At 69.9% G+C, this 56,451-nt stretch carries 53 protein-coding genes, 5 tRNA genes and 1 pseudogene (2 of these 59 cut by a window edge); 47 read left to right on the forward strand and 12 right to left on the reverse strand.

The window, feature by feature from the left end; translation table 11 throughout:
• From ACSMXV_RS29485 to ACSMXV_RS29530, 10 genes are all read left to right on the forward strand, one after another.
• A protein-coding gene (locus ACSMXV_RS29485; RefSeq protein ID WP_473174212.1) for a SpoIIE family protein phosphatase crosses the window boundary here: on the forward strand, positions 1-175 show its final stretch. Its footprint begins 2,492 nt before the window's first position; only the last 175 of its 2,667 coding nucleotides appear in the window; its start codon lies off the left edge, out of view; it ends in the stop codon at positions 173-175.
• 42 nt (positions 176-217) lie between these two features.
• Entirely contained in the window at positions 218-1,312 is a 1,095-nt protein-coding gene (locus ACSMXV_RS29490; protein WP_473174213.1) for a substrate-binding domain-containing protein, read from the forward strand.
• 43 nt (positions 1,313-1,355) lie between these two features.
• Positions 1,356-2,144 carry an ATP-binding cassette domain-containing protein gene (locus tag ACSMXV_RS29495; protein ID WP_181868430.1) on the forward strand — a complete coding sequence of 263 codons (789 nt, stop codon included), beginning with the start codon at positions 1,356-1,358 and terminating at the stop codon, positions 2,142-2,144.
• Positions 2,144-3,430: a sugar ABC transporter permease gene (locus tag ACSMXV_RS29500; RefSeq protein WP_473174214.1), complete on the forward strand. Its 1,287-nt coding sequence runs from the start codon at positions 2,144-2,146 to the stop codon at positions 3,428-3,430. The genes ACSMXV_RS29495 and ACSMXV_RS29500 overlap by 1 nt, the downstream gene beginning before the upstream one ends.
• Positions 3,431-3,560: 130 nt before the next feature.
• Positions 3,561-4,286 (forward strand): HAD family hydrolase, encoded by a 726-nt coding sequence (locus tag ACSMXV_RS29505; protein WP_473174215.1) that lies wholly within the window; start codon positions 3,561-3,563, stop codon positions 4,284-4,286.
• Positions 4,287-4,375: 89 nt separating this feature from the next.
• A tRNA-Gln gene (locus tag ACSMXV_RS29510) sits at positions 4,376-4,447 on the forward strand.
• A 39-nt stretch (positions 4,448-4,486) separates the two neighbouring features.
• A tRNA-Glu gene (locus ACSMXV_RS29515) sits at positions 4,487-4,559 on the forward strand.
• Positions 4,560-4,645: 86 nt separating this feature from the next.
• Positions 4,646-4,718, forward strand: a tRNA-Glu gene (locus ACSMXV_RS29520).
• Between the two features lie 20 nt (positions 4,719-4,738).
• Positions 4,739-4,810: transfer RNA gene (locus ACSMXV_RS29525), tRNA-Gln, on the forward strand.
• Between the two features lie 28 nt (positions 4,811-4,838).
• Positions 4,839-4,911 (forward strand) — tRNA-Glu (locus ACSMXV_RS29530).
• Between the two features lie 204 nt (positions 4,912-5,115).
• On the opposite strand, the gene ndgR is transcribed toward ACSMXV_RS29530, so the two are convergent.
• The gene (gene ndgR / locus ACSMXV_RS29535) at positions 5,116-5,832 is read right to left on the reverse strand and encodes an IclR family transcriptional regulator NdgR (protein WP_026278050.1); all 717 of its coding nucleotides are present in this window, start codon (positions 5,830-5,832) and stop codon (positions 5,116-5,118) included.
• Positions 5,833-6,048: 216 nt separating this feature from the next.
• Between ndgR and leuC the strand changes: the two genes are divergently transcribed.
• The 4 genes from leuC to ACSMXV_RS29555 all read left to right on the forward strand — a co-directional run bounded on the left by leuC (position 6,049) and on the right by ACSMXV_RS29555 (position 9,412).
• Positions 6,049-7,473, forward strand: coding sequence for a 3-isopropylmalate dehydratase large subunit (gene leuC / locus ACSMXV_RS29540; protein ID WP_473174216.1), 1,425 nt, complete (start codon positions 6,049-6,051; stop codon positions 7,471-7,473).
• 6 nt (positions 7,474-7,479) lie between these two features.
• Positions 7,480-8,073, forward strand: a complete 594-nt coding sequence (gene leuD / locus ACSMXV_RS29545) for a 3-isopropylmalate dehydratase small subunit (protein ID WP_473174217.1) — start codon at positions 7,480-7,482, stop codon at positions 8,071-8,073.
• 350 nt (positions 8,074-8,423) lie between these two features.
• A complete protein-coding gene (locus ACSMXV_RS29550; protein ID WP_473174218.1) occupies positions 8,424-8,651 on the forward strand; it encodes an SCO5555 family protein in 228 nt (75 codons plus the stop codon).
• A 146-nt stretch (positions 8,652-8,797) separates the two neighbouring features.
• Positions 8,798-9,412 carry an HU family DNA-binding protein gene (locus tag ACSMXV_RS29555; protein WP_181655674.1) on the forward strand — a complete coding sequence of 205 codons (615 nt, stop codon included), beginning with the start codon at positions 8,798-8,800 and terminating at the stop codon, positions 9,410-9,412.
• Positions 9,413-9,485: 73 nt separating this feature from the next.
• Here ACSMXV_RS29555 and ACSMXV_RS29560 read toward each other — a convergent pair whose 3' ends face one another.
• Together ACSMXV_RS29560 and cofC are read right to left on the reverse strand one after the other, a co-directional pair.
• Positions 9,486-9,689, reverse strand: a complete 204-nt coding sequence (locus ACSMXV_RS29560) for a hypothetical protein (protein WP_351294604.1) — start codon at positions 9,687-9,689, stop codon at positions 9,486-9,488.
• 43 nt (positions 9,690-9,732) lie between these two features.
• Positions 9,733-10,368, reverse strand: a complete 636-nt coding sequence (gene cofC / locus ACSMXV_RS29565; RefSeq protein ID WP_473174219.1) for a 2-phospho-L-lactate guanylyltransferase — start codon at positions 10,366-10,368, stop codon at positions 9,733-9,735.
• A 284-nt stretch (positions 10,369-10,652) separates the two neighbouring features.
• On the opposite strand from cofC, the gene ACSMXV_RS29570 reads away from it, so the two are divergent.
• The 3 genes and pseudogenes from ACSMXV_RS29570 (at position 10,653) to ACSMXV_RS29580 (ending at position 13,804) form a co-directional block, all read left to right on the forward strand.
• Positions 10,653-11,498 carry a lysophospholipid acyltransferase family protein gene (locus ACSMXV_RS29570; RefSeq protein ID WP_473174220.1) on the forward strand — a complete coding sequence of 282 codons (846 nt, stop codon included), beginning with the start codon at positions 10,653-10,655 and terminating at the stop codon, positions 11,496-11,498.
• Positions 11,495-12,504: pseudogene (locus ACSMXV_RS29575) on the forward strand (NAD(P)H-dependent glycerol-3-phosphate dehydrogenase). Before ACSMXV_RS29570 ends, ACSMXV_RS29575 begins: the two are co-directional and overlap by 4 nt.
• A 127-nt stretch (positions 12,505-12,631) precedes the next feature.
• Positions 12,632-13,804 (forward strand): D-alanine--D-alanine ligase family protein, encoded by a 1,173-nt coding sequence (locus ACSMXV_RS29580; RefSeq protein WP_473174221.1) that lies wholly within the window; start codon positions 12,632-12,634, stop codon positions 13,802-13,804.
• An 18-nt stretch (positions 13,805-13,822) separates the two neighbouring features.
• On the opposite strand, the gene ACSMXV_RS29585 is transcribed toward ACSMXV_RS29580, so the two are convergent.
• Together ACSMXV_RS29585 and ACSMXV_RS29590 are read right to left on the reverse strand one after the other, a co-directional pair.
• Positions 13,823-14,305 (reverse strand): DUF3515 domain-containing protein, encoded by a 483-nt coding sequence (locus ACSMXV_RS29585; RefSeq protein ID WP_473174222.1) that lies wholly within the window; start codon positions 14,303-14,305, stop codon positions 13,823-13,825.
• Between the two features lie 20 nt (positions 14,306-14,325).
• Positions 14,326-14,559 (reverse strand): Lrp/AsnC family transcriptional regulator, encoded by a 234-nt coding sequence (locus tag ACSMXV_RS29590; RefSeq protein ID WP_003997603.1) that lies wholly within the window; start codon positions 14,557-14,559, stop codon positions 14,326-14,328.
• Between the two features lie 235 nt (positions 14,560-14,794).
• On the opposite strand from ACSMXV_RS29590, the gene ACSMXV_RS29595 reads away from it, so the two are divergent.
• Complete coding sequence (locus ACSMXV_RS29595; protein ID WP_473174223.1) at positions 14,795-15,766, forward strand: thiamine-phosphate kinase; 972 nt, start codon at positions 14,795-14,797, stop codon at positions 15,764-15,766.
• Positions 15,767-15,776: 10 nt separating this feature from the next.
• Complete coding sequence (gene thiD / locus ACSMXV_RS29600; protein ID WP_473174224.1) at positions 15,777-16,592, forward strand: bifunctional hydroxymethylpyrimidine kinase/phosphomethylpyrimidine kinase; 816 nt, start codon at positions 15,777-15,779, stop codon at positions 16,590-16,592.
• Between the two features lie 173 nt (positions 16,593-16,765).
• Here thiD and rpmB read toward each other — a convergent pair whose 3' ends face one another.
• On the reverse strand, positions 16,766-16,951 hold the full coding sequence (gene rpmB, locus ACSMXV_RS29605) for a 50S ribosomal protein L28 (protein WP_003957616.1): 186 nt from the start codon (positions 16,949-16,951) through the stop codon (positions 16,766-16,768).
• Between the two features lie 272 nt (positions 16,952-17,223).
• On the opposite strand from rpmB, the gene ACSMXV_RS29610 reads away from it, so the two are divergent.
• The 9 genes from ACSMXV_RS29610 (at position 17,224) to mutM (ending at position 26,910) form a co-directional block, all read left to right on the forward strand.
• Positions 17,224-19,047 carry a DAK2 domain-containing protein gene (locus ACSMXV_RS29610; RefSeq protein ID WP_473174225.1) on the forward strand — a complete coding sequence of 608 codons (1,824 nt, stop codon included), beginning with the start codon at positions 17,224-17,226 and terminating at the stop codon, positions 19,045-19,047.
• A gap of 116 nt (positions 19,048-19,163) precedes the next feature.
• Complete coding sequence (recG, locus tag ACSMXV_RS29615) at positions 19,164-21,353, forward strand: ATP-dependent DNA helicase RecG (RefSeq protein ID WP_473174226.1); 2,190 nt, start codon at positions 19,164-19,166, stop codon at positions 21,351-21,353.
• Positions 21,354-21,449: 96 nt separating this feature from the next.
• Positions 21,450-22,034 carry a 16S rRNA (guanine(966)-N(2))-methyltransferase RsmD gene (gene rsmD / locus ACSMXV_RS29620; RefSeq protein ID WP_181655684.1) on the forward strand — a complete coding sequence of 195 codons (585 nt, stop codon included), beginning with the start codon at positions 21,450-21,452 and terminating at the stop codon, positions 22,032-22,034.
• A 26-nt stretch (positions 22,035-22,060) separates the two neighbouring features.
• Positions 22,061-22,540: a pantetheine-phosphate adenylyltransferase gene (gene coaD / locus ACSMXV_RS29625; RefSeq protein WP_473179101.1), complete on the forward strand. Its 480-nt coding sequence runs from the start codon at positions 22,061-22,063 to the stop codon at positions 22,538-22,540.
• A 98-nt stretch (positions 22,541-22,638) separates the two neighbouring features.
• The gene (locus ACSMXV_RS29630; protein WP_473174227.1) at positions 22,639-23,778 is read left to right on the forward strand and encodes an ATP synthase F0 subunit B; all 1,140 of its coding nucleotides are present in this window, start codon (positions 22,639-22,641) and stop codon (positions 23,776-23,778) included.
• 260 nt (positions 23,779-24,038) lie between these two features.
• Positions 24,039-24,677: a YceD family protein gene (locus tag ACSMXV_RS29635; protein WP_181655904.1), complete on the forward strand. Its 639-nt coding sequence runs from the start codon at positions 24,039-24,041 to the stop codon at positions 24,675-24,677.
• A 2-nt stretch (positions 24,678-24,679) separates the two neighbouring features.
• The gene (gene rpmF, locus ACSMXV_RS29640) at positions 24,680-24,853 is read left to right on the forward strand and encodes a 50S ribosomal protein L32 (protein WP_028802425.1); all 174 of its coding nucleotides are present in this window, start codon (positions 24,680-24,682) and stop codon (positions 24,851-24,853) included.
• 19 nt (positions 24,854-24,872) lie between these two features.
• Positions 24,873-25,688, forward strand: coding sequence for a ribonuclease III (rnc, locus tag ACSMXV_RS29645; protein ID WP_181866570.1), 816 nt, complete (start codon positions 24,873-24,875; stop codon positions 25,686-25,688).
• A gap of 352 nt (positions 25,689-26,040) precedes the next feature.
• A complete protein-coding gene (gene mutM / locus ACSMXV_RS29650) occupies positions 26,041-26,910 on the forward strand; it encodes a bifunctional DNA-formamidopyrimidine glycosylase/DNA-(apurinic or apyrimidinic site) lyase (RefSeq protein WP_473174228.1) in 870 nt (289 codons plus the stop codon).
• Between the two features lie 3 nt (positions 26,911-26,913).
• On the opposite strand, the gene ACSMXV_RS29655 is transcribed toward mutM, so the two are convergent.
• Entirely contained in the window at positions 26,914-27,336 is a 423-nt protein-coding gene (locus ACSMXV_RS29655) for a winged helix-turn-helix transcriptional regulator (RefSeq protein WP_473174229.1), read from the reverse strand.
• Positions 27,337-27,416: 80 nt separating this feature from the next.
• The gene (locus ACSMXV_RS29660) at positions 27,417-28,382 is read right to left on the reverse strand and encodes a CAP domain-containing protein (protein WP_473174230.1); all 966 of its coding nucleotides are present in this window, start codon (positions 28,380-28,382) and stop codon (positions 27,417-27,419) included.
• Positions 28,383-28,511: 129 nt separating this feature from the next.
• Here ACSMXV_RS29660 and ACSMXV_RS29665 point away from each other — a divergent pair, with 129 nt between their 5' ends.
• The 4 genes from ACSMXV_RS29665 to ACSMXV_RS29680 all read left to right on the forward strand — a co-directional run bounded on the left by ACSMXV_RS29665 (position 28,512) and on the right by ACSMXV_RS29680 (position 35,293).
• Positions 28,512-28,793 (forward strand): acylphosphatase, encoded by a 282-nt coding sequence (locus ACSMXV_RS29665; protein ID WP_181655690.1) that lies wholly within the window; start codon positions 28,512-28,514, stop codon positions 28,791-28,793.
• A 379-nt stretch (positions 28,794-29,172) separates the two neighbouring features.
• Positions 29,173-29,385: a hypothetical protein gene (locus ACSMXV_RS29670; RefSeq protein ID WP_181655691.1), complete on the forward strand. Its 213-nt coding sequence runs from the start codon at positions 29,173-29,175 to the stop codon at positions 29,383-29,385.
• 351 nt (positions 29,386-29,736) lie between these two features.
• On the forward strand, positions 29,737-33,570 hold the full coding sequence (locus tag ACSMXV_RS29675) for an AAA family ATPase (RefSeq protein WP_473174231.1): 3,834 nt from the start codon (positions 29,737-29,739) through the stop codon (positions 33,568-33,570).
• 304 nt (positions 33,571-33,874) lie between these two features.
• Positions 33,875-35,293 (forward strand): sugar porter family MFS transporter, encoded by a 1,419-nt coding sequence (locus tag ACSMXV_RS29680; RefSeq protein ID WP_473174232.1) that lies wholly within the window; start codon positions 33,875-33,877, stop codon positions 35,291-35,293.
• Between the two features lie 86 nt (positions 35,294-35,379).
• On the opposite strand, the gene ACSMXV_RS29685 is transcribed toward ACSMXV_RS29680, so the two are convergent.
• Positions 35,380-36,351 carry an LLM class flavin-dependent oxidoreductase gene (locus ACSMXV_RS29685; protein WP_473174233.1) on the reverse strand — a complete coding sequence of 324 codons (972 nt, stop codon included), beginning with the start codon at positions 36,349-36,351 and terminating at the stop codon, positions 35,380-35,382.
• A gap of 91 nt (positions 36,352-36,442) precedes the next feature.
• Positions 36,443-37,888, reverse strand: coding sequence for a purine-cytosine permease family protein (locus ACSMXV_RS29690; protein ID WP_473174234.1), 1,446 nt, complete (start codon positions 37,886-37,888; stop codon positions 36,443-36,445).
• A 156-nt stretch (positions 37,889-38,044) separates the two neighbouring features.
• On the opposite strand from ACSMXV_RS29690, the gene ftsY reads away from it, so the two are divergent.
• Positions 38,045-39,256, forward strand: a complete 1,212-nt coding sequence (ftsY, locus tag ACSMXV_RS29695) for a signal recognition particle-docking protein FtsY (protein ID WP_473174235.1) — start codon at positions 38,045-38,047, stop codon at positions 39,254-39,256.
• Between the two features lie 76 nt (positions 39,257-39,332).
• On the opposite strand, the gene ACSMXV_RS29700 is transcribed toward ftsY, so the two are convergent.
• Positions 39,333-39,995 (reverse strand): bifunctional DNA primase/polymerase, encoded by a 663-nt coding sequence (locus ACSMXV_RS29700; protein WP_473174236.1) that lies wholly within the window; start codon positions 39,993-39,995, stop codon positions 39,333-39,335.
• A gap of 443 nt (positions 39,996-40,438) precedes the next feature.
• Between ACSMXV_RS29700 and nsdA the strand changes: the two genes are divergently transcribed.
• The 5 genes from nsdA to ffh all read left to right on the forward strand — a co-directional run bounded on the left by nsdA (position 40,439) and on the right by ffh (position 48,406).
• Complete coding sequence (nsdA, locus tag ACSMXV_RS29705; RefSeq protein WP_473174237.1) at positions 40,439-41,929, forward strand: transcriptional repressor NsdA; 1,491 nt, start codon at positions 40,439-40,441, stop codon at positions 41,927-41,929.
• 435 nt (positions 41,930-42,364) lie between these two features.
• Entirely contained in the window at positions 42,365-43,711 is a 1,347-nt protein-coding gene (locus ACSMXV_RS29710; RefSeq protein ID WP_473174238.1) for an ammonium transporter, read from the forward strand.
• The gene (locus ACSMXV_RS29715) at positions 43,708-44,046 is read left to right on the forward strand and encodes a P-II family nitrogen regulator (RefSeq protein ID WP_030231663.1); all 339 of its coding nucleotides are present in this window, start codon (positions 43,708-43,710) and stop codon (positions 44,044-44,046) included. The genes ACSMXV_RS29710 and ACSMXV_RS29715 overlap by 4 nt, the downstream gene beginning before the upstream one ends.
• A gap of 24 nt (positions 44,047-44,070) precedes the next feature.
• Complete coding sequence (locus ACSMXV_RS29720) at positions 44,071-46,557, forward strand: [protein-PII] uridylyltransferase (RefSeq protein ID WP_473174239.1); 2,487 nt, start codon at positions 44,071-44,073, stop codon at positions 46,555-46,557.
• Between the two features lie 292 nt (positions 46,558-46,849).
• Entirely contained in the window at positions 46,850-48,406 is a 1,557-nt protein-coding gene (gene ffh / locus ACSMXV_RS29725) for a signal recognition particle protein (RefSeq protein ID WP_473174240.1), read from the forward strand.
• A gap of 136 nt (positions 48,407-48,542) precedes the next feature.
• Here ffh and ACSMXV_RS29730 read toward each other — a convergent pair whose 3' ends face one another.
• Positions 48,543-49,406 (reverse strand): SAM-dependent methyltransferase, encoded by an 864-nt coding sequence (locus ACSMXV_RS29730; RefSeq protein WP_473174241.1) that lies wholly within the window; start codon positions 49,404-49,406, stop codon positions 48,543-48,545.
• Between the two features lie 208 nt (positions 49,407-49,614).
• On the opposite strand from ACSMXV_RS29730, the gene proS reads away from it, so the two are divergent.
• The 9 genes from proS to lepB (ACSMXV_RS29775) form a co-directional block, all read left to right on the forward strand.
• Positions 49,615-51,030, forward strand: coding sequence for a proline--tRNA ligase (proS, locus tag ACSMXV_RS29735; RefSeq protein WP_473174242.1), 1,416 nt, complete (start codon positions 49,615-49,617; stop codon positions 51,028-51,030).
• Between the two features lie 260 nt (positions 51,031-51,290).
• Complete coding sequence (locus tag ACSMXV_RS29740; RefSeq protein WP_181655704.1) at positions 51,291-51,887, forward strand: hypothetical protein; 597 nt, start codon at positions 51,291-51,293, stop codon at positions 51,885-51,887.
• Positions 51,888-52,124: 237 nt separating this feature from the next.
• Complete coding sequence (gene rpsP, locus ACSMXV_RS29745) at positions 52,125-52,544, forward strand: 30S ribosomal protein S16 (protein ID WP_473174243.1); 420 nt, start codon at positions 52,125-52,127, stop codon at positions 52,542-52,544.
• Positions 52,545-52,546: 2 nt separating this feature from the next.
• Positions 52,547-52,786 carry an RNA-binding protein gene (locus tag ACSMXV_RS29750; RefSeq protein WP_029385578.1) on the forward strand — a complete coding sequence of 80 codons (240 nt, stop codon included), beginning with the start codon at positions 52,547-52,549 and terminating at the stop codon, positions 52,784-52,786.
• Between the two features lie 111 nt (positions 52,787-52,897).
• A complete protein-coding gene (gene rimM, locus ACSMXV_RS29755; RefSeq protein ID WP_181866555.1) occupies positions 52,898-53,452 on the forward strand; it encodes a ribosome maturation factor RimM in 555 nt (184 codons plus the stop codon).
• A complete protein-coding gene (gene trmD, locus ACSMXV_RS29760) occupies positions 53,452-54,273 on the forward strand; it encodes a tRNA (guanosine(37)-N1)-methyltransferase TrmD (RefSeq protein ID WP_473174244.1) in 822 nt (273 codons plus the stop codon). Before rimM ends, trmD begins: the two co-directional genes overlap by 1 nt.
• A 137-nt stretch (positions 54,274-54,410) precedes the next feature.
• Entirely contained in the window at positions 54,411-54,761 is a 351-nt protein-coding gene (gene rplS, locus ACSMXV_RS29765) for a 50S ribosomal protein L19 (RefSeq protein WP_069778487.1), read from the forward strand.
• 59 nt (positions 54,762-54,820) lie between these two features.
• Complete coding sequence (gene lepB, locus ACSMXV_RS29770) at positions 54,821-55,594, forward strand: signal peptidase I (RefSeq protein WP_473174245.1); 774 nt, start codon at positions 54,821-54,823, stop codon at positions 55,592-55,594.
• On the forward strand, positions 55,587-56,451 hold the 5' portion of the coding sequence (gene lepB, locus ACSMXV_RS29775) for a signal peptidase I (protein ID WP_473174246.1). It continues 209 nt past the right edge of the window; the window shows 865 of its 1,074 coding nt (coding positions 1-865); it begins with the start codon at positions 55,587-55,589; its stop codon lies off the right edge, out of view. The genes lepB (ACSMXV_RS29770) and lepB (ACSMXV_RS29775) overlap by 8 nt, the downstream gene beginning before the upstream one ends.

The following is a 56,451-nucleotide window of genomic DNA, read 5'->3' on the forward strand; positions in this document are numbered from 1 at the left end:
CCGTGGACTCCTCCTCGTCGAGGCGATGTCGGCGGGCTGGGGATCGGTGCCGGTCAGCGGTGGCAAGCAGGTGTGGAGCGAGATCGTTGTGCCCCCCCACGAGCCCCCGGACACGGAGACCGGCACAGGACCGGCTGCGGAACCCCTCGGCCTGCTGCCGTCCCGAGGACCCTGACCAGGCCTTCTCCCCGTGGAAGGACAAGGGAGGTCCCTTCGGATGAAGACCTACGTGCGGGAAGCCGCCGCCGCCATCGCCGCGCTGTCGATGGCCGTGGCCCTTGCCGCCTGCGGAGGGGGCGACGGCGGCTCCGCCGACGGGGCGGAGGACGCCCTGAAGATCGGCCTGCTGCTGCCCGACGCCACCACCGCCCGCTGGGAGAAGGACGACAGGCCGCTGCTCGAGAAGAAGATCAGGGGACTCTGCGCCGAGTGCACGGTCGAGCACGCCAACGCCAAGGGCGACGTGGCCACCCAGCAGCAGCAGGTGGACTCCATGATCATCAGGGGTGTGGATGTGATGGTCCTCGCCGCCGTCGACGCCAAGGCGCTCCAGCCCGCGGTCAGGAAGGCGGACGAGGCGCACGTCCGGGTCGTCGCCTACGACCGCCTCGCCGAGGGCCCGATCTCGGGATATGTCTCCTTCGACGGCGAGGAGGTCGGCAGGCTCCAGGGCGAGGGGCTCCTCGACGCGTTGGGCGACAAGGCGGACGGCAGCCGGATCGTCATGATGAACGGCGACCCGACCGACCCCAACGCCGCCGCGTTCAAGAAGGGCGCGCTGTCGGTACTCGAGGACAGGGTGAGGATCGCCAAGAAGTACGACAACCCCGGCTGGAGGTCGGAGCACGCTCACACCAACATGTCCGGAGCCATCTCCAGCCTCGGCGCCGACAACATCGACGGCGTCTACTCCGCCAACGACGGCCTCGCCGCCGGCGTCATCTCCGCCCTCAAGGCCAACAAGATCAACCCGCTGCCGCCGGTCACCGGCCAGGACGCCGAACTCGGGGGCGTTCAGCGCATCGTCACCGGAGAGCAGTACATGAGCGTCTACAAGCCCTTCGAGCCGCAGGCCGCCGCCGGCGCCGAGATGGCCGTAGCACTGGCCCGTGGTGAAAACCTCGACGGCATCGCCGAGCACACGGTCAGCAGCCCTACCGCGCAGGCGGTTCCGGCCGTCCTGCTCACGCCGGTCTCCCTGACCGTCGACAACATCAAGGACACCGTGGTCAAGGACGGCCTCTACACGATCGACCAGATCTGCACCCCGAAGTTCAGGTCTGCCTGCGACAAGGCCGGACTGACCGGATAGGGCCGGTCTCCGGCCTCCGTGGGGCCGGGCCCGGAAGAAGGAGATGGTTTCTGTGCCGGCTCCACCCCTGCTGGCGTTGCGCGGCGTCTCCAAGCGCTTCGGCGCCATCCAGGCGCTCTGCGACGTCGAGCTGGAGATCCATGGTGGTGAGGTCATCGCCCTGGTCGGTGACAACGGCGCAGGCAAGTCGACCCTCGTCAAGGTCATCGCTGGTGTCAGCCCCGCCGACAGCGGTGTCATCGAGTGGCAGGGCCGGGTCGTCCAGGTCAGGCGCCCTCACGACGCCCAGGCACTCGGCATCGCGACCGTGTACCAGGATCTCGCGCTGTGCGACAACCTCGACGTCGTCGGCAACCTCTTCCTCGGCAGGGAGATCCACAGGGTCGGCGTCCTCGACGAGGTGGAGATGGAGCGCCGCGCCGTCGAGCTGCTGCACACCCTGTCGATCAGAATCCCCAACATCCGCCTCCCCGTCGCCTCGCTGTCCGGCGGCCAGCGCCAGGCCGTCGCGATCTCCCGGTCGCTGCTCGGCGTACCCAAGCTCCTCCTTCTCGACGAGCCCACCGCCTCCCTGGGCATCGAGCAGACCTCCCAGGTCCTCGACCTCATCGACCACCTGCGCGACCGCGGTCTCGGTGTGCTGCTCATCAGCCACAACATGGGTGACGTCAAGGCCGTCGCGGACCGGGTCGCGGTGCTGCGCCTCGGCCGCAACAACGGCTTCTTCGACGTGAACACCACGTCCCAGGAACAGGTCATCTCCTCGATCACCGGCGCCACGGACAACGCAGGCAGGACCCGCATGGGGCGTACGGGGGAGGCGTGGCTGTGATGCGGAAAGAGACATTCCGAAACACTGAACCCGGCAGAACGGCAGGCGGAGCCGAGGCCCGGGCGACCGCCGCGGCCGGCCGGCGCCTGCTCGTGCGCAGACAGGACGTCGGGCGGGCCGTCGACGAATTCCGGCGCCGGCTGCGCGACGGAGAACTCGGCTCGCTCCCCGTCATACTGGGACTCGTCCTCATCTGGATCATCTTCGAGATCCTCAACGAGAACTTCCTCTCACCACGCAACCTGTCCAACCTCAGCGTGGACATCGTCGGCACCGGCCTGATCGCGGTGGGCATCGTCTTCGTGCTGCTGATCGGCGAGATCGACCTGTCGGTCGGCTCGGTCAGCGGTCTCGCGGCAGCCATGTTCGCCGTGCTCAACGTCCATCAGGGCATGCCCGAGTGGCTCGCGGTCATCGTCGCGGTGCTCTGCGGCACGACGGTCGGGGCCGTCCACGGGTTCTTCTTCGCCAGGGTCGGCGTGCCCTCGTTCGTCGTCACCCTCGCGGGACTGCTCGGCTGGAACGGCCTGATGCTCTACGTCCTCGGCGAAAGCGGGACGATCAGCATCGACGACCAGGGCCTGGTCGCCAAGCTGACCAGCCACTACTTCTCCGACGCGGCCGTAGCCTACGGATTGGCCGTCCTCGGCACGGCCGCGTTCTTCCTCGCCGCCTACCGTGACAGCCTGCGCCGCAGGGCCGGCGGCATGGAGTCCCGGTCGCTCGGCCGGCTCGGATTCCGCACCGGCGCCCTCGCGGTGATCGCCCTTGCGGCGGCCTATGTCCTCAACCAGTTCCAGGGCCTGCCGCTCGCTCTCCTGATCTTCCTCCTCGTCGTCGTCGGCCTGGACTACCTCCTGCGCCGCACCCGGTACGGACGACAGGTGTTCGCGCTCGGCGGCGGCGTCGAGGCGGCCCGCCGCGCCGGCATCAACGTCGTGCTGGTGCGGATCTCCGTGTTCATGGTGTCGGGGACGATGGCCGCGATCGGCGGCCTGTTCCTGGCCTCCCGGATCACCTCGGCCAGCCAGACGTCCGGCTCCGGCATCCTGCTGATGAACGCCATCGCGGCAGCCGTCATCGGAGGCACCAGCCTGTTCGGAGGCCGCGGCACGACCTGGTCCGCGCTCCTCGGCATGCTGGTCATCCAGTCGATCGCGTCCGCCATGGCGCTCATGGGCGTCCAGGCCGCCGTCCAGTTCATGATCACCGGCGGCGTCCTGCTCCTGGCGGTAGTCATCGACTCCCTGTCACGACGCTCCCAGGAGGCCCACGGCAGGGCATGACGAGGGGGCTCGGACGGGTACGGTCGTCTCATGCCGATCCAAGCCGTGCTCTGGGACATCGACACTGCATTTTTCGGGGGATAACCCCCGAACCCCCAGCCGAGAACGGGGTCGCCGGTACGGTCGTCTCATGCCGATCCAAGCCGTGCTCTGGGACATCGACGACACGATCTTCGACTACGCGGGCGCGGACACCGCCGGCATGCACGCGCATCTGCTCGCCGAGGGGCTGCTGACCCGGCACGGGACGGCGGAGCGCGCCCTGGGTCTCTGGAAGAAGATCACCGAACGCCACTGGGCGCGTTTCGGCGCGGGCGAGGTGGACTTCCTCACGCAGCGCCGCGACCGCGTACGGGAATTCTTCGGGGCGGACATGGACGACGCCGAGGCCGATGCCTGGTTCGAGCGCTACCTGGCCCACTACGAGGCCGCGTGGTCGCTCTTCCCGGACACCGTGCCCACCCTGGACGCGCTCGCCGGCAGCTACCGGCACGCCGTCCTGTCCAACTCCGCCGCCGTCCACCAGGAACGCAAGCTGCGCTCCCTCGGCGTGCGCGACCGCTTCGAGGTCGTGCTCTGCGCCGTGGAGCTCGGTGTCTCGAAACCGGCCGCTGAGGCCTTCCACGCCGCGTGCGCGGCACTCGCGCTGGAACCCGCGGAGATCGCCTACGTGGGTGATCAGCCGGAGATCGACGCCCGAGGCGCCCGCGACGCCGGAATGCTGGGGATCTGGCTCGACCGGACCGGCGTGGCCCTGCAGACGCCGCCCGGGGTGCACCGGATCTCGAGCCTGGCCGAGCTTCCCGCGGTGCTACGCGCCGATACCCGTTTTGGAGCGCCGTCCACCTTCGGGTAATGTTCTTCCTGCGCCGCCGGGGAGCGAGCCGAAAGGCCGGGAACCGGAGGCGCAAGCTAGAACAAACCCCACAGGGGCTTGTTTTCCAGTGGCCTATGGTGTAATTGGCAGCACGACTGATTCTGGTTCAGTTAGTCTTGGTTCGAGTCCAGGTAGGCCAGCTCGCAGAGCTCATCTGCACCCGCGGATCCCGTCCGCAAGCCCCCGTTGTGTAGCGGCCTAGCACGCTGCCCTCTCAAGGCAGTAGCGCCGGTTCGAATCCGGTCGGGGGTACTGATCCATCCCGCATGATCAATCGGGTAGCTCCCGTTGATCCCGCGGTGACAACACCCGGCGATACGTCGGGTGGGATCGCCAAGGCCCCCGTTGTGTAGCGGCCTAGCACGCCGCCCTCTCAAGGCGGTAGCGCCGGTTCGAATCCGGTCGGGGGTACAAACTGGTCTAAACCACATTGGTCTATGGTGTAATTGGCAGCACGACTGATTCTGGTTCAGTTAGTCTTGGTTCGAGTCCAGGTAGACCAGCTCGGATCTGCGGAAACGCAAGATCCTCGCCCCCGTTGTGTAGCGGCCTAGCACGCCGCCCTCTCAAGGCGGTAGCGCCGGTTCGAATCCGGTCGGGGGTACACAGGGCGATGGGCCCTCCGCTTCGGCGGAGGGCCCATCGGCGTTCACGGCGTTCGGCATCCCGTACTGTCCTGCATCCCTTACCGGCTCGGCGACTTGGCAGAGGCGGGTGGGGGTCGGCGTGGTGATCGCGGGCGGCCGCGGCGCTGAGGCGGCCCGCCGATCTGTGCGGGTGAGACGGTGTTACTGGTGGTGGTGCAGGGTCAGCCGGAGCGGCGCAGGGCCTCGGAGAGGCGGGCGGCCGCATCGATGACCGCCTGGGCGTGCATACGGCCGGGGTGGCGGGTCAGACGCTCGATCGGTCCGGATACCGAGACGGCGGCGACCACGCGGTTGGACGGCCCGCGGACGGGTGCCGACACCGACGCCACGCCCGGCTCGCGCTCACCGATCGACTGGGCCCAGCCCCTGCGGCGTACGCCCGAGAGGGCCGTGGCCGTGAAGCGGGCCCCCTGGAGGCCGCGGTGCAGGCGCTCCGGCTCCTCCCAGGCCATCAGGATCTGGGCCGACGAGCCGGCCTTCATCGTGAGGGTCGAGCCGACCGGGACCGTGTCCCGCAGGCCCGAGAGGCGCTCCGCGGCGGCCACGCAGATGCGCATGTCGCCCTGGCGGCGGTAGAGCTGCGCGCTCTCTCCCGTCACGTCACGCAGATGTGTCAGTACCGGTCCTGCCGTGGCCAGGAGGCGGTCCTCGCCCGCCGCCGCGGCCAGCTCGGCCAGCCGCGGCCCGAGGATGAACCGGCCCTGCATGTCCCTCGCCACCATCCGGTGGTGTTCCAGTGCCACGGCAAGGCGGTGTGCCGTGGGTCGTGCGAGCCCTGTCGCCGCGACCAGCCCGGCGAGGGTGGCCGGACCGGACTCCAGGGCGCTCAAAACAAGAGCAGCCTTGTCGAGAACGCCGACGCCGCTAGAGTTGTCCATGCAACGATATTCGCGTCTCACTCTGTGAAACGCAAGTTCAATTTTCCGGGGAACTTGCGACTCTGGAGTGGCAGCGGCCCGGCGACCGACGGGCCCCAGGCCGAAGTCCTCCCCCCACTCGACTTCGCTCGAGCGGCGGGGGCCCTGTGAGGGGCATGGGCGGAGGCGCTCACATCTCTAGTTGGGTCGGCAGCAACGCCGGCCGGAGGGAAAGCGATGGGTAGGACACTCGCGGAGAAGGTCTGGGACGACCATGTCGTCCGGCGCGCCGAGGGCGAGCCCGACCTCCTCTTCATCGATCTGCACCTGCTGCACGAGGTGACCAGCCCCCAGGCCTTCGACGGCCTCCGTAAGAGCGGTCGCCAGGTGCGCAGGCTCGACCTGACCATCGCCACCGAGGATCACAACACCCCGACCCTCGACATCGACAAGCCCATCGCGGACCCCGTCTCCCGCGCCCAGCTGGAGACGCTGCGCAAGAACTGCGCCGAATTCGGCGTACGGCTGCACCCCCTCGGCGACATCGAGCAGGGCGTCGTCCACGTGGTCGGCCCGCAGCTGGGTCTGACCCAGCCCGGCACGACCGTCGTCTGCGGTGACTCGCACACCTCCACCCACGGCGCCTTCGGTGCGCTGGCGTTCGGTATCGGCACCTCGCAGGTCGAGCACGTGCTGGCCACCCAGACGCTGCCGCTGGCCCGTCCGAAGACCATGGCGATCACGGTCGAGGGCGAACTGCCCGACGGCGTCACCGCGAAGGATCTGATCCTCGCGATCATCGCCAAGATCGGTACGGGTGGCGGCCAGGGCTACATCCTGGAGTACCGCGGCTCCGCCATCGAGAAGCTCTCGATGGAGGCCCGGATGACCATCTGCAACATGTCCATCGAGGCCGGTGCGCGCGCGGGCATGATCGCCCCCGACGAGACCACCTTCGAGTACATCAAGGGCCGCGCCCACGCCCCCGAGGGCGAGGACTGGGACGCCGCCGTCGAGTACTGGAAGACCCTGAAGACGGACGACGACGCGGTCTTCGACGCCGAGGTCTTCATCGACGCCGACTCTCTGTCGCCGTTCGTCACCTGGGGTACCAACCCCGGCCAGGGCGCGCCCCTGTCGGCGAACGTCCCCGACCCCGCTTCGTACGAGGACGCTTCGGAGCGCCTGGCCGCCGAAAAGGCCCTGGAATACATGGGGTTGAGCGCCGGGCAGCCGCTGCGTGACATCAAGGTCGACACCGTCTTCGTAGGCTCCTGCACCAACGGCCGTATCGAGGACCTGCGCTCGGCAGCCGGCATCCTGCGCGGCCGCAAAGTCGCCGACGGCGTACGGATGCTGGTCGTTCCCGGCTCCGCGCGGGTCGGTCTGCAGGCTGTCGAAGAGGGCCTCGACGTGGTCTTCAAGGAGGCCGGCGCCGAATGGCGGCACGCGGGCTGCTCCATGTGCCTCGGCATGAACCCGGACCAACTCGCGCCCGGCGAGCGCTCCGCGTCCACCTCCAACCGCAACTTCGAGGGCCGGCAGGGCAAGGGCGGGCGTACGCACCTGGTCTCGCCCCAGGTCGCCGCCGCCACCGCGGTCACCGGCCACCTGGCTTCACCCGCCGACCTGTCCGACGCCCCCGTGACCGCCGGAGTCTGAGCAATCATGGAAGCTTTCACCACGCACACCGGCCGGGCCGTCCCGCTGCGCCGCAGCAACGTCGACACCGACCAGATCATCCCCGCCCACTGGCTGAAGAAGGTCACCCGTGACGGGTTCGAGGACGGGCTCTTCGAGGCCTGGCGCAAGGACCCCGAGTTCGTGCTGAACCGCCCCGAGCGGCAGGGCGCCACGGTGCTGGTCGCGGGTCCCGACTTCGGTACGGGTTCCTCGCGCGAGCACGCCGTCTGGGCACTGCAGAACTACGGCTTCAAGACCGTCATCTCCTCGCGGTTCGCCGACATCTTCCGCGGCAATTCGCTCAAGAACGGCCTGCTCACGGTGGTTCTGGAGCAGAAGATCGTGGACGCCCTGTGGGAGCTGACCGAGCAGGACCCGACGGCGGAGATCACCGTCGACCTCGAGGCCCGCGAGGTGCGCGCCGAGGGCATCACCGCCGCGTTCGAGCTGGACGAGAACGCACGCTGGCGGCTGCTGAACGGCCTCGACGACATCAGCATCACGCTGCAGAACGAGGGCGACATCTCGGCGTACGAGGCCAAGCGTCCCTCGTACAAGCCGCGGACGCTGCAGGTCTGAGGCCCACCGGGCCGACTGGTCCCGGCAGAGGCTGCTCCGGGGCGCAAGCGGCTCCCGAACCGGCCCCTCGGCCGCATCCGACCGCGGCGCCGGCCCTCACGCAGGACCCAGATGTACCCCCGACCGTTCACGGTTGGGGGTACATCTTTATGCCCGTTTCCGGGGCCCTCCGGGGTCCGCCGGAGCCCGGACGGGCCGTACGGATGGTGTCAACTCGCCTGTGGAAAAGGGGAGTAGAGACGGCTTCCACGGGAAAGGCGGTGCTTGTGGGGAGGTGCCGGAAAGGCGGCTCGGCAGGGTAGTTGCCCCCTGCGCAGGCGACAACTCGCCCCAGATGGCACAATCGGTGCATGGACCGCGACAGCCAACTCGAGCTTTACGAGGTGGTCGCGGCCCGGCTGAAGGAAGCGCACGCAAGGGTGCGCGCACTGCAAGTCCCGGAGGGCGTACGGATGGCGCTGACCCGGAAGCTGCTGGTCATTACGGCCGCGGCCAAACACGATCTCGCCGATGCGGCAAGGCGTCTGGAGCGATTGACGGCGGACCTCGACGCGGGTCGTTTCCCCGAAGACGTCTGAGCATCAAGCCCCAACTCCATGACGCCGAGTTCGTTGCGGCACAAGGGTGATTAGCCCGTTTCGTGTTTGATTTGCGGTATATATCTGCCTAACGTGCGAAAAAGCTTGAACACTTTCGTTCCGGCGATGTCTCCGAAGGGGAAGACGTGAACAAGGCGCAGCTCGTAGAAGCGATTGCCGACAAGGTCGGCGGGCGTCAGCAGGCCGCCGACGCCGTCGACGCGGTACTCGACGCCATCGTCCGTGCTGTCGTCGCCGGTGAGCGGATTTCTGTCACCGGCTTCGGCTCGTTCGAGAAGGTCGACCGGCCGGCCCGGTACGCCCGCAACCCGCAGACCGGTGAGCGTGTGCGGGTCAAGAAGACCTCGGTTCCGCGCTTCCGTGCGGGGCAGGGGTTCAAGGACCTGGTGAGCGGCACCAAGAAGCTGCCCCGAGGTGGCGAGGTGGCCGTCAAGAAGGCCCCCAAGGGGAGTCTCCAGGTCGGAGCGGCCGCGAAGAAGGCCGCAACCAAGAAGGCCGCCGCCAAGAAGGCGCCGGCACGCAAGGTCACGGCGAAGAAGGTCACGCCTGCGAAGAAGGCCGCGCCGGCCAAGGCCGCGGCAAAGAAGACGACCGCGAAGAAGACCACGGCGAAGAAGGCGGCGGCCAAGAAGACCACCGCCAAGAAGACCACCGCGAAGAAGACGGCGGCCAAGAAGACCGCGCCGGCCAAGAAGTCCACGGCGCGCAAGACCACCGCCAAGAAGACCACTGCCCGCTGACGGGCACTGGGTATTCACGCACCACGCACCGGGCCGAGCTCCCCGAGGGAGCCCGGCCCGTGGTATGTGCTGGTCAGAGTGTGGCGAGTGTGATCAGTGTGATGCGGCGGGCCTCGCCCTCGCCCTCCACCTCGATACGCACGCGCTGTCCCGGCCGCAGCAGCCGGAGGCCGCCCGCGTCGAACGCCGGGGCGTCGAAGGGCACCGGGGTGCCGTCGTCCAGCAGCACGCTGCCGCTGCGGGTTTCGGGGTCGTACGTGTACGAGGTCGCCTGCATGAGGGAAGCGTAGGCGACTTGGGGCGGGACACCGTGGGGCGGCTCAGTCCGCGATCAGCAGCCGGGCCGCGGCCGCGGCCGTGCGCGGGCCGACGCCGAGCGCCAGCGCGGCCCGCAGATCGTCGCCGGTGTCCACGTCCCGGCGCACCGAGTCGACGCGGTCGAGACGGAGTTCCACCGCCCCGGAAGCCGCGTGCCGGGCACGGGATTCGCCGCCGAATGCGGGGCGCAATTCCGTGCCGGCGAGTGCCGACAGCAATGTGGTGCCGATGCCCGCCGCATCCGGGAGAAAAGACCGGGGAAACAGTGCGGCGGCCGCCAGGACCCGGGCCAATTCCGCGCTGCGCAGCGCGGGGAGGTCCGCGTTGAGAGCGGCGACGGGGGCGTCCGCGCGGGCCGCGCGCGCCGCCGCAGCTCCGTGCGCCAGGGCGGCGTTGAGACCCGCACCGGGAGAGTCCGGCACGATCCGGGCTCCCAGCTCCGCGAGCTCGCGCGCGGCGAGACGGTCATCCGTGACGACCACCACATCCAGCACCGCGGGACAGACCGCTGCCGCGGCCACCGTGTCCTGGGCGAAGGCGAGCGCGAGGGACGGCCGCAGCCCGTCGCCGGCCGTGTCCGAGAGTCTGCTCTTGGCCCGTGCCAGGGGCTTCAGCGGTATCACCAGAGTCCACTGCACCAGCGCTCCGTCCCTTCGTTTTCGGCCCCATTGTGGCCTGCTGTGCAGCGGTGACCGTGCCGAGGGCGAGAACGGTGGACCGCTCCGGCGCGAGGAGAACAGCGGGTCCGTTTCTCCGGGAGAGGGCAGAGGACCGGGTCCGGCGGGCAGCGGCGGCGGCGCGGAGATGACGTACGCCACGCCCTGGCGGCCTCGGAGGAGGGTGGGCGTACGGTGTTCTCGACAGACCGGCGGCCTGGAGCGACACTTGTGCGGCCGACCAGGTCCTAGAGGAAGGTGTCCGAGTGTCCCGCCGCAGAATCGGCTTCTGGTACCGCCTGGCAGCGGTCATCTGCAAACCGCCGCTGGTGGTTCTGATCAAGCGGGACTGGCGCGGAATGGAGAATATTCCGGCCGAGGGCGGATTTATCACGGCGGTGAACCACAATTCCCATGTGGACCCGTTCGCATATGCCCATTTCCAGTACAACACGGGTCGTGTTCCGCGATTCCTGGCCAAGCACGGCCTTTTCAAAAAGGGTTTCGTGGGCACCATGATGCGCGGCACCGGACAGATCCCCGTCTACCGCGAGAGCACGGATGCGCTCAGTGCCTTCCGGGCCGCTATCGAGGCTGTCGAGCGGGGCGAGTGCGTCGCCTTCTATCCTGAGGGCACCCTCACCCGCGACCCCGACCAGTGGCCGATGACCGGCAAGACCGGCGCCGCCCGCGTCGCCCTGAAGACGAAGTGCCCGGTCATCCCCGTCGCCCAGTGGGGCGCCAACCTGCTGCTTCCGCCGTACGCCAAGAAGCCGGACCTGCTGCCCCGCAAGACCCACCACGTGCTCGCCGGGCCGCCCGTGGACCTCTCGCGTTTCTACGACAAGGAGATGACCCCCGAGGTCCTCAAGGAGGCCACTGAGGTCATCATGGCCGCGATCACCGCGCTGCTCGAGGAGCTTCGCGGCGAGAAGGCCCCCGCGACGCCCTACGACCCGCGCATCGTACGGATCGAGCAGCGGCGCAGGGCGACGAGAGGCGCCGTCCGCGGTGAGGTCCCCGGGCAGGCCACCGGCGAAGCCGCCGACGCGGGCGACGACAGCCGGACCGCGAAGACCGGCGGCAACGGCGATGCGGAGGACGCCAAGTGACGAACTCCGTCAAGGCGGCCGTCTTCGGGACCGGATCCTGGGGCACGGCCTTCGGCATGGTGCTCGCCGACGCCGGATGCGACGTCACCCTGTGGGGGCGTCGCGCCGAACTCGCGGACGCGGTCAACTCCACGCGCACCAACCCCGACTATCTGCCGGGCGTCGAACTCCCCGAGAACCTGCGGGCCACCACCGACCCGGCCGAGGCCGCGGCCGGCGCCGACTTCACGGTGCTCGCCGTGCCCTCGCAGACACTCCGCGGCAATCTCGCCGCATGGGCGCCTCTGCTGGCCGCCGACACCGTCCTCGTCTCCCTGATGAAGGGCGTGGAACTCGGCTCCGCGATGCGGATGAGCGAGGTCATCGAGGACGTCACCAAGGTGGGCGCCGAGCGGATCGCCGTCGTCACCGGGCCCAACCTCGCCCGGGAGATAGCCGCCCGCCAGCCCGCGGCCGCGGTTGTCGCCTGCCGCGACGAATCGGTCGCCCAGCGCCTCCAGGCCGCCTGCCACACGCCGTACTTCCGGCCGTACACCAATACCGACGTCATCGGCTGCGAACTCGGCGGCGCCGTCAAGAACGTGATCGGACTCGCCGTCGGCATCGCCGACGGCATGGGCCTCGGCGACAACGCCAAGGGCTCCCTCATCACCCGCGGACTCGCCGAGACGACCCGACTCGGCCTCGCGATGGGCGCCGACCCCATGACCTTCTCCGGACTCGCGGGCCTGGGCGACCTGGTGGCGACCTGCTCGTCGCCGCTGTCCCGCAACCACACCTTCGGCACCAACCTCGGCAAGGGCATGACCCTGGAGGAGACCATCGCGGTCACCAAGCAGACGGCCGAGGGCGTCAAGTCCTGCGAGTCGGTGCTGGATCTGGCACGCCGGCACGGCGTCGACATGCCCATCACGGAGACCGTGGTCGGCATCGTCCACGAGGGAAAGCCGCGATGGTGGCCCTCAAGGAGCTGATGTCGCGCAGCGCGAAGCCCGAACGGCGCTGATACATGGCGTGGCGCGAGGCCCGGGCAGTACCCGCGACTTCGCGCTGCGCCAGGCGGCGGCAACGCTGAGCGACAGGGCCCGTCGGGCGCTGACTCGAGGACTACCAGCAGGTACGCTCATCGCGATATGAGCAGCGAGTACTCCACCCAGAGCCCGGTCCGCTCCACGCCAGGAGGGGAATCCCGCAAGCCGCGCGTGGCTGTCGTCTTCGGCGGCCGAAGTTCCGAGCACGGCATCTCGGTCGTCACCGCGGGGGCCGTACTGCGCGCCATCGACCGTACGAAGTACGACGTCCTGCCCATCGGCATCACGCGGGAGGGCCGCTGGGCGCTCACCGCCGACGAGCCTGAGCGGATGGCCATCACGGACCGGCAGGTGCCCGACGTGGAGCACCTCGCCGAGTCGGCCGAGGGGGGCGTCGTGCTCCCCGTCGACCCCTCGACCCGCGAAGTGGTCTACAGCGAACCCGGATCCGTGCCCAAGGCCCTCGGCGAGGTGGACGTCGTCTTCCCGATGCTGCACGGCCCGTACGGCGAGGACGGCACTCTCCAGGGGCTTCTGGAGCTCTCCGGAACTCCTTACGTCGGTTCGGGCGTGCTCGCGTCCGCCGTCGGCCAGGACAAGGAGTACATGAAGCGGGTCTTCACCTCCTTCGGGCTGCCCGTCGGCCCGTATCTGGTGATCCGCCCGCGCGAGTGGGAGCGTGACGAGTCCGCCGCCCGCAAGAGGATCGCGGAGTTCGCGGGCGAACACGGCTGGCCGCTGTTCATCAAGCCCGCGCGCGCGGGCTCTTCGATCGGCATCACCAAGGTCGACGCCTTCGAGGGCCTCGACGAGGCCATCGAGGAGGCGCAGCGCCACGACCCCAAGATCCTCGTCGAGGCGCTGCTGCGTGGCCGTGAGATCGAGTGCGGGGTGCTGGAGTTCGAGGACGGCCCGCGTGCGAGCGTGCCCGCCGAGATCCCGCCCGTGCAGTCGCACGACTTCTACGACTTCGAGGCGAAGTACATCGACTCCGCCTCCGGCATCGTGCCCGCCCCGCTGACCGACGAGCAGACCGCCGAGGTGCAGCGGCTCGCCGTCGAGGCCTTCGAGGCCGCGTCCTGCGAGGGGCTGGTGCGCGCGGACTTCTTCCTCACCGAGGACGGGAAGTTCGTGATCAACGAGATCAACACGATGCCCGGTTTCACGCCGATCTCCATGTACCCGCGGATGTGGCAGGAGAGCGGAGTCGCCTACCAGGAGCTGGTGGATCTGCTGATCCAGGCGGCACTCAGGCGTTCGACCGGGCTGCGCTGACGCGCTTTCCGAGATGATCTAGTCGGCGATCCCTTCGGGGATCGCCTTCTTGATGGGCTTCGCGAAGTCGACGAGCGGACCGGCGCCGCTCTTCGCGGCCTGCTGCTTGCTGAGCCGCACCTCCACGTACGCCGTGCGCAGGCCCGTGGTGAAGACGTAGGAGCCGTCGTCGTGCTCCTGCACCAGCCAGCCCACGCCGTTCACCTCCGTCGTGGACGCTTCCGGGTCGAGCATCTCGGCGGGCCGCTCGACACCGCAGCGCAGTATGATCGCCGGGCTTCCCCAGCCCGCGGTCAGCGCGGACACGGGCTCCGGATCCTTCCGGTCGAAGCCGTCCACCTTCTTCGGCAGCACCTTGTCCAGGTTCCGGCACAGCTCGGTGACCTTCGCGTCCGGGGAGGGAACCACGGCTGTCGCCGTGTCGTCTGCTGAGGAGCAGCCCGTGGCGGCGAGCAGTGCGAGCGCGGGCAGGCCGATGAGCCGGTGAAGGAAGATGTTCACCGGCCAAGGGTAGACGGGGGCTAGAGGTGCACGACCGGGCAGGTCAGGGTGCGGGTGATGCCGTCCACTTGCTGGACCTTCGCGACCACCATGCGACCGAGGTCGTCGACGGTGTCGGCCTGTGCGCGCACGATCACGTCGTACGGTCCGGTCACGTCCTCGGCCTGGATCACCCCCGGGATCTTGGAGATCGTCTCGGCGACGGTCGAGGCCTTGCCGACCTCCGTCTGGATCAGGATGTACGCCTGTACCACGGAACCTCCAGGGCGGCCACGAGGATCATGTGGGGAGAAGGGACGCCACGGTATCGCGTCGCTGCTCGCTGCGGGGAGACCCGCGGAGGCTGTGGCGTGCACACCGGAGGTGCACGGACAGCACAGGTGGGCGGACACGTCGACCGTACCCAGGACGGTGACGGCACGCGACCGCACGCCGGGACGGGGCTTTCGGAATGAACGGGGCATTTGTGAAAGGGCAAGGTGATCCGCGGTGAAGGGAACCGTGGGCGAGCTGGGGGAGTTCGGGCTCATCAGGGAGCTCACCTCCCGGCTCACCTCCACCCCGGCCGTACGGCTCGGGCCGGGCGACGACGCAGCGGTGGTGGCGGCACCGGACCGCAGGGTGGTGGCCAGTACGGACGTCCTGCTGGAGGGACGGCACTTCCGCCGCGACTGGTCCACCGCGTACGACGTCGGCCGCAAGGCGGCCGCGCAGAACCTCGCGGACATCGCCGCGATGGGCGCCGTACCGACCGCACTGCTGCTCGGCCTGGTCGTCCCCGCCGAGCTCCCGGCCGCCTGGCCGGTCGAGCTGATGGACGGGCTGCGGGACGAGTGCCAGGTCGCGGGCGCCGCCGTGGTGGGCGGCGATGTCGTACGCGGCGAGACCATCACCATCGCGATCACCGCGCTCGGCGACATGCGCGGCCACGAGCCGGTGACCCGTGCCGGTGCCCAGCCCGGTGACGTGGTCGCCGTGACGGGCTGGCTCGGCTGGTCCGCTGCCGGATACGCCGTGCTCTCCCGCGGCTTCCGGTCGCCCCGCGCGTTCGTCGAGGCCCATCGGCGGCCCGAACCGCCCTACCACGCGGGCCCCGCGGCCGCCGGGCTCGGCGCCACCTCGATGACCGACGTCAGCGACGGTCTGATCGCCGACCTCGGGCACATCGCCGAGGCCAGCAAGGTGCGCATCGACGTCCGCTCCGGCGCGCTCGACATCCCCTCGCAGATGAACGACATCGGACAGGCCGTCGGTGTCGACCCGCTGCAGTGGGTGCTCACCGGCGGCGAGGACCACGCCATCGTGGCGACCTTCCCGCCGGACGTGAAGCTGCCCGCCCGCTGGAAGGTGATCGGCGAAGTGCTCAATCCCTCCGCGATGCCGCAAGTGACGGTGGACGGGGCGCCCTGGACCAGCAAGGGTGGCTGGGACCACTTCGGGGACATCGAGGGCGGGCGATAGCGTCGGGCCCATGCACACACCATCGCGAGCGCTTCCCCGAGTGCTGACCGTCGCCGGTTCCGACTCCGGAGGTGGCGCGGGCATCCAGGCCGACCTGAAGACGATGCTCGCCCTCGGTGCGCACGGCATGAGCGTGCTGACCGCCGTGACCGCGCAGAACTCCCTCGGCGTGCAAGGCGCTTGGGAGCTGCCGGCAGAGGCCGTGCGGGCCCAGTACCGCAGCGTCGTCGACGACATCGGCGTCCAGGCAGTCAAGACCGGCATGCTGTCGTCGGCCGAGCTGGTGGAGACCGTCGCGGAGCTCCTCGCGGACACGGAGGCCCCGGTGGTCGTCGACCCCGTCGGCGTCTCCAAGCACGGCGACCCGCTGCTGGCCGCGTCCGCGCTCGACTCGGTCCGTACGAAGCTGCTGCCGACCGCGACCGTCGCCACGCCGAACCTCGACGAGGTGGCCCAACTCACGGGTGTGCGCGTGGAATCGGAGGACGACATGCGGCGGGCGGCGGGCGCCGTTCTCGCGTACGGCGCCCGCTGGGTGGTCATCAAAGGCGGTCACCTCAGCGGTGAGGCGGTGGACGCGGTGGACCTCCTGACTGACGGCTCGGAGGAGCACTGGCTGCGCGCCACGCGGCTGGACAACCGGCACACGCACGGCACGGGCTGCACCCTCGCCAGCGCGATCGCGTCGGGACTCGCGAAGGGGCAGTCGGTGCCGGAGGCGGTCGCTGCGGCCAAGGAGTACGTCACCGGGGCCATCGCCGGCGGGTTCGCGCTGGGCGGCGGGATCGGGCCGGTGGATCACGGCTGGCGGTTCAGGGCCGTGTAGTGGATGCCACCGCGTCGGCAACGTCCGTCAGATCCCGGATCACCAGCAAGCCCGCGGGGGACGGTGCCGCCGTGCCCGGCATGGCCGACATGCCGGGCATGCAAAAAGCCGGTTCCACCAGGAGATGGAACCGGCCCTGCAGCAACCAGCGAGGTGGCCGCGCTAGCACTACGTCAGCGCGAGACCTTGCCGGCCTTGATGCACGAGGTGCAGACGTTGAGCCGCTTCGGCGTCCGACCGACCACGGCACGCACGCGCTGGATGTTGGGGTTCCAGCGACGAGACGTACGGCGGTGCGAGTGGGAAATGTTGTTGCCGAAGCCCGGCCCCTTGCCGCAGACGTCGCAGTTGGCAGCCACGGGTCACTCCAAAGACTTCAGATGCACTTACGGTTGAATCCCGGCATGCCGGGATCAGTGATCTGAGTGGCGTTGCCAGGGGTAAAGGCCCGATGCGTATCGGGCAACCGGAGCAGCATACAACGGCTGCCTCGGTACAACGAAATTACCATGGCTGCTGCGGCCTCTGCTCCACACCCTCGCCCCCGGCCACCGCCCCGGCCCTCTTCCGGAAGGGGGCCGTCCGGGGTCTACGCTGCGTCCCAGTCCAGCTGCTCGACGAGGAGGCGCAGGTGCCGCAGGTGCCGCAGAGGTTCGACGCTGTCGCTGTGCGCGCCTGGTGCGGTCTGGCCCTGGAAGCCCTCGGACGGGCCCGCGAGGAGATCGACGCGATCAACGTCTATCCGGTCGCGGACGGCGACACCGGCACGAACCTGTATCTGACCGTCGAGTCGGCGGCCCAGGCCGTCGAGGCGGTGTTCGGGGGCCTCGAACCGGAGCAGCCCTCCACGGCCGAGGCGATGCGCGCCATGGCCCACGGCGCGCTGATCGGGGCCCGCGGGAACTCCGGCACGATCGTGGCGCAGCTGCTGCGCGGGATGGCCCAGGTGCTGGCCGCGGGGAACCCGCGTGCCGGAGCCTCGCCTGCGGCGAGCGCGGCGGGAGGGGCGGCGCAGGCACCCGCCACAGGGTCCGCGGAAAGCCAGGCCGCTGGGAACACGGAGAGTGAGACGTCTCACGCCGACGGGCCCGGTCTGCGGCTGGCGCTGCGGCGGGCGGCGGAGTCCGCGTACGAAGCCGTGGCGCACCCCGTCGAGGGCACCGTCCTGACGGTGGCGTCCGCGGCTGCGGATGCGGCCGAGGGGGCCGAGGGCGACTGCGCGACGGTGGCGCGAGCCGCCTACAAGGGGGCGTGGGCGGCGCTCGACGCCACTCCCGGGCAACTGGCGGTGCTCGGGCAGGCGGGCGTGGTCGATGCGGGCGGGCGGGGCCTTGTGGCGCTCCTCGGCGCACTCGTCCAGACCTTCACGGGGGAGCCGCCGACGCCGGCGGACGCGCTGCACGCGCGCGTGGCAGGCCCGTCCTCAGCCGCAGAGAAGCACAGTCGCGGCCCCCACACGCGGGTGGACCGCCAGCCCCACGCGCGCGTGGACGCGGCGGAGGCCTGCCCGGACGGTCCGGCGGACGGGGCGAGCCCGGCATTCGAGGTGATCTACCTGCTGGAGGCCGACGACGCGGCCGTGGCCGTGCTGCGCACCCGGCTCGACGCCCTCGGGGACTCCCTCGTCGTCGTCGGCGGCGACGGCCTGTGGAACGTCCACGTACACGTCGACGACGCGGGCGCCGCCGTCGAGGCCGGCATCGAGGCCGGGCGGCCCTACCGGATCCGCATCACACACTTCGGCGCGGAGGACGCACACACGGCATCCGCCGCGCAGCCGCCCCGGGAGCGGGCGCAGCGCGCCATCGTGGCGGTCGTGCCGGGCGAGGGCCTGCGGGTTCTGTACGCCGAGGCCGGGGCGACGACAGTGCCGGTGAGCCCGGGGGAGCGGCCCGCGAGCGGCGAGCTCGTCGACGCCATCCGGCACGCCCACGCGCGCGAGGTGGTGCTGCTGCCCAACGACGCCGAGCTGCGCCACACCGCGGCGGCGGCGGCGGAGCAGGCCCGCTCCGAGGGCCTGCGCGTCGCACTGATCCCCACCCGCTCAGCCGTCCAGGGCATCGCCGCCCTCGCCGTCCACGAGCCGGACCGCCGCTTCGACGAGGACGTCGTCGCGATGACCTCGGCGGCCGGAGCGACCCGGCACGCCGAAGTCGTCGTCGCGGAGCGGCAGTCCTGGACCATGGCCGGCATCTGCCAGGCCGGCGACGTGCTGGGGCTGATCGACGGCGATGTCGCCGTGATCGGCTCCGAGGTCGCGGCCGTCGCGGAAACGGTCCTCGACCGCATGCTGGCCGCGGGAGGTGAGATGGTCACGCTCGTCCTCGGCGACGACGTACCCGATGCCACGGCCGACGTCCTTGAACAGCACGTACGCGAGAACTACCTGGCCGTCGACACGGTGGTCTACCGCGGCGGCCGGCAGGCGGCACCGATGCTGATCGGCGTCGAGTAAGACCGTCCGGCCAATGGGGGTGGCGTCGCGGGGCTGGGCACGCACATCTGCGGCGTTGCCCGCCTGCGCCGCGGATTCCCCGGACGTCTACGGCTTTGTCAGTGCCGTGGTGTGCAATGGATCTCGTGCCCGTGCTCGAAGAATCCCTGAAGAAAGTGATCGGCCCCGCCACAGCGAAGGTGATGGCCGAGCACCTCGGCCTGCACACGGTCGGCGACCTGCTGCACCACTACCCCCGGCGGTATGCCGAGCGGGGCGAGCTCACGCGCCTTGCCGACCTCCCGCTGGACGAGCACGTCACGGTGGTCGCGCAGGTCGCGAGCGCCCGGATCATGAAGTTCAGGGGCGGCAGCGGCCAGCGCCTCGAGGTGGTCATCACCGACGGCAGCGGCCAGCTGCAGCTGGTCTTCTTCGGCAAGGGCGTGCACAAGCCCCACAAGGACCTGCTGCCCGGCACGCGCGCGATGTTCGCGGGCAAGGTCTCCGTCTTCAACCGCCGACTCCAGCTGGCGCACCCCGCATACCAGCTGCTGCGCGGCGGCGAGGACGACGAGACCGTGGACTCGTGGGCCGGAGCGCTCATCCCGATCTACCCGGCCACGGCGAAGCTGGAGTCCTGGAAGATCGCCAAGTCGGTGGACACGGTGCTGCCCAGCGCCCAAGATGCGGTCGATCCGCTGCCACCCGCCCTGCGCGAGGGGCGCGGACTGGTCCCGCTCCCCGAGGCACTTCTCAAGATCCACCGGCCGCACACCAAGGCGGACATCGCGGACGCCCGCGCGCGCCTGAAGTGGGACGAGGCGTTCGTGCTCCAGGTCGCCCTGGCCCGGCGGCGGTACGCGGACACCCAGCTCCCCGCTGTGGCACGCAAGCCCAAGCCGGACGGCCTGCTCGCCGCCTTCGACGCCAGGCTGCCCTTCACGCTCACGGAGGGCCAGGAGAAGGTCTCCAAGGAGATCTTCGACGACCTGGCCACCGAGCACCCGATGCACCGCCTCCTCCAGGGCGAGGTCGGTTCGGGTAAGACGATGGTGGCTCTGCGCGCGATGCTCGCCGTCGTCGACGCGGGCGGCCAGGCCGCGATGCTCGCGCCCACGGAAGTCCTGGCCCAACAGCACCACCGGTCGATCACCGAGATGATGGGCGAGCTGGCAGAGGGAGGGATGCTGGGCGGCGCCGAGCAGGCCACCAAGGTCGTCCTGCTGACCGGGTCCATGGGCGCGGCGGCCCGCCGCCAGGCCCTCCTGGACCTGGTCACAGGTGAGGCCGGAATCGTCATCGGCACCCACGCCCTGATCGAGGACAAGGTCCAGTTCCACGACCTCGGCCTGGTCGTCGTCGACGAGCAGCACCGCTTCGGTGTGGAGCAGCGCGACGCCCTGCGCGGCAAGGGCAAGCAGCCGCCGCACCTCCTCGTCATGACCGCGACGCCCATCCCGCGCACGGTCGCGATGACGGTCTTCGGCGACCTGGAGACCTCGGTCCTCGATCAGCTCCCCGCCGGACGCTCGCCGATCGCCAGCCATGTCGTACCGGCCCAGGACAAGCCGCACTTCCTCGCGCGCGCCTGGGAGCGCGTGCGTGAGGAGGTGGACCAGGGCCACCAGGCATACGTCGTGTGCCCGCGCATCGGAGACGAGGAACCGGAGGCCAAGAGCAAGAAGAAGACGCCGGAGGACGAGGCGGAGAAGCGCCCGCCGCTCGCTGTGCTGGACGTCGCCGAGCAGCTCGCACAGGGCCCTCTGAAGGGCCTCAAGGTCGAGATCCTGCACGGCCGTATGCAGCCCGACGACAAGGACGCCGTGATGCGCCGCTTCGCCGCCGGCGAGACGGACGTCCTGGTCGCGACGACGGTCATCGAGGTGGGGGTGAACGTCCCGAACGCCACGGCGATGGTGATCATGGACGCGGACCGCTTCGGCGTCTCCCAGCTCCACCAGCTGCGCGGCCGCGTAGGCCGTGGCTCGGCCCCGGGCTTGTGCCTGCTGGTCTCCGAGATGCCCGAGGCGAGCGCTGCCAGGGCCCGGCTCAATGCCGTCGCAGCGACACTGGACGGCTTCGAGCTCTCCCGTATCGACCTGGAGCAGCGCCGCGAGGGCGACGTCCTCGGCCAGGCCCAGTCCGGCGTCCGCTCCTCCCTGCGGATGCTCACCGTCATCGACGACGAGGAGATCATCGCCGAGGCCCGCGAGGAAGCGGCAGCCGTCGTCGCCCAGGACCCGGAGCTCGAGCATCTCCCCGGCCTGCGCACGGCCCTGGACGCACTGCTCGACGAGGAGCGCGAGCAGTACCTGGACAAGGGCTGACAGAGCCGCACCCAGGTGAGGACTGACAGAATGGAGGCACGGGGGCTGGGAAACTGAATGCGTGACCAACGCGCACGTACTCCGACAAGGACAGAGATGACCCGCGTGATCGCCGGCCGGGCCGGCGGACGCCGCCTCGCCGTACCGCCGGGCAACGGCACCCGCCCCACATCCGACCGCGCACGCGAGGGCCTCTTCTCCACGTGGGAGTCCCTCATGGGCCCGCTCGAAGGCGTCCGGATAGCCGATCTGTACGCCGGTTCGGGGGCCGTCGGGCTTGAGGCGCTGTCCCGCGGTGCCACACACGCCCTTCTCGTCGAGGCCGACGGCCGAGCCGCCCGCACCGTCCGCGAGAACGTGCGCACTCTGGGACTTCCGGGAGCAGACGTACGTACCGGAAAAGCCGCCCAGATCATCGCGGGACCGGCCCCCTCCGACCCGTACGACCTGGTCTTTCTCGACCCGCCGTACGCCGTCTCAGACGACGATCTTCGCGAGATTCTGCTCACACTCCGCACCGGGGGCTGGCTCGCGGCCGACGCCCTCGTCACCGTGGAGCGCAGCACCAGGGGCGGCGAATTCAGGTGGCCTGACGGCTTCGAAGCGATCAGGGCCCGTCGTTACGGCGAGGGGACCTTTTGGTACGGTCGCGCCGCCTCTACGTGCGAAGACGCACCATGACCGGACCGGAGAGCGAGGGACTCAAGTTGCGCCGCGCCGTCTGTCCGGGGTCGTTCGACCCCATCACCAACGGACACCTCGACATCATCGCCCGAGCCTCCAAGCTCTACGACGTGGTGCACGTCGCGGTGATGATCAATCAGTCCAAGAAGGGCCTGTTCACCATCGAGGAGCGGATCGAGCTGATCCGCGAGGTCACCGCCGAGTTCGGCAACGTCGAGGTCGAGTCCTTCCACGGCCTCCTCGTCGACTTCTGCAAGGAGCGCGACATCCCGGCCATCGTCAAGGGCCTGCGCGCCGTCAGCGACTTCGACTACGAGCTGCAGATGGCCCAGATGAACAACGGCCTCACCGGCGTCGAGACGCTCTTCGTCCCGACCAACCCCACCTACAGCTTCCTCTCCTCCTCGCTCGTCAAGGAGGTCGCGACCTGGGGCGGCGACGTCGCCCACCTGGTGCCGCCAGTGGTCCTGGAGGCCCTCAAGAAGCGCCTCGGCAAGGACTGAAGCCCTGACTGACCGTCACCCGGTGTCGGGCCGCAGCGGACTGCCCGTACAGTCACCTTGTCCGTCTTCAACACAGCTGTAGAGAGTGGCGAGCGCCGGTGGACGTGCAGAAGAAGCTCGATGAGATCGTCGCGGCGGTCGGCAATGCCCGCTCCATGCCCATGTCGGCCTCCTGCGTGGTGAACCGTGCCGAGCTGCTCTCGATGCTCGAGGAAGTACGTCAGGCGCTGCCCGGCTCCCTGGCGCAGGCCCAGGAGCTCATCGGCGACCGCGAGCAGATGGTCGAGCAGGCCCGCCAGGAGGCCGAGCGGATCATCGAGAGCGCGCACGCCGAGCGCGGTTCGCTGATCTCCGACACGGAGATCGCCCGGCGCTCGCAGAGCGAGGCGGAGCGCATCCTCGACGAGGCCCGCAAGGCGGCCGAGGAGATCCGCGCCGAGGCCGACGACTACGTCGACTCCAAGCTCGCCAACTTCGAGGTGGTCCTCAACAAGACCCTCGGCTCCGTCGGCCGCGGCCGCGAGAAGCTGCTGGGCACAGGACCGGGCGTCGACGAGCAGGGCTACGAGGACGAGGACGCCCCCCAGCGCAGCCACGACCCCGAGACCCTGCGCCGCACCGCCGACCAGTACGTGGACGTGAAGCTGGGCGCCTTCGAGGCGGTGCTCGCCAAGACGCTGGAGGCGGTCGGCCGCGGCCGGCAGAAGCTCCACGGCCGCATCGCCACCGACGATCTGGGCGCGCTCGGCCCCGACGGCCTGGCGCATCAGCACACCAGCGACGCCGAGTACCTGGCGGACCTCGCACAGCTGGCAGACCCGGCCGAGCCCTCTCCGTTCGGCTCGCAGCCCCAGTCCGCCCCAGCGCAGTCCGGGTCGGCGGCCGACGTACACATCCCGGCCCAGCAGCCCTACGAGCAGCAGGATGCGTACTCGCCCACTCCCGGCTTCGCTCGAGCGGGAGGTGCCCCCATCCAGCAGGACCCCTACGCGTACCAGCAGCAGGACCAGTACGGCTACCAGCAGCCCTACGGGCAGCAGGACCCGTACGGCTACCAGCAGGCCTACGACCAGAGCGGGCAGCAGCCGCAGCAGGCGTACGACCCGGGGCAGGGCGAGGATCAGGGATACAACCACGGCCGGCCGGGGGACGGGACGGCCGCACTCGACGAGACCAGCCTCTTCGACACGAGCATGATCAGCGCGGAGCAGCTGCGCCAGTACGAACAGGGGCGCTAAGACCGACCGGCGAATGAGGGGCGGCGTCCCATTTGCCGGTCGGTCCAAGCCCACGCCGTTCCCGGGCCGGGGGGCCGGCGAAGTGCGGATTGGGTCGAGAGCGAAAGGTCCAGTATCCTGGCTCTTCGGTCGCGCTTGCGCTGCGCTGACTTCGCAGACCGCCCGCGATCCGTGCTGCTCGAACGTCGGGTCCTCATTCCGGTGAGGCCACGACGGAGCGGCTCTCCCCCGACCTTCGACGATCGAAAGCAGGAACGGCCCTGAACGCCCGCCTCGACCACCGCAACCCCCTCGTGTTCGACACACACGAGCTGGGGCGGCGTCCTGGTGCGCTTCAGCGCCTGACCCGCACGATCGACGCTCCCAAGGACTTCGGTCTCCAGGGAGTGATCGGAGTGCCGGAAGGCGCTCCGGTCGAGCTCGAACTCCGGCTGGAGTCGGTCATGGAAGGGGTGCTCGTCACAGGGACCGCCCGTGCGCGCGCCGAGGGGGAGTGCGTAAGGTGTCTGGAGCCGCTCGGGCTGGAGCTCGAAGCGGACTTCCAGGAGATGTTCTCGTACCCTGACGCCGACGACCGGGGCCGTGTGATCGCGGAACCGGGCGACGACGCCGAGGACGACGAGGACAGGCTCTTTATCGAGGACGGCCTGTTCGACCTCGAGCCCGTGCTGCGCGATGCGGTGGTGCTCGCACTGCCGATGCAGCCGGTGTGCCAGGAAGACTGCCCGGGTCTGTGCTCCCAGTGCGGAGCGCGGCTGGCGGACGACCCGGACCACCACCATGACGCCGTCGACATCCGTTGGGCGGCACTGCAGGGACTCGCCGAGACCATTCAGGACGGCGAGAAGGACGAGATGAGCGGCGCCGAAGCGGGCGTCGACGAGAAGCAGGAGAAGTAGCCGTGGCTGTTCCGAAGCGGAAGATGTCGCGCAGCAACACGCGCCACCGCCGGTCGCAGTGGAAGGCTGCGGTCCCCACCCTGGTTGCGTGCGAGCGCTGCCACGAGCCCAAGCAGCAGCACATCGCGTGCCCCGCTTGTGGCACCTACAACAAGCGCCAGGTCCTCGAGGTCTGAGCGGCTGGTGAGAGGCGCGATGTCTGACGCCAAGGCGGAATCGACCGTCAAGAACAAGGCGGACAACACGGCCTCGTCCCACACGCTTCTGGAAGGGCGGCTCGGGTACAAGCTCGAGTCCGCCCTTCTGGTGCGTGCGCTGACCCACCGTTCCTACGCATACGAGAACGGCGGTCTGCCGACGAATGAGCGGCTCGAGTTCCTCGGGGACTCGGTGCTCGGCCTCGTCGTCACGGACACGCTGTACCGCACCCACCCCGACCTGCCCGAAGGCCAGCTGGCCAAGCTGCGGGCCGCGGTGGTCAACTCGCGTGCGCTGGCGGAGGTGGGCCGCGGGCTCGATCTCGGTGCCTTCGTCCGGCTCGGCCGGGGCGAGGAAGGCACGGGTGGCAGGGACAAGGCCTCGATCCTCGCCGACACGCTGGAAGCGGTGATCGGCGCGGTCTATCTCGACCAGGGGCTGGACGTGGCGGCGGAGCTGGTGCACCGCCTCTTCGATCCGCTGATCGAGAAGTCCTCGAATCTCGGAGCCGGCCTGGACTGGAAGACCAGTCTCCAGGAGCTCACCGCGACCGAAGGCCTCGGCGTACCCGAGTACCTGGTCACGGAGACCGGCCCCGACCACGAGAAGACCTTCACTGCTGCCGCCCGCGTCGGAGGCGTCTCGTACGGCACCGGCACCGGCCGCAGCAAGAAGGAAGCGGAGCAGCAGGCCGCGGAGTCCGCGTGGCGCGCGATTCGCGCGGCGGCGGACGAGCGGGCGAAGACGGAGGCCGCGACAGCGGCCGCCTCCGACGGGGTCCCCGACGTTTCGTCGGCCCCGACGACAGCCTGACGGCTGGGCGCGTGGGTCGTCTGACGACCCACGCGCCCATCGCTTTGCGGTCGGCGCCTGCCTGGCAGTGCCTTGCGCTATTGCCGGGTGCGGCTCCGTCCCGCGGGCGCCTGCCCCTGTTCCCCTGCGCTGGCGGGCGGCTGCCCAGGCGACCGTTGTTTGCAGTCGTTCCGTGGAACTTGGGGCACCTCCCAGCGGTAGCTGGGGAGTGGGCACAATCCACGACGTACGGGGCGCAGGCGCATTACCTGGGCGCCGTAGGGGTCCCCGGCCGGCACCGCAGGCGCGGAGGTACGCTGCCGACGCGTGGGGCGGCGCCCCAGTCGTCGGCAAGCCACTCCGGAGGAGACCCGTGCCAGAGTTGCCCGAAGTAGAGGTCGTACGGCGCGGACTCGCCCGCTGGACAGCCCACCGCACCGTCGCCGACGCCGAGGTCCTGCACCCCCGCGCCGTACGACGCCACATCGGCGGCCCGGACGACTTCACGCACCGCCTCAAGGGCCACGTCATAGGCGCCCCGAGCCGCCGCGGCAAGTACCTGTGGCTGCCGCTCGCCGACACGAACACCTCCGTTCTCGCCCATCTCGGCATGAGCGGACAGCTGCTCGTCCAGCCGACTGAGGCCCTCGACGAGAAGCATCTGCGGATCCGGATCCGGTTCGCCGACGACCTGGGGACCGAACTGCGGTTCGTCGACCAGCGCACCTTCGGCGGGCTCTCGCTGCACGAGAACACCCTCGACGGTCTTCCCGACGTCATCGCGCACATCGCGCGCGACCCGCTGGACCCCGAGTTCGACGAGGCCGCGTTCCACACCGCGCTGCGCCGCCGCCGTACGACGATCAAGCGCGCCCTGCTCGACCAGTCACTGATCAGCGGCGTGGGCAACATCTACGCGGACGAGGCGCTGTGGCGGGCCAAGCTGCACTACGACCGCCCCACCGCGACCTTCACCCGCCCCCGTACCACCGAGCTCCTCGGCCATGTCCGGGATGTCATGAACGCGGCGCTGGCCGTCGGCGGCACCAGCTTCGACAGCCTCTACGTCAATGTGAACGGCGAGTCGGGCTACTTCGACCGGTCCCTGGACGCATACGGGCGGGAAGGCGAGCCGTGCCGGCGCTGCGGCACCATCATGCGCCGACGCCCCTGGATGAACCGTTCCAGCTACTTCTGCCCGCGCTGTCAGCGCCTGCCGGTCACCAGGCGGCGTCTTCCGTAGGCGCTACGCGCGGCCGTCGAGGGTGCTGCGCTTCGCGTCGTACGACGCACGCGCTTCGAGCACCTCGTCCATCCGGCCCTCGACGAAGTGGATGAGAGCCGTCAGGCGCTCGGCAACCGCCCGGCCCAGGGGCGTCAGTTCGTAGTCCACGCGTGGCGGGTTGGTGGGCTGCGCCTCGCGGTGCACCAGGCCGTCCCGCTCCAGCGCGTGCAGCGTCTGGGAGAGCATCTTCTCGCTGACCCCGTCCACGCGGCGGCGCAGCTCGTTGAAGCGGAAGCTGCCCTCGTGCAGGGCACCGAGGGTGAGCGCACCCCACCGACCGGTGACGTGTTCGAGCGTGCCGCGCGAGGGGCAATGCCTGGAGAACACATCGAACGCGAGGTCCTGACAGTCCACGGCGCCCTCGGCCTGCGCGATGGGTTTCATGACGCCACCATACTGCCGCACAGCGCTAGCCAAGGGTGCGCGCTATCGAAAAGTTAGCGGCAAGGGGGCTCAGTAACGCATCAGAAGCCGAAATCCTGGGTCCACCACGGGCCGCCCGACTCGAAAACGGCGCCGACACCCATGGTCTCGTACTCGCAGTTGAGGATGTTGGCTCGGTGGCCGGGGCTGTTCATCCAGGCGTCCATCACGGACTGGGCGTTGGCCTGGCCGCGGGCTATGTTCTCGCCGCCCAGATCGGAGATTCCGGCCGCCTCGGCGCGGTCCCACGGTGAGTCGCCGTCCGGATCCGTGTGCGAGAAGAATCCTCGCTCGGCCATGTCCTCGCTGAGTTCCGCGGCCAGCGTGGCCAGCGCGTTGTCCGCGCGCACCGGGCTGCATCCGGCCTCGGCCCGCTCCTTGTTGACCAGCGTCAGCACCTGAGCCTCGGCGGCGCTCTCGGCGGACTGCTCACCCGAGCCGGAGCCGGAGGAGGGCTGCTCGTTCTCGGTGTCGGCGGTACGCGACGGGCTCGTCGTCGTCGCCCCGGAGCCGGAGCCGCCCGAGCCGGTCTCCTTGGCCGACGGCTTCTGTGACGGTGTCGCCGAGGGCTTGGCCGACGACGTCGACGGTGATGCGGACGGCGACGCGGAACGCTCGGTGCTGCGGCCCGTGTTGCCCGTCTCGCGGTCGTCGGCGCTCGCGCTCCCGCCGCCCTGCGTCTCCAGCTCCGACGGGGAGTCCGCGGCCTCGACCTTGTCGGGATTGCCCCCGCCGGTCCGGTAGTTGTCGCCGCCGGGCAGTATGCCGGAAGCCATGGCGACAGCACCCACGGCGACGGCCGCGGAAACGCCGAGCAGCCCCGTACGGACCGGTGCCGCTGCCCGCTTCCTGCGGCGGTGCGACCCTCCGCCGGAGCGGTTGGCCACGGGATTGGGCGCGGTGGGCGCGTATGCGTCCGCGTACAGACTGTCAGCGTACAGACCGGTGCCCGCTGCAGCGCGGCTCGTGGCGGCGCTGCCGGCGGCGGAGCGTCGGTGGCGTCCCATGCCTTGGCCTTCCTCGTCTCGCGGTCAACGTGCGCACCCGAACGGGTGAGGTCCAACGGATCGGGACGCTACCCCATGACGCGAGAGGGCGAAGTGTCTCCTGAGCAATTGCCCGGTTAGCGTGCACCCATGAACGAACATGTCCGGCTCACCGCATGGGTACGCGGACGAGTACAGGGAGTCGGTTTCCGCTGGTTCACGCGGGCCAAGGCTCTGGAGATCGGCGGCCTGAGTGGTTTTGCTCTCAATCTGGGCGACGGACGGGTCCAGGTCGTCGCCGAGGGCCGCCGGGCCGACTGCGAGCGCCTGCTCGACTGGCTGAGGAACGGCGACACACCCGGGAGAGTCGACGGGGTCACTGAGATCTGGGACACCCCGCGCGGCGGCTACGACGGCTTCGGCGTTCGCTGAGTCCAACCCCCGGGCCGGGGTCCCGTGACATGCTCCGGACGCCCGCCCCGACAGGAATGACCTGGTGGTTGCCAAGAATCGCTTGCGGTGGAAGGCTCCACAGGGAAGGATGATCGCCACGCCCTGAGGGCCCCGCAGTGAGGCAGCGCCGCACGTTCTACGGCCGCATGCCCCCGGGCTGCCCGCCGATGCGGGGCGTGATCGTGTTGACCGTCAAACTTTTTGGTGAGACGCTGGAAGCCCCGCGCACCTCAGCTGTTTGGCATGTAAGAACGGCAGCATTGAACTGAAAAGTGTCAAGCACCGCGGGTGCGATTCCCTCACGACCCATCGACCCACACCGCTTCGGTCGGTCACTCAGTGTGGAGGACCATCCATCATGGCAAAGGCGCTTCTCGGTTACGTCGGCGGCTCTGACCCGCGACTTCTCGCCGAGATGCGACGGCTTCAGCAGCGCGTCCAGGACCTGGAGTCCGAGCTCGTACGGATCCAGGCCGAGAACGACGCACTTGCGGCTGCCGCTTCTCACCACCACGGCGACCAGCTTCTGGAGAGCATCGACGTACCCCAGGCGGAGCCTGCGCTCACCTGACCACATCTGATGAACAAGCTGGTCAGGCTGTCCGTGTCAACCGCTTGAGAAACCTCAAGGGACGCTTCGGCGTCCCTTAGTACTGTTCGTACAGATGTCCCCCGCACACCCGACGGCATTCTTAACGTCTGATGTGCCCTGCACCTTCATCGATGAAACCGCAAGTTCATGCAAGTTCATGGAGTGAGACGGCAGGGCCCCGGAGGGTGACGCGCTGGACGCCTCCCCGCATGCAGAGAGGCCGGACGCCGCGGCAACAGGGGCGATGGGATCCTCCCGGGCGTTCAGCCCAGGGGGATTCCCGGTGCTGGAGCGGTGTCGGGTGACAGGAGAGAGGTAGAGTCCGGCGGCGTGCACCTCAAGGCCCTGACCCTGCGCGGGTTCAAATCGTTCGCCTCGGCGACCACGCTGCGATTTGAGCCCGGCATCACCTGTGTCGTCGGCCCCAACGGGTCGGGCAAGTCCAATGTCGTGGACGCGCTGAGCTGGGTCATGGGTGAGCAGGGTGCCAAGTCGCTGCGCGGCGGCAAGATGGAGGACGTCATCTTCGCCGGCACCACCGGGCGGCCCCCGCTCGGCCGCGCCGAGGTGTCCCTGACCATCGACAACTCCGACGGCGCACTGCCCATCGAGTACGCCGAGGTCACCATCACGCGGATCATGTTCCGCAACGGCGGCAGCGAGTACCAGATCAACGGCGACACCTGCCGGCTGCTCGACATCCAGGAACTGCTGTCCGACTCAGGCATCGGCCGCGAGATGCACGTCATCGTCGGGCAGGGCCAGCTCGACTCCGTCCTGCACGCCGACCCGATGGGCCGCCGCGCGTTCATCGAGGAGGCCGCCGGCGTCCTCAAGCACCGCAAGCGCAAGGAGAAGGCGCTGCGGAAGCTGGACGCGATGCAGGCCAACCTCGCCCGCGTCCAGGACCTGACCGACGAACTGCGCCGCCAGCTCAAGCCGCTGGGACGCCAGGCCGCCGTCGCCCGCCGGGCCGCCGTCATCCAGGCCGATCTCCGCGACGCCCGGCTGCGGCTGCTCGCCGACGATCTCGTACGGCTGCGCAACGCGCTCCAGGCAGAGGTCGCCGACGAAGCCGCGCTCAAGCAGCGCAAGGAGGCGGCCGAGGCCGAGTTGAAGGCCGCGCTCACCCGGGAGGCGCACCTGGAGGACGAGGTGCGCCGCCTGACGCCGCGTCTGCAACGCGCCCAGCAGACCTGGTACGAGCTGTCGCAGCTCGCCGAGCGGGTGCGCGGCACGATCTCGCTGGCCGACGCCCGGGTCAAGAGCGCCACATCCGTGCCCGCCGAGGAGCGCCGCGGCAGGGACCCCGAGGATATGGAGCGCGAGGCCGCGCGTATCCGTGAGCAGGAGGCGGAGCTCGAAGCCGCGTTGGAGGCCGCCGAGCGGGCGCTCGAGGACACGGTGGCCCACCGGGCGGAGCTCGAGCGAGAGTTGGCCGTCGAGGAGCGCCGCCTCAAGGACGTGGCACGGGCCATCGCCGACCGGCGTGAGGGACTCGCCCGGCTGAACGGCCAGGTCAACGCGGCCCGTTCGCGCGCCGCATCCGCCCAGGCCGAGATCGACCGGCTGGCCGCCGCCCGCGACGGCGCGCAGGAGCGTGCGGTCGCCGCCCAGGAGGAGTACGAGCAGCTCAAGGCCGAGGTCGACGGGCTCGACGAGGGCGATGCGGTCCTCGCCGAGCAGCACGAGGCGGCCCGACGGGGGCTCGCCGACGCCGAGGCCGCGCTGACCGCTGCCCGAGAGGCGGCGACCACCGCAGAACGCAAGCGCGCGGCCCTTGCCGCCAGGCGTGAGGCCCTGGCGCTGGGGTTGCGGCGCAAGGACGGTACGGGTGCGCTGCTGGGGGCGAAGGACCGCCTGACGGGGCTGCTGGGGCCGGCCGCGGAACTGCTGTCGGTCGCCCCTGGGTTCGAGGTGGCGGTGGCGGCCGCGCTCGGTGCGGCTGCCGACGCGGTGGCCGTGGCCAATCCGTCGACCGCAGCAGAAGCGATCCGCCTGCTGCGCAAACAGGACGCGGGCCGCGCGGCGATGCTGCTGGGCGGGGCGCCGGAACCGGAGGCTGCCGGCGCCGCACGCGCGCGTGGCGGCGTTCCGGCCGCCGACGGGCGGACAGTGGAGGGCATGGCGCCTGGTGCTGCGGACGATCCGGGCGGAGTGGGCCTCACTGGCTCGGAGGCGTACCGGGTCGTCGGCGGAGCGCCGGAACCGGAGGCTGCTGCGACTGCACGCGCGCGTGGCGTGGATCCGGGGGGTGTGGGCCATCCCTTGGATGCCGCATCGCCTGGTGCCGGAACATCCGGGTCCGCGGTGCCCGATGCCGGAACACGGTCGGGGGGCACGCCGGCGGGTGGGCCCGGTGACGCGCCCCTCGTCGCCGAGCTGATCCGCGGCCCGGATGAACTGCTGCCCGCTGTGCGGCGGCTTGTGCGGGACATGGTCGTCGTCGGCACCCTCGACGATGCCGAGGACTTCGTCTACGGCCACCCGGAGCTGGTCGCCGTCACCGCCGAAGGGGACGTGCTGGGTGCGCACTTCGCGCACGGCGGTTCCGCTGGTGCGCCCAGCCTGCTGGAGGTGCAGGCGCAGGTCGACGAGGCCGCGGCAGAGCTGGAAGAGCTCGCAGTGCGCTGCGAGGAGCTGGCCGACGAGCAGCATCAGGCCACCGAGCGGCGTACGGAGCGCGCCGCGCTCGTCGAGGAGCTCGGGGAGCGGCGGCGGGCCGCCGACCGCGCGAAGTCGTCCGTCGCGCAGCAGCTCGGCCGGCTCGCCGGGCAGGCGCGTGGGGCGGCCGGCGAGGCCGAGCGGAGCGCCGCCGCTGCCGCGAAGGCCCAGGAGGCCCTGGAGAAGGCCGTCGCGGAGGCCGAGGAACTCGCCGAACGTCTGGCCGTCGCCGAGGAGATGCCGGTCGAGGAGGAGCCCGACACATCCGTACGCGACCGGCTCGCGGCGGACGGGGCCAACGCCCGGCAGACGGAGATGGAGGCCCGCCTCCAGGTCCGTACGCACGAGGAGCGGGTCAAGGGGCTTGCCGGACGGGCCGACTCCCTCGACCGGGCAGCCCGCGCGGAACGGGAGGCACGCGCGCGTGCCGAACAGCGGCGGGCCCGGCTGCGCCACGAGGCCGCCGTGGCCGAGGCCGTGGGCTCCGGCGCGCGCCAGCTGCTGGCCCATGTCGAGGTGTCCCTCGCGCGGGCCGACGAGGAGCGCGCCGTCGCCGAGCGTGCCAAGGGGGACCGGGAGCAGGAGCTGACCGTCGCGCGCAACGCCGGCCGCGATCTCAAGGCGGAACTCGACAAGTTGACGGATTCAGTGCACCGAGGAGAGGTACTCGGCGCCGAGAAGCGGATGCGGATCGAGCAGCTGGAGGCGAAGGCACTGGAGGAGCTGGGTGTGGAACCGGCCGGTCTTGTCGCCGAGTACGGTCCTGACCAGCTCGTGCCGCCCTCGCCCCCCGCCGAGGGCGAGGAACTCCCCGACGACCCCGAGCATCCGCGCAACCAGCCCCGGCGCTTCGTCCGCGCCGAGCAGGAGAAGCGGCTCAAGTCAGCCGAACGGGCGTATCAGCAGCTGGGAAAGGTCAATCCGCTGGCGCTGGAGGAGTTCGCAGCGCTGGAGGAACGCCACAATTTCCTCTCCGAGCAGCTGGAGGACCTGAAGAAGACGCGGGCTGATCTCCTGCAGGTGGTGAAGGAGGTCGACGAGCGCGTCGAGCAGGTCTTCACCGAGGCGTACCGGGACACGGCTCGTGAGTTCGAGGGAGTGTTCTCGCGGCTCTTCCCGGGCGGCGAAGGCCGGTTGATCCTGACCGATCCCGACAACATGCTCACCACGGGCGTCGATGTGGAGGCGCGGCCTCCGGGGAAGAAGGTCAAGCGGCTGTCGCTGCTGTCCGGCGGCGAGCGGTCGCTGACGGCGGTGGCGTTGCTGGTGTCGATCTTCAAGGCGCGGCCGAGCCCGTTCTATGTGATGGACGAGGTCGAGGCCGCGCTCGACGACACGAACCTGCAGCGGCTGATCCGGATCATGCAGGAGCTCCAGGAGAGCTCACAGTTGATCGTGATCACGCACCAGAAGCGCACGATGGAGGTCGCGGACGCGCTCTATGGCGTGTCGATGCAGGGCGACGGCGTCTCGAAGGTGATCAGTCAGCGGCTTCGCTGAGGGGCTCACGGCATCGCTGAAAGGCTTGCGGCATCGCTGACCTGCGATGTCTCGGCGGAGCACGAGGTCGCCGCACGAGGTCGCCTCGTCTTCTGATTTCAAGCCTTGAATGCAGCCGGCTGTGGGCCTGCGGGTAGGTCCGCTGCTACCCGAGTGCTACCCCAGCTGTTGACTTCAAAAATTGAACGCATATTCTCTGCGGCGTTGCTTTTACCTTCAGGTGGTGGGCCGCCCAAAGTTGTGCCCCACTGGAAGGGCCTGCCCCACCCCCGGCAACGCTGCCGGTGGCCCGAGGAGTACTCACGTGACCAGCGCAGAGAAGGCACCGGCATCCGGAGCCAGGGAAGCTCATCCCGAGCATCTTGCACATGTCGTCTTCATCGCGGCAGCGGCCGCGATGGGCGGCTTCCTCTTCGGTTACGACAGTGCCGTGATCAACGGCGCCGTCGAGGCCATCCGGGATCGCTACGACATCGGCTCCGCGACCCTCGCCCAAGTGATCGCGATCGCGCTGATCGGCTGCGCCATCGGTGCCGCCACGGCCGGACGGATCGCCGACCGCATCGGGCGCATCCGCTGCATGCAGATCGCGTCGATTCTCTTCACCATCAGCGCCATCGGTTCCGCGCTGCCCTTCGCCCTGTATGACTTGGCCTTCTGGCGGATCGTGGGCGGCTTCGCCATCGGCATGGCGTCCGTCATCGGCCCCGCCTACATCGCCGAGGTGGCCCCCGCCGCGTACCGCGGACGACTCGGCTCCTTCCAGCAGGCCGCGATCGTCGTCGGCATCGCCGTCTCGCAGTTGGTCAACTACGCCATCCTGAACGCCGCGGGCGGCAACCAGCGCGGTCAGCTGATGGGCCTGGAGGCCTGGCAGGTCATGCTGGGCGTCATGGTCATCCCGGCCATCCTCTACGGTCTGCTCTCCTTCGCCATCCCCGAGTCGCCGCGCTATCTGATCGAGGTGGGGAAGGACGCGCGCGCCCGTGAGGTGCTCGAAGAGGTCGAGGGCAAGGACGTCGACCTCGACGCCCGCGTGGAGGAGATCCGGATCGCCATGCACCGAGAGGAGAAGCCGACGTTCAAGGACCTGCTCGGCGGCAGTTTCCTCTTCAAGCCGATCGTCTGGATCGGCATCGGGCTCTCCGTCTTCCAGCAGTTCGTCGGCATCAATGTGGCGTTCTACTACTCGGCGACGCTGTGGCAGTCGGTCGGCGTCAACCCGGCGGCGTCCTTCCTGTACTCGTTCACCACGTCGATCATCAACATCGTCGGCACCGTGATCGCCATGATCTTCGTCGACAGGATCGGCCGTAAGCCGCTCGCGCTCATCGGTTCCGTGGGTATGGTCATCGGTCTCGCGCTGGAGGCCTGGGCCTTCAGTTACGACCTCGTGGACGGGAAGCTTCCGAGCACCCAGGGCTGGGTCGCCCTGGTCGCAGCCCATCTGTTCGTGCTCTTCTTCGCCCTCTCCTGGGGTGTGGTCGTCTGGGTCCTGCTCGGCGAGATGTTCCCGAACAAGATCCGTGCCGCGGCGCTCGGCGTGGCCGCCTCCGCCCAGTGGATCGCCAACTGGGCGATCACCGCGACGTTCCCGTCCCTGGCCGACTGGAACCTGTCGGCGACGTACATCATCTACACGATCTTCGCCGCGCTCTCGATCCCCTTCGTGCTCAAGTTCGTGAAGGAGACCAAGGGCAAGGCGTTGGAGGAGATGGGCTAAGTCCCCGCTGCCCCTCTCCTCGACTCCTGCGCCGCTCCGGCTCGGCCTCTGCCCGAGCCGGGGCGGCGCCGCACATGCGCGGCCACTCAGTCCTTCAGGCGCGGAAGCACCTGCTCGGCGAACAGGTGCAGGCTGCGCCATCCTTCGTCGACGGGCATGCCACCGCAGAGCGGATGCAGCACGTAGTTCTCCGCGCCCAGGCCCACGCACTCGTCAGGGGTGACGACGCGGTAGACGCCCTCGTCGCGCAGTTCGTCGACCGTCGTCGCCGCCGAGCGCACGGCGGACTTGATGTCCGAGGACTGCCAGGAGGCGTACGTACGCGCCTCGTGCAGGAAATGCTCGCCGTACTCGGCCCACACGCGGTCCGGGTCCTCGGCGATGTGCAGCAGCGGGGTCTCGGCGGCGGGCATCATGCAGAACCCCTCGGTACCGTACTCGGCGCACTGTGCCTGGTAGTACGCCTCCAGCTCCGGCAGGTGCGCGCTGGGGAAGAACGGCAGGCCCAGCCGGGCGGCCCTGCGCGCGGCGGCCTGCGACGAGCCGCCGACCAGCACCAGCGGATGCGGTTCGTTGTACGGGCGCGGGGTCACCTGGACCGTGCGGCCACGGAACTCGAACGGCTCTCCCGTCCACGCCTTGAGCAGCGTCTCGAGCAGCTCGTCCTGCAGCCGGCCCCGCCGCTTCCACTCCACGTCGAAGGCCGCGTACTCCTCGGGCCGGTAGCCGATTCCCACCACGGTCACCAGCCGACCAGCGCTGAGCAGGTCCAGTACGGCGATGTCCTCCGCGAGCCGCAGCGGGTCGTGCAGTGGGCCGATGACCGCGGACACCGTGACGGCGATGTGCCGGGTGGCGCCGAAGACCGCGCCGGCGAAGGCGAAGGGCGACGGGAGCCAGTTGTTCGGGACGCCGTGGTGCTCCTCGGTCTGCACTGTGGTGACACCGCGGTCGTCGGCGTACGCGGCCATCTCCAGCGCGGCGCGATATCGGGCACTCAGCGACGCCGGGGTGGCGGCGGGATCCACGAGATTGAAACGTACGACCGTGACGGGCATGGCTGACGTCCCCCTTCACCATGGGCGGGCGATGGGGGACGTTAGCTGACGGAGCATCAGATGAACAGGGTCAGATGGCTGCGGGAGGCGGTCATACGCCGACGAGTTCGGCCTCGTCGGACGCCCGCTCCGAGGGGACCTCCGCGGCGGGCGCCTTCGGCAGCACCGCGTACAGCGCGGCCGCGACGACGATGGTGGCCAGCCAGCCCAGGCCGTTGCGCCCGACCCAGGAGGTGGCCAGCGGGCCGCTGAACCAGTCGACCTTCGTGAAGAGCAGCCCCACCACGAGCGCGACGCCCCAGGCGGTCATCGCCTGCCAGGCGAAACCGGCCCGGTACCAGTAGGCGCTGGTGCGCCCGGTGTCCATGAGCGCCTCACCGTCGTACGTCCTCCTGTGCAGCATGTCGACGCCGAAGACGCCGATCCACGCGGAGAACGCCACCGCGAGCAGGGTGAGGAACGAGACGAACGACCCCATGAAGCTCGTCGCCACGTTCATCAGCAGATAGCCGAGCACCAGGCTGATCACGGCATTGACGCTGACCGCCCACGCGCGCGGGACCTTGATCCCGAGTGTCTGCGCGGTGAAGCCGGCCGAGTACATCGACATCGAGTTGATCAGCAGCATGCCGATCAGGGCCATCAGCAGATACGGGACCGCGATCCACGTCGGCAGCAGCTCGCCCAGGAACGACACCGGGTCCGATGCGGACGACAGGTCGGGAACGCTGACCGCCATGACCGCGCCCATCAGCACGAGCGGCAGGACGACGATGCCCGCCCCGCCGACCGAGTGCCCGACCAGGGCCCTGCTGGAGGCGGTGCGCGGCAGGTAGCGAGTGAAGTCCGGCGCGGACGGCGCCCAGCTGAGGCCGCCGGCAGCGAGGGTGCCGATGCCGGCGACCATCATCGCCGTGGATCCGGCGGGCTTGGCGAAGACCTGGGACCAGTCGGTGCTCGCCACGAGATACGCCAGCACCAGGACGCTGAAGGCGCCGAAGAGATATGTGGACCAGGTGCTGCAGACGTGCAGCACCTTGCGGCCGAGGCCGCTGATCAGGAACGTACCGGCGACGAATGTGACCAGCGTGACAACGGTCAGCGCCACGCTGCTCTCGACGCCGAAGCAGATGTCGAGGACGGTGAGGATCGCATACGCGCCGGTCACCGCGTTGATCGTCTCCCAGCCCCAGCGGGCGACCCAGATCAGGGCGCCGGGGAAGAAGTTGCCGCGCTGGCCGAAGACGGCGCGTGACAGGGTCATGCCGGGGGATCCGCCGCGTTTGCCCGCGATGGATATCAGGCCGACGAGCCCGTAGCTGAGGATCGGCGAGACCGCGGCGACCACGAGGATCTGCCAGAAGTTGAGGCCGCCGGTGACGACCAGGCCCGCACCCATGGTCAGCAGCAGGACGCTGATGTTGGCGGCCACCCGGGTGGGGAACAGCTCACGGGTCCTGGCGTGCCGCTCGGCGTGGGGGACGGGTTCGATGCCGCGCGTTTCGAGCGCGCCTTCAGAGGGGGTGGTGGTGCTCATGAAGGGGTGTCGTACCTCTCGCTCGGCTCGGCAGGAGAGCCGGGTGGGGGAGGCGTCATCGTACGTTAATCCGAGTTGCCCCATCAAGCGGCTTACGTGCTTGGAGGAATGTCCAAAGGCATGACCCGGGTGCCCATGGCCGATACTGGACGCGTTATGGACATCGTCATCCTTGCTGTAGTCATCGCCGTGGTCGTGGTCGGCGCGCTCGGCGGGCTCGTGGTCGGCAGCCGCAGAAGGAAGCAGCTGCCCCCGCCGCCCACCGCGCCCGAGATCACCGCCCCTCCGGCCGAGCCGCACGTCGGCGAAGAGGCCGAGACACCGCGCGACGAACCCCGCCGCACGATCGAGGAGGTCGACCTCCCGCTCGTCGAGCCGGGGGCGTCCGCGCCCGTCGTGGTCGAGGAGCCCCCAGCCCCGGCCGCCCCCGAGATCGAGATCCCCGAGCCGACCGCGGGACGGCTGGTGCGCCTGCGCGCCAGACTCTCCCGCTCGCAGAACGCGCTCGGCAAGGGACTGCTCACGCTGCTCTCGCGCGAGCACCTCGACGAGGACACCTGGGAGGAGATCGAGGACATCCTCCTCACCGCCGACGTCGGCGTCACCCCCACCCAGGAGCTCGTCGAGCGGCTGCGCGAGCGCGTCAAGGTGCTCGGCACCCGTACGCCCGAAGGGCTGCGCGGTCTGCTGCGCGAGGAGCTGCTGAACCTCGTCGGCACCGACTTCGACCGCACGGTCAACACCGAGTCCGCCCTGGACACACCGGGCATCGTCATGGTCGTCGGCGTCAACGGCACCGGCAAGACCACGACGACCGGCAAGCTCGCGCGCGTGCTCGTCGCCGACCGCAAGTCCGTCGTGCTCGGCGCCGCGGACACCTTCCGCGCGGCCGCCGCCGACCAGCTGCAGACATGGGGCGAGCGCGTCGGCGCCCGCACCGTGCGCGGCCCGGAGGCCGGTGACCCCGCTTCCGTCGCCTACGACGCCGTGAAGGAGGGCATCAAAGAGGGCGCCGATGTCGTGCTGATCGACACCGCGGGCCGGCTGCACACCAAGACCGGTCTGATGGACGAGCTCGGCAAGGTCAAGCGCGTCGTGGAGAAGCACGCGCCGCTGGACGAGGTCCTGCTCGTCCTGGACGCCACGACCGGCCAGAACGGCCTGGTGCAGGCACGCGTCTTCGCCGAGGTCGTCGACATCACCGGCATCGTGCTCACCAAGCTCGACGGCACGGCGAAGGGCGGCATCGTCGTCGCGGTCCAGCGTGAGCTGGGCGTGCCCGTCAAGCTCGTGGGCCTCGGCGAGGGCGCGGACGACCTGGCCCCCTTCGAGCCCGAGGCGTTCGTGGACGCGCTCATCGGGGAGTGAGCGCGCTTACCAAGTTGCGTACGCAGACGAGGGGCTCACCGCAGTACTGAATCGCGGTGAGCCCCTCGTCTGTGCCTCAGGCGCACATGCGGTGTGCCACGTAGGCCAGGGTCCCCAGCAGCAGGCGCGCCTGCGGCGGACCGGTGGGCGCGTCGAGGGCGGGGGAGCGCAGCCAGCGGACCGGGCCGAGGCCGCCGCGGTCGGACGGCGGGGCCGTGATGTGGTCACCGGGGCCCAGTCCGTGCAGATCGAGCGTGGCGTCGTCCCAGCCCATCCGGTAGAGAAGCGCCGGGAGCTCCGCTGCGGCACCAGGGGCGACGAAGAAGTGCGCCCGGCCGTCCGGCGTCGCCGTCACCGGCCCCACCGGAAGGCCCATGCGCTCCAGCCGTACCAGCGCGCACCGGCCCGCGGCCTCGCTCACCTCGATCACGTCGAAGGCGCGCCCCACCGGGAGCATGATCGCGGCGCCGGGGAACTCGCCCCAGGCCTTCGTGACCTCGTCGAGTGTGGCGCCCGCCCGGACGGCGGGCGCGAAGTCCAGGGGGTGGGCACCGGGAGCCGGGCAGTCGGCCCTGCCGCATGAACAGGCCCCGCCGACGGCTCGCGCCCCCGGGGCGACCTCCCATCCCCAGAGGCCGGTGAACTCCGCCACCGCAGTGCACTCGGAGGCCCGGCCGCGACGCCGTGAGCCGGGCCGGATCTCGCGCATCCCCCGGCTGCTGCCGATTGTGAAGCCCATGCCCCCTCCAACGGGTCCGGTCGGCCGGTGGTTACGAAACAGTCGTCCGTCGTCACTCTCTGTTCTCGCCCTGCCGCGACTCACCGGTCGTGACGGCGTCCGGCTGTACGGCGGGTGGTGCGCCTGGTCTTGTGCGCCCCGGCATGCATCGCTCCGCCGTTTCCGCTCGCCAGTGTCAAGTCAACCGTCTGTCACCGCCCCGGAGTTCATTCGAAGGGGTGGCGAATGGTGGCGATTCCTGGAACGGCCTCGCCGCAGGGGTGATCGTAGGATTACTTTGAGTGCACGAGTCCTGGAGATGTGTGCGCTCGTGGGTATGCCAAAGGCAAGTCGGTCCCGTACGGAGGGTGACAACCACCGGACGTAGGACCGCAAGACGCGGCATCCTGGGGGCTTGCGGCATTCCCGCGGAGACAAGTGGCTTGAAGGATGGGGGCGTTCCAGTGGGTGGCAACGGTGGAACCGGTGCGAACGCTGAGAAGCGCCCCAACGAGCTGCTCAGCTCATGGTTTGTGCGCAGTGGCTGGTCCAAGGGCGAGCTGGCGCGCCAAGTGAACCGCCGGGCCCGCCAGCTGGGCGCCAACCACATCTCCACCGACACCTCGCGGGTGCGTCGCTGGCTGGACGGCGAGAATCCGCGCGAGCCGATCCCGCGCATCCTCTCCGAGCTCTTCTCTGAGCGCTTCGGCTGTGTCGTCGCCGTCGAGGACCTGGGCCTGCGCGCCGCGCACCAGTCGCCCTCCGCGTCCGGCGTGGACCTTCCCTGGACGGGCCCGGGGACTGTGGCGTTGATCAGCGAGTTCTCGCGCAGCGACCTGATGCTGGCGCGGCGCGGCTTCCTCGGGACCTCGCTGGCCCTCTCCGCGGGCCCCGCCCTCATCGAGCCGCTGCAGCGCTGGCTGGTGCCCACGCCCGGCATGCAGCAAGGCGAGCCCGAAGCGCTGTCGGCGTCGACTGCGCGCCGCGGCAACCGGCTCTCCGGACCGGAGCTCGACCTCCTGGAGTCCACCACGGTGATGTTCCGCCAGTGGGACGCCCAGTGCGGCGGCGGTCTGCGCCGCAAGGCGGTCGTCGGTCAGCTGCACGAGGTGACGGATCTGCTCCAGGAACCCCAGCCCGCCGCGACCAACAAGCGGCTGTTCAAGGTCGCCGCCGAGCTCGCCGAGCTGGCCGGCTGGATGAGCTACGACGTGGGCCTGCAGCCGACCGCGCAGAAGTACTTCGTCCTCGCTCTGCACGCCGCCAAGGAAGCGGGCGACAAGCCCTTCGGATCGTTCGTCCTCTCCAGCATGAGCCGCCAGATGATCCATCTCGGCAGGCCGGAAGACGCCCTGGAGCTCATCCATCTCGCTCAGTACGGAAGTCGTGACTGTGCGTCACCGCGCACCCAGGCGATGCTGTATGCGATGGAGGCGCGCGCCTACGCGAACATGGGCCAACCGGGCAAGTGCAAGCGCGCCGTCCGGATGGCCGAGGACACCTTCGCCGACGTCGAGGAGTTCGACGAGCCGGAGCCCGACTGGATCCGCTTCTTCTCCGAGGCCGAGCTCAACGGCGAGAACGCCCATTCGTACCGGGACCTCGCCTATGTGGCAGGCCGCAGCCCCGCCTACGCCTCGCTCGCCGAACCCGTCATGGCCAAGGCCGTCGAGCTGTTCAGCGAGGACGCCGAGCACCAGCGGTCGTACGCACTGAACCTCGTCGGCATGGCCACGGTGCACCTGCTGCGCAGGGAGCCCGAGCAGAGCGCTGTCCTGGCCGAGAAGGCCATGACCATCGCCAAGAAGGTCCGCTCGGAGCGGGTGAACACCCGCATCCGGAAGACCGTGGACACGGCAGTGCGCGACTTCGGGGACGTTGCCGAGGTCGTTCATCTGACAGAGCAACTCGCCGTCCATCTGCCCGAGACACCCGAGACAGCGGAGGCCGTCTAGAGGTCGCCCAGAAGACCCCGGCCGCGGCCGGCCGTCCCGAACTGCCCGACTCGGCACCCCCACGCCAGGTCCCCGGGACAGCCGCGCCGCGGTCGGGCTGTTCCTTGCGCCCCGGCGCCTCCCCAGGCTCCGTCCAGGGGTATCCCCACTCGCGGACCTGGCTGGGCACCGTAGGGGTTTCTCCCTCGATGGCTGCCGCCGTGCAGGCGAGTTTTGCGGCTTCTCCCGGAAGGTTGCGCCACGATAACGATCGGGCGGCCCCCGATCCGGCAGTTCATGTATCCGTAACACCCACGCCCTCTTCGTCACTGCTGCGAAACATCGAGGGGCTTCCGTCGAAACGGCGCTGCGAAAACCTCTGGCGCATAACCGGCCCACCTCTCTAACCGCTCAGGCTTCGCCCGCACGGGGCCGTACTACGACGAGGAGACGCCGATGCCTCCAGGCATCACGCTTGCCGCAGACGCTCCAACGCTGTCTGCCGCCAACACCGGATTCATGCTTATCTGTTCTGCCCTGGTGATGCTCATGACACCGGGCCTGGCCTTCTTCTACGGAGGAATGGTCCGCGTCAAGAGCACCCTGAACATGCTGATGATGAGCTTCATCAGCCTGGGCATCGTCACCATCCTGTGGGTGCTGTACGGCTTCTCGATGGCCTTCGGCACCGACTCCGGCGGCGTCATCGGCTGGTCCTCCGACTACGTCGGACTCAGCGGAATCGGCCTCACCCAGCTCTGGGACGGCTACACGATTCCGATCTATGTCTTCGCCGTCTTCCAGCTGATGTTCGCCATCATCACGCCCGCGCTGATCAGCGGTGCGCTCGCGGACCGTGTGAAGTTCTCCGCCTGGGCGCTGTTCGTCGCGCTGTGGGCCACGGTCGTCTACTTCCCGGTCGCGCACTGGGTGTGGGGCACCGGCGGCTGGGCCTTCGAGCTCGGCGTCATCGACTTCGCCGGTGGTACGGCGGTCCACATCAACGCCGGTGCGGCCGCGCTCGGCGTGATCCTGGTAATCGGCAAGCGCGTCGGCTTCAAGAAGGACCCGATGCGGCCGCACAGCCTGCCCCTGGTCATGCTCGGCGCCGGTCTGCTGTGGTTCGGCTGGTTCGGATTCAATGCCGGCTCGTGGCTGGGCAACGACGACGGCGTCGGCGCGCTGATGTTCATCAACACGCAGGTCGCCACCGCCGCCGCGATGCTCGCCTGGCTGATCTACGAGAAGATCCGCCATGGTGCGTTCACCACGCTGGGTGCCGCCTCCGGTGCGGTCGCGGGTCTCGTCGCGATCACTCCGTCCGGTGGTTCCTGCTCCCCGCTCGGTGCCATCGCCATCGGTGCCATCGCCGGTCTGCTCTGCGCCATGGCCGTCGGCCTGAAGTACAAGTTCGGCTACGACGACTCGCTCGACGTCGTGGGTGTCCACCTCGTCGGCGGTGTGGTCGGCTCGGTCCTCATCGGCTTCTTCGCCACGGGCGGCGGCCAGTCCGACGTCGCGGGTCTCTTCTACGGTGGTGGCCTCGCCCAGCTGTGGAAGCAGCTCGCCGGTGTCGGTGCGGTCCTCGCGTACTCGCTCATCGCCTCCGCGGTCCTCGCCTTCCTCATCGACAAGACGATCGGAATGCGGGTCAGCGAGGACGAAGAGGTGGCCGGCATCGACCAGGTCGAGCACGCCGAGACCGCGTACGACTTCAGCGGCGCCGGCGGCGGCGCGGCCTCTCGCACGGCGGCGCCCGCCCCGGCCCAGGCAGCGCCGGAGACCAAGAAGGTGGACGCATGAAGCTCATCACGGCAGTCGTCAAGCCCCACCGGCTCGACGAGATCAAGGAAGCCCTCCAGGCCTTCGGGGTCCACGGGCTGACGGTCACCGAGGCCAGCGGCTACGGTCGTCAGCGTGGGCACACCGAGGTGTACCGCGGCGCCGAGTACACGGTCGACCTGGTTCCCAAGATCCGCATCGAGGTGCTCGTCGAGGACGACGACGCAGAGCAGCTGATCGACGTCGTCGTGAAGGCCGCTCGCACCGGCAAGATCGGTGATGGCAAGGTCTGGAGCATCCCGGTCGAGACGGCCGTACGGGTGCGGACGGGCGAGCGCGGTCCCGACGCGCTCTGACCGACGAAGAACAGGAGTCGCTGGGTGACGAGTGTGGACGTGAAGACGGAAGCGGAAGACTCGGGACCCAGCGGCTATGCGGCGGCCCGGCTGCGACTCCTCCAGGAGGAGTCGCAGTCCGGGCCGCCGCGCCGTACCGCCCTGGCCGACCTCACCGACGACTGGCTGAGCGGCCTGTTCACGGCGGCCGCGGCGGACGTGAAGGGCGCCTCCCTCATCGCGGTCGGCGGCTACGGGCGCGGCGAACTCTCCCCGCGCAGTGATCTGGACCTGCTGCTCCTGCACGACGGCAACGCCGACGCGGGTGCGGTGGCCTCCCTCGCAGACCGCATCTGGTACCCCGTGTGGGACCTGGGCCTCGCCCTCGACCACTCGGTCCGTACGCCCAGCGAGGCACGCAAGACCGCAGGTGAGGACCTCAAGGTCCAGCTCGGACTGCTCGACGCGCGCCACATCGCGGGCGACCTGGGCCTCACCGCGGGCCTGCGCACCGCCGTCCTCGCCGACTGGCGCAACCAGGCACCCAAGCGCCTCCCCGAACTCCAGGAGCTGTGCGCCGAACGCGCAGAGCGCCAGGGCGAGCTCCAGTACCTCCTCGAACCGGACCTCAAGGAGGCCCGAGGCGGACTGCGCGACGCCACCGCCCTGCGCGCCGTCGCCGCCTCCTGGCTCGCCGACGCCCCGCGCGAAGGGCTCGCCGACGCCCGTCGCCGCCTCCTGGACGTACGCGACGCCCTGCACCTGACCACCGGACGCGCCGCCGACCGCCTCTCCCTCCAGGAGCAGGACCAGGTCGCCGCCGAACTCGGCCTCCTGGACGCCGACACATTGCTCCGCCAGGTGTACGAATCGGCACGCACCGTTTCGTATGCAAGTGACGTCACATGGCGCGAGGTGGGACGTGTGCTGCGCTCGCGCGGCGCCCGACCCCGGCTGCGGGCCATGCTCGGCGGCGGCAGCAAGCCGACGCCCGAGAGGTCTCCGCTCGCCGACGGTGTCGTCGAGCAGGACGGCGAGGTCGTGCTCGCCCGTACCGCGCGCCCCGAACGCGACCCCGTGCTCCCCTTGCGCGCCGCCGCGGCGGCCGCACAGGCGGGGCTCCCGATGTCCCTGCACGCGGTACGGCGGCTGGCGGCCGCCGCCCGGCCGCTGTCCACGCCCTGGCCCGCCGAGGCGCGCGAGCAGCTCGTGACCCTGCTCGGCGCCGGACGGCCCACCGTCGAGGTGTGGGAGGCCCTGGAGGCCGAAGGCCTGATCACACGGCTGCTGCCCGACTGGGAGCGGGTGCGCTGCCGCCCGCAGCGCAACCCTGTGCACACCTGGACCGTCGACCGGCACCTGGTCGAGACGGCCGTGCGCGCCTCCGCGCTGACCCGCCGCGTCGGGCGCCCCGACCTCCTGCTGGTCGCCGCGCTGCTGCATGACATCGGCAAGGGCTGGCCGGGCGACCACTCGGTGGCCGGCGAGATCATCGCTCGCGACGTGGCCGCGCGCATCGGCTTCGACCGCGCGGACGTCGCCGTACTCGCCACGCTGGTACGCCACCACCTGCTGCTCATCGAGACCGCGACCCGGCGTGACCTGGAGGACCCGGCGACCGTCCGGTCCGTCGCCGAGGCGGTCGGCTCGGGGACCACACTCGAACTGCTGCACGCGCTCACCGAGGCCGACGCGCTGGCCACCGGGCCCGCAGCCTGGTCATCATGGCGCGGCTCGCTGGTGGCCGACCTCGTCAAGCGCGTCGCGGCCGTGCTCGCCGGTGCCGCGCCCGAGGAGCCGGAGCCGGAAGCGCCCACGGCGGAGCAGGAACGACTCGCCATCGAGGCGTTCCGCACCGGCGGCCCCGTACTGGCCCTGCGCGCCCAGACCGAGCCGCAGCTCGAGACCTCCGACGCCCCCGACGCCGAGAAGCCCTCAGCCGATCCGGAGCCGCTGGGCGTGGAACTGCTCATCGCGGTCCCCGACCAATCCGGAGTGCTGCCCGCCGTGGCGGGTGTGCTGGCGATGCACCGGCTGACCGTGCGCACCGCCGAACTGCGGGCGCTGCCTCTGCCCGACGGGGTGAACGACGAGTCGTACGACTCTGTGCTGCTGCTCGACTGGCGCGTGGCCGCCGAGTACGGCTCGCTGCCGCAGGCCGCCCGCCTGCGAGCCGACCTGGTGCGCGCGCTCGACGGGTCCCTCGACATCCCGGCCCGCCTCGCCGAACGTGACGCCGCCTATCCGCGGCGGCGCGGCACGGTGGCGCCTCCGCCCCGGGTCACGGTCGCCCCGGCGGCGTCGCGGCTCGCGACCGTCATCGAGGTGCGGGCCCAGGACGCGCCCGGGCTGCTGCACCGCATCGGGCGCGCTCTGGAGGAAGCCGGCGTGCGGGTGCGCAGCGCGCACGTCAGCACGCTCGGCGCCAACGCCGTGGACGCCTTCTATGTCACCGGGCCCGAGGGGGCACCGCTGCCGGGGGAGGAGGCCGCTTCGTTGGCCAGGGCTCTGGAGGAGATGCTGCGGGGGTGAGGACGTGCCCGGTGCCGGGCGTGCCTCGGTGCCGGACATGACCGCGACAGAGATGTGCCAAGTGACGGCACCGTAAGTGCCCAGTGACAGGGTGTGTCTCAGTGGCAAAGGAAGCGCCGGAGGGACAGGCGCGTGCCGATGTGACTGACATACCCCGGTGGCGGGGCCGTCTCGCCCGGCCATCCGGGCATCTCACTGCATATTGACGACAGGCGAGGGTGACCAGCTTGCCGGGGCGGATACCCTGGAGGGCGACCTGCTCCCGCACCCGACCCGAGGATCCGCGACCGCCGTGTTCGATACTCTTTCCGATCGCCTCGCAGCGACTTTCAAGAACCTCCGCGGCAAGGGGCGCCTCAGTGAGGCGGATATCGATGCCACGGCGCGCGAAATCCGTATCGCGCTGCTCGAGGCGGACGTGGCCCTGCCCGTCGTTCGCTCCTTCATCAAGCAGGTCAAGGAGCGTGCCGCCGGCGCCGAGGTCTCCCAGGCCCTGAATCCCGCGCAGCAGGTCATCAAGATCGTCAACGAGGAGCTGATCGGCATCCTCGGCGGCGAGACCCGCCGTCTGCGGTTCGCCAAGCAGCCGCCGACCGTGATCATGCTCGCGGGTCTGCAGGGTGCCGGTAAGACGACGCTCGCCGGAAAGCTCGGCAGCTGGCTGAAGGGGCAGGGTCACACGCCGCTGCTCGTGGCCTGCGACCTGCAGCGCCCGAACGCCGTCAACCAGCTCGCGGTCGTCGCCGAGCGCGCCGGTGTCGGCATCTACGCCCCGGAGCCGGGCAACGGCGTCGGCGACCCGGTCCAGGTCGCGAAGGACTCCATCGAGCACGCGCGCACCAAGCAGTACGACGTGGTCATCGTCGACACCGCCGGCCGCCTCGGTATCGACCAGGAGATGATGCAGCAGGCCGCGGACATCCGTGACGCGGTCTCGCCGGACGAGGTCCTGTTCGTCGTCGACGCGATGATCGGTCAGGACGCGGTCAACACCGCGGAGGCCTTTCGGGACGGCGTCGGCTTCGACGGCGTGGTGCTCTCCAAGCTCGACGGTGACGCCCGCGGTGGTGCGGCCCTGTCGATCGCGCACGTCACCGGCCGCCAGATCATGTTCGCCTCCAACGGCGAGAAGCTGGACGACTTCGACGCGTTCCACCCGGACCGGATGGCGTCCCGCATCCTCGGCATGGGCGACATGCTCACGCTGATCGAGAAGGCCGAGCAGACCTTCTCGCAGCAAGAGGCCGAGAAGATGGCCTCCAAGCTGGCGTCCGCCAAGGGCAAGGACTTCACGCTCGACGACTTCCTGGCGCAGATGGAGCAGGTCAGGAAGATGGGCAGCATCAGCAAGCTGCTCGGGATGCTCCCCGGCATGGGGCAGATCAAGGACCAGATCAACAACCTCGACGAGCGGGACGTGGACCGCACCGCCGCGATCATCAAGTCGATGACGCCGGGCGAGCGGCAGGACCCGACGATCATCAACGGCTCGCGGCGCGCCCGTATCGCCAAGGGTTCCGGTGTCGACGTCAGCGCGGTCAAGAATCTCGTCGAAAGGTTCTTCGAGGCCCGCAAGATGATGTCGCGGATGGCCCAGGGCGGCGGCATGCCGGGTATGCCCGGGATGCCGGGCATGGGCGGTGGCCCGGGTCGCCAGAAGAAGAAGCAGAAGCAGGCCAAGGGCAAGCAGCGCTCCGGCAACCCGATGAAGCGCAAGCAGCAGGAGCTGGACGCGGCCGCGCGACGCGAGCAGGCGGCGACTCAGGGCAACGCCTTCGGCCTGCCCGGCGGTCAGCAGGGTGCCCAGGACTTCGAGCTGCCGGACGAGTTCAAGAAGTTCATGGGCTGAGGCCCGCCTGTCGGGAACGAGACCCCGGAGTCCCACCCGGGAGCCCGAACCTCGTAAGGGGCGTCCGCAATGGCGGACGCCCCTTACACGTTGGCGTTACGCGTTGGCGCGGGAACCGTCCGCGCGCTGTCGCCTTCTAGGCCGTACGGGCGACGAGGTACCGGAAGATGTTCGGCATCCACACGGTGCCGTCCGCCCGCTGATGCGGATGCAGTGCTTCCCTCAGCTCCTTGTCGACCTGCGCCTGGTCCGTCGCAGCGGCCGCCGCGTCGAACAGCCCCGTGGACAGCAGACCGCGCACAGCGCTGTCCATGTCCGCGTATCCGAAGGGGCAGGCCACCCGTCCGGAACCGTCGGGCCTCAGCCCCGCGCGCTGGGCGACCTCCTCCAGATCGTCCCGAAGAGCGGGGCGCCAACTGCCCGTGCTGCGCAGCGGATCCGCCAGCTTGGTCGCGACGCGCAGCACGGAGGACGTGGCGCAGCGCTCCGGGGGACCCCATCCCGCGAGCACGACCCGGGTGCCGCGCTGGGCGAGAGGAGCCGCGGCCGCCAGCAGCCCACCGAGGCCTTCGGAGTCTCCCGCCATGCAGCCGATCGGCTGGAACGCGGTGATGAGGTTGTAGGCGGACCCGGCCGGGACGGCCGCGTCCGCGGGACCTCCGTCGATCAGCCGGGCGTCGACACACGCGCGCGTGCCCGGCGCAGCGTCGGACAGCAGCCGCTCCCTGGCGAGGACCAGTCGCTCGGGAGACGAGGGATCGACACCGGTGACGGACGCTCCCCGCCGCGCGGCCATCAGAAGGGCGAGTCCCGACCCGCAGCCGAGGCCGAGCAGGCGGGTCTCCGAGCCGATCTCGAGTCGCTCGTACACCGCTTCGTAGAGCGGAACCAGCATCCGCTCCTGGATCTCCGCCCAGTCACGCGCGCGTGCACACAGCAGGTCCACATGGGGCGTCGATTCCGAGTGGGGCTGATTTTGCCGCACGAGCGTAGGTGTCATCAATTGGCCCCAATCTGACGAGAGTTACTGCCTTGACGTGCTCCTGCGCCCCCCCATGCAGTGCACCCGCATCCCCCCGTATGCCAGAGAACTCCGCTTCCGCCGCGGCGTCCAGGGGTTACGGGCCAATGCTTGCGTGCCACCGTCGTGCGCCCCCGTGCGCCGTCGGATTGCTGCTCGTGAGTGTCCGAGTCGTACCATTCGCGCCATGGCCAAGGCACTTGTTCTCACGCCGCGCGCGGATGATTTCCCGCGCTGGTACCAGGATCTGATCAACAAGGCCGAGCTCGCCGACAACGGCCCGGTGCGGGGAACCATGGTGATCCGGCCGTACGGGTACGGGCTGTGGGAGCGGATGCAGCAGGAGCTGGACGCCCGGATCAAGGCGGCGGGCGCCTCCAACGCCTACTTCCCGCTCTTCATCCCCCAGTCCTATCTGACCAAGGAGGCCGAGCACGTCGAGGGCTTCGCCCCCGAACTGGCCGTCGTCACGCACGGCGGAGGCAAGGAGCTCGAGGAGCCGGTCGTCGTACGCCCCACCTCCGAGACGATCATCAACGCCTCCTTCTCGAAGTGGGTGCAGAGCTACCGTGATCTGCCGCTGCTGATCAACCAGTGGGCGAACGTGGTCCGCTGGGAGATGCGACCGCGGGTCTTCCTGCGAACGACGGAGTTCCTCTGGCAGGAGGGGCACACCGCCCATGCCACGTGCGAGGAGGCCCGGGACTACGCGGCGCACATCCACCGGAACGTGTACGCGGACTTCATGGTGAACGTCCTGGGCATCGACGTCGTCCTCGGCCGCAAGACACCGAGCGAGCGCTTCGCGGGCGCCGTCAACACCCTCACCCTCGAAGCCATGACGGGCGACGGCAAGGCGCTGCAGATGGGCACGAGCCACGAGCTCGGCCAGAACTTCGCGCGCGCCTTCAACACCCGGTACCTGTCGAGGGACGGCACGCAGGAGCTCGTCTGGCAGACGTCCTGGGGCTCGTCGACCCGTATGGTCGGCGGCCTGATCATGGCGCACGGCGACGACGACGGTCTGCGGGTGCCGCCGCGGCTCGCGCCTGTCCAGGCCGTCGTCCTGGCCGTGAAGGACGATCAGGCAGTTCTGGCCAAGGTGCGTGAGATCGGCGACCGGCTGACGGCCGCGGGCGTACGCGTCCAGGTGGACGACCGCACCGACACCCCGTTCGGCCGCCGTGCCGTCGACTGGGAGCTCAAGGGCGTTCCGGTCCGCATCGAGATCGGCCCGCGCGATCTGGAGAACGGCACCGCGCTGCTGGCCCGGCGCATCCCCGGAGGCAAGGAACCGGTCGCGCTCGACTCGCTCGCGGCGCTGGTGCCCGAGGTCCTCGAGGCGGACCAGACGCTGCTGCTGCAGCAGTCGCGAGAGTGGCGCACGTCCCGTACCAGCGAGGTGGCCGGCGTCGGGGATGCGGTCGAGGTCGCTGCCGCCGGCGGCTGGGCGCGTATCCCCTGGGCCGCCCTCGGCGAGGCCGGCGAGGCCGAACTCGCCGCGCAGGGGGTGACCGTACGGTGTCTGGTCACCGAGGACGGGGCGGTGCCGGAAGCGGATGATGCCCCCGGTACCGTCGCGATCGTGGCGCGGGCATACTGAACCCCCACAGCAGCGCGCAACAGCGACCGAAACGTCACTTGCGCATCGCGAGGCAACTGCTACCCCGGCGCGCCGACACCGGCTACGCGCCGGGGCGTACGCGCCACTACGTACCACCTTGGCGTGAGCTGTGAGGCTTCTCCGCAGATCAGCGCACCCGCCCTCGTCAGGACGCATGAGCGGCAACTGACGGGTACGTGCAAATTATTTGGGATGCCCCGGAATAGGAACACTGAGGCACCCCGGCTCGTTCTCACGACGTGAGCACGACACCACCTGTTCTCGCCGCAGAGCTGGCACAGGCGTGGGCCGACATTCAGCGGCACCACCCCGAGCTGCCGGACCTCGCCGAGCCCGAATCCCTGATCGGGGAGTCGTCGTCCGCCTGCGGGCACGAGCTCTCCTTCGAGCGACTGCTCCATGAGGCAGTCCACGGCATCGCCGCCGCACGCGGAATCCGCGACACCTCGCGCGCCGGCCGGTACCACAACCGCAGATTCCTCGCGATCGCCGAGGAGATGGGCCTGGACCACCCGGACGAGCCGCACCCCAGCAGCGGTTTCTCGCTGGTCACGCTCAACCCCGAGGCGAAGAAGCGCTACCGCCCCACGATCGAGCGGCTGCAGCGCGCCCTCAAGGCGCACTCCGCCGCGACCGCGGGCGACACGGCGCGCAGCTTCCGGGGCCCGGCCGCCCGGCACGGCTCCTCCGGGGGCGGCGTCCGCGTCAAGGCGGTGTGCGACTGCGGGCGCAATGTGCGGGTCGTCCCGTCCGTCCTCGCTCAGGCGCCGATCGTCTGCGGGGGCTGCGGCAAGCCCTTCCGTATCCCCGAAGCGGTCGCCGCGGTTGCGAGCTGAACCGCTCCAGGAGCCCGCACGGCGCCGGGACGGGGCGCCATGCGGGCTGCCTTGACGACGGCGCCGGTCCGGGTTCGGCCGTGTCCTTGGCGTATGGCACAATGGCTAGCTGTACTCGACAGTCGCACAGGACCCCTCTCTCCTCCGGCTGACGCGTCCATCGGGCCATCGGGTACCGCAACCCCACGCGGCATCTCGTTGTGCCCAACCACGTCAAGACCAGGAGACACCACTCCCGTGGCAGTCAAGATCAAGCTGAAGCGTCTGGGCAAGATCCGTTCGCCTCACTACCGCATCGTCGTCGCCGACTCCCGTACCCGCCGTGACGGCCGGGCCATCGAGGAGATCGGTCTGTACCACCCGGTGCAGAACCCGTCGCGCATCGAGGTCGACGCCGAGCGCGTGGCGTACTGGCTGGGTGTCGGCGCGCAGCCGACCGAGCCTGTTCTGGCCATTCTCAAGAAGACCGGCGACTGGCAGAAGTTCAAGGGCGAGCCCGCCCCGGCCCCGCTGCTCGTTGCCGAGCCGAAGGCCACGCGCCCCTCCTTCGACGCCCTGGGCGGCGAGGACGAGGCCAAGGGTGAGGCGATCACCCAGAAGAAGAAGGCTGAGAAGAAGGACGAGGCCCCGGCCGAGTCCGAGTCGACCGAGGCCTGAGCATGCTCGAGGAGGCTCTCGAGCACCTCGTGAAGGGCATCGTCGACAACCCTGACGATGTGCAGGTGGCCTCGCGCAACCTGCGTCGCGGGCGCGTGCTCGAGGTCCGGGTCCACCCCGACGACCTCGGCAAGGTGATCGGTCGCAACGGCCGCACCGCGCGCGCCCTGCGCACCGTCGTGGGCGCCATCGGCGGCCGCGGCGTCCGCGTCGACCTGGTCGACGTCGACAACGTCCGCTGACGCACAACGCAGCACCGGCTCGGGCCGGGGAGGGCCACTGGGCCGTCCCCGGCCCGTAGTCGTACGAGCCGCCTGAAGGCTCGCAGTCGTTCCGACAGGAGATCAAGCACAGTGCAGCTGGTAGTCGCACGGATCGGCCGCGCCCACGGCATCAAGGGCGAGGTCACCGTCGAGGTACGTACCGACGAGCCGGAACTGCGGCTCGCGCCCGGCGCCGTCCTGGCCACCGACCCGGCCGCCACCGGCCCGCTGACCATCGAGACGGGCCGCGTCCACAGCGGCCGCCTCCTGCTGCGCTTCGAGGGCGTGAACGACCGCAACGCCGCCGAGGCGCTGCGCAACACGCTCCTGATCGCCGAGGTCGACCCGGAGGAACTGCCCGAGGGTGAGGACGAGTACTACGACCACCAGCTGATCGATCTGGACGTGGTCACCAAGGACGGCGTGGAGGTCGGCCGGATCACCGAGATCTCGCACCTGCCCTCGCAGGACCTCTTCGTCGTGGAGCGCCCGGACGGCAGCGAGGTCTACGTGCCGTTCGTCGAGGAGATCGTCACCGAGATCGACCTCGAGGAACAGCGCGCGGTCATCGACCCGCCGCCCGGCCTGATCGACGACCGGGCCGAGATCGCGTCCTCGCGAGACGATTCTCGAGAAGAGGCGTAATGCGGCTCGACGTCGTCACGATCTTCCCCGAGTACCTGGAACCGCTGAACGTCTCCCTCGTCGGCAAGGCACGCGCGCGTGGCCAGCTGAACGTGCACGTGCATGATCTGCGTACCTGGACGTATGACCGGCACAACACGGTGGACGACACCCCGTACGGCGGCGGCCCGGGCATGGTCATGAAGACCGAGCCCTGGGGCGACGCACTCGACGACATCACGGCCGAGGGATACGAGACCGGCTCCCACGGCCCCGTCCTGGTCGTCCCCACGCCCAGCGGGCGCCCCTTCACCCAGGAACTCGCCGTCGAGCTCTCCGAGCGGCCCTGGCTGATCTTCACGCCTGCCCGGTACGAGGGCATCGACCGCCGCGTCGTCGACGAGTACGCGACCCGGATACCCGTCTACGAGGTGTCCATCGGCGACTACGTGCTGGCCGGCGGCGAGGCGGCCGTCCTGGTCATCACGGAGGCCGTGGCCCGGCTGCTGCCCGGCGTCCTCGGCAACGCCGAGTCCCACCGCGACGACTCCTTCGCGCCCGGCGCCATGGCCAACCTCCTGGAGGGGCCCGTCTACACCAAGCCGCCCCAGTGGCGCGGCCGCGGCATCCCGGACGTGCTGCTCAGCGGCCACCACGGCAAGATCGCCCGCTGGCGCAGGGACGAGGCACTGCGTCGTACGACGCGCAACCGGCCCGACCTGATCGAGCGCTGCGAGCCGTCGGCCTTCGACAAGAAGGACCGCGAAATGCTCTCCATCCTGGGCTGGGCGCCCGGGCCGGACGGCCGATTTTGGCGCAGGCCAGAGGCCGTGGAAGAATAGACCGCTGTTGTGCGTCGTCCGGCGTGCGCCCCTGCCACAGGGGGACACGACGCCCGCCCCCGACGACCACGGCACTCGCACTCCCACTTCGATATCCCGTTGATGACCTGTGGCATCAGCGAAGAAAGCAGACGATCATGTCTCACCTGCTCGACTCCGTCGACAGCGCGTCGCTGCGCAGCGACATCCCGGCCTTCCGCCCGGGTGACACCGTCAACGTCCACGTGCGCGTCATCGAGGGCAACCGCTCCCGTGTGCAGCAGTTCAAGGGCGTTGTGATCCGTCGCCAGGGCTCCGGTGTCCGTGAGACCTTCACGGTCCGCAAGGTCTCCTTCTCTGTCGGCGTCGAGCGCACTTTCCCGGTGCACACCCCGATCGTCGAGAAGATCGAGCTCGTCACCCGCGGTGACGTGCGCCGCGCCAAGCTGTACTACCTGCGCGACCTGCGCGGCAAGGCGGCGAAGATCAAGGAGAAGCGCGAGAGCTGAGCTCCCGCGAACAAGGCGTAAACGGGCGTCACAGCGGGGCCGGATACCATCTGGCCCCGATGGACACCGCAGAACAGCCGACGGAGCGCGACCGCTCCTCCCGCCCTTCCCAGTCCGAGGAGATCTCGGATCCGGAGGGGCCGGAGGAACGGTCGCGTTCTGCGTTGGGGGCCACCATGTCGGCACCCACCATGTCGGCACCCGCCGCGTCGGCCCCCACTGCGCCGGGGGCCGGAATCACGCAGTGGCTGCCCGGCGGACGACTCACCATGACCGCGCTGCTCTGCCTGGTGTTTCTGCTGCTGTTCAGCCGGTTTGTGATGCAGCCGTTCCAGATCCCCAGCAGCTCCATGGAACCCGCGTTCCAGGTGGGGGACCGCGTACTCGTGAACAAGTTGGCGTACCGTTTCGGTTCTGAGCCGCTCCGTGGTGACGTCGTGGTCTTCGACGGCACCGGTTACTTCGGCGACGCCGACTACATCAAGCGAGTCGTGGGCATAGGGGGAGACCATGTGGTCTGCTGCGACAGGCAGGGGAGGATCGAGGTGAACGACCGGTCGGTGGACGAGACGTACCTCTACCCGGGAGACACCCCCTCGCAGGTCACATTTGACGTCGTCGTGCCCGACGGCAGACTTTTCGTGCTCGGCGACCACCGCAGCGACTCGAGCGACTCCCGCGACCACCTCGGATCGCCCGGCGGTGGCATGGTCCCCGTCGACGACGTGATCGGAAGAGCTGACTGGATCGGCTGGCCCGTCGACCACTGGACCTCCCTCCAGCGTCCGGACGTCTTCGCGCGCGTGCCCGCCTCCGGCGGTGCGCATGGGTAGCCGCGGACGCCCGCGCGCCAGCCATCGCGCCGACACCAGGCTGCCCACCGGGTCCCGGCCCACCAGCGGCCCCGTACTGCCGGGCCGCGCCGAACGGCGCAGGCTCGCCCGCAAGGTCAAGCGGCGCCGACAGCGCTCCGCGCTGAAGGAGATCCCTCTTCTCGTAGGTGTCGCCCTGCTGATAGCCCTCGTCCTGAAGACCTTCCTCGTGCAGGCCTTCGTGATCCCGTCGGGCTCCATGGAGCAGACCATCAAGATCGGTGACCGGGTTCTCGTCGACAAGCTGACCCCGTGGTTCGGTGCGAAGCCGGAGCGCGGCGACGTCGTCGTCTTCAAGGACCCCGCGAAGTGGCTCGAGCAGGAGCAGAGCCAGCAGACGAACGATCCCGTGGGGGTCAAGCAGGTCAAGCAGGGGCTGACCTTCATCGGCCTGCTGCCATCCGACGACGAACGGGACCTGATCAAGCGTGTCGTCGCAGTCGGCGGCGACACGGTGAAGTGCTGCGACGAGCAGGGGCGGGTCACCGTCAACGGGGTCCCGCTGAACGAGCCGTACATCCACCCCGGCAACAAGCCGTCGGTGCTGGAGTTCGAGGTGCGCGTCCCTCAGGGGCGCCTCTGGGTGATGGGCGACCACCGGGCGAACTCCGCGGACTCCCGCTACCACCGGCACGAGCGCTTCAGCGGCACCGTCTCGGAGGACGAGGTCGTCGGCCGCGCGCTCGTCATCGCGTGGCCCGTGAACCACTGGCGCAGACTGGAAGAGCCGGAGACGTACGCGTCCGTGCCCGACGCGGGCGGCGGAACGACCACCGCGCTCGGGCCGTCGCATAGGCTGGCGTCCGCGGATCTCAACG

It is taken from the genome of Streptomyces sp. DSM 42067 (genome assembly GCF_055792885.1).

Bases quoted from the DNA above. Each gene is read 5' to 3' on its own strand.
- ndgR (WP_026278050.1), bottom strand. From the start codon at position 5,832: ATGGACAACTCTAGCGGCGTCGGCGTTCTCGACAAGGCTGCTCTTGTT.
- ACSMXV_RS29700 (WP_473174236.1), bottom strand. From the start codon at position 39,995: ATGGGCTTCACAATCGGCAGCAGCCGGGGGATGCGCGAGATCCGGCCC.
- ACSMXV_RS29690 (WP_473174234.1), bottom strand. From the start codon at position 37,888: ATGAGCACCACCACCCCCTCTGAAGGCGCGCTCGAAACGCGCGGCATC.
- ACSMXV_RS29660 (WP_473174230.1), bottom strand. From the start codon at position 28,382: ATGGGACGCCACCGACGCTCCGCCGCCGGCAGCGCCGCCACGAGCCGC.
- proS (WP_473174242.1), top strand. From the start codon at position 49,615: ATGGCCAAGGCACTTGTTCTCACGCCGCGCGCGGATGATTTCCCGCGC.
- ACSMXV_RS29550 (WP_473174218.1), top strand. From the start codon at position 8,424: ATGGACCGCGACAGCCAACTCGAGCTTTACGAGGTGGTCGCGGCCCGG.
- ACSMXV_RS29655 (WP_473174229.1), bottom strand. From the start codon at position 27,336: ATGAAACCCATCGCGCAGGCCGAGGGCGCCGTGGACTGTCAGGACCTC.
- ACSMXV_RS29490 (WP_473174213.1), top strand. From the start codon at position 218: ATGAAGACCTACGTGCGGGAAGCCGCCGCCGCCATCGCCGCGCTGTCG.
- thiD (WP_473174224.1), top strand. From the start codon at position 15,777: ATGCACACACCATCGCGAGCGCTTCCCCGAGTGCTGACCGTCGCCGGT.
- ACSMXV_RS29730 (WP_473174241.1), bottom strand. From the start codon at position 49,406: ATGACACCTACGCTCGTGCGGCAAAATCAGCCCCACTCGGAATCGACG.
- rsmD (WP_181655684.1), top strand. From the start codon at position 21,450: ATGACCCGCGTGATCGCCGGCCGGGCCGGCGGACGCCGCCTCGCCGTA.
- ACSMXV_RS29715 (WP_030231663.1), top strand. From the start codon at position 43,708: ATGAAGCTCATCACGGCAGTCGTCAAGCCCCACCGGCTCGACGAGATC.
- ACSMXV_RS29685 (WP_473174233.1), bottom strand. From the start codon at position 36,351: ATGCCCGTCACGGTCGTACGTTTCAATCTCGTGGATCCCGCCGCCACC.
- ACSMXV_RS29670 (WP_181655691.1), top strand. From the start codon at position 29,173: ATGGCAAAGGCGCTTCTCGGTTACGTCGGCGGCTCTGACCCGCGACTT.
- ACSMXV_RS29500 (WP_473174214.1), top strand. From the start codon at position 2,144: ATGCGGAAAGAGACATTCCGAAACACTGAACCCGGCAGAACGGCAGGC.
- ACSMXV_RS29505 (WP_473174215.1), top strand. From the start codon at position 3,561: ATGCCGATCCAAGCCGTGCTCTGGGACATCGACGACACGATCTTCGAC.
- ACSMXV_RS29495 (WP_181868430.1), top strand. From the start codon at position 1,356: ATGGTTTCTGTGCCGGCTCCACCCCTGCTGGCGTTGCGCGGCGTCTCC.
- ACSMXV_RS29560 (WP_351294604.1), bottom strand. From the start codon at position 9,689: ATGCAGGCGACCTCGTACACGTACGACCCCGAAACCCGCAGCGGCAGC.
- leuD (WP_473174217.1), top strand. From the start codon at position 7,480: ATGGAAGCTTTCACCACGCACACCGGCCGGGCCGTCCCGCTGCGCCGC.
- recG (WP_473174226.1), top strand. From the start codon at position 19,164: ATGGATCTCGTGCCCGTGCTCGAAGAATCCCTGAAGAAAGTGATCGGC.
- ACSMXV_RS29580 (WP_473174221.1), top strand. From the start codon at position 12,632: ATGAGCAGCGAGTACTCCACCCAGAGCCCGGTCCGCTCCACGCCAGGA.
- ACSMXV_RS29750 (WP_029385578.1), top strand. From the start codon at position 52,547: ATGCTCGAGGAGGCTCTCGAGCACCTCGTGAAGGGCATCGTCGACAAC.
- trmD (WP_473174244.1), top strand. From the start codon at position 53,452: ATGCGGCTCGACGTCGTCACGATCTTCCCCGAGTACCTGGAACCGCTG.
- rplS (WP_069778487.1), top strand. From the start codon at position 54,411: ATGTCTCACCTGCTCGACTCCGTCGACAGCGCGTCGCTGCGCAGCGAC.
- rnc (WP_181866570.1), top strand. From the start codon at position 24,873: ATGTCTGACGCCAAGGCGGAATCGACCGTCAAGAACAAGGCGGACAAC.
- leuC (WP_473174216.1), top strand. From the start codon at position 6,049: ATGGGTAGGACACTCGCGGAGAAGGTCTGGGACGACCATGTCGTCCGG.
- ACSMXV_RS29665 (WP_181655690.1), top strand. From the start codon at position 28,512: ATGAACGAACATGTCCGGCTCACCGCATGGGTACGCGGACGAGTACAG.
- ftsY (WP_473174235.1), top strand. From the start codon at position 38,045: ATGGACATCGTCATCCTTGCTGTAGTCATCGCCGTGGTCGTGGTCGGC.
- lepB (WP_473174245.1), top strand. From the start codon at position 54,821: ATGGACACCGCAGAACAGCCGACGGAGCGCGACCGCTCCTCCCGCCCT.
- ACSMXV_RS29710 (WP_473174238.1), top strand. From the start codon at position 42,365: ATGCCTCCAGGCATCACGCTTGCCGCAGACGCTCCAACGCTGTCTGCC.